Genomic DNA, 47082 nt, shown 5'->3' on the forward strand with positions numbered 1-47082 from the left:
GTGATTTACAATCATGTCGACTAAAAAAAGCCTGCACTAAGGTTTGCCACTGCGCATCAGTGTATAAGCTTTTGAGTACGGGGAAGGCATTAGAAACAAAACCCATCACATTATTAAAAAATAGCTCTCGGTAAACCTGCATCCGCTCAATGGGTACACCGATCGGCACGGAATTGTTAGGATCACGAATATAATCGATAAAGGATTGCTGTACTTGCTTAAAATCCATTAGGCAATCCTCTTCGCTAGATTTTTTTTAGCCTGGGCTTGGTAAGTATGAATTTGATTAATTTCATCCAATAAATGCACTGTTGCCGGCAGATTAAAGTCACGCTCGAGCAAGGTGGGTAATACGCCATGCATGGCATAGCAACTATCTAGGAGCGCCCATACAGGGGCATTGATATCGCTGCCGTGGGTATCAATCAATAATTCTTCTGATTCTTTAAAATGTCCTGCGATATGCAAGTAGGCAATCCGCTCAGTTGGCATCGCCTTTAAAAATGCCGCCGCATCATATTGATGATTTATCGAGTTAACATAAATATTATTCACATCTAGCAGGAGTTTGCAGTCGGCTTCTTCTAGCACTGCCGTCAAAAACGCCAGCTCAGTCATCTGCGCACTGGGCGCCGCATAAAAGGAGACATTTTCCAAAATAAGCGGTCGTTCTATAATATCTTCGACTTGCTTGACTCGCCGAGCGACATGCTTAACGGCGGCCTCGGTAAAAGGAATTGGCATCAGATCGTATAAATGGCCAGCTCCTGAGCAATAACTTAAATGCTCTGAATAGACATCAATTTGATGTAAGTCCATAAAAGCTTTGATACGGCGAACAAACTCAAGATCCAACGGCTCAGGGCTACCGATTGAGAGCGACAGACCATGGCAGAAAAAGGTATGTTGTTCAGTTAATTGTCTAAATTGTTTACCGTATTTTCCACCTAGTGTCATCCAGTTTTCAGGGGCAACCTCTAAAAAATCGATAGCACTCGGCAGCGATTGGCAAAACTCGCTGAGCATTTCTCGCCGTAACCCTAATCCAACTAATCCACGATCTTGCATTGCTTTACCCCCTTTAATTTGGATGCTGCTAAACAAAGGCCAGCATAGGCTGGCCATGTGCTAGGGCAGTACCTCACTAAGTACAACTGAACTTATTTGACTTCCTTTTTTACGGCTTCAGTTTTAGCGTCAACTTTTTCAGCGGCTTTCTTCATATCAGCACCGCATTTGCCTTCACCACATTTGCCTTCATGAGCTTTGTCTGCTGCTTTTTTCATATCAGCGCCACATTTTGCTTCACCACACTTACCTTCGTGAGCTTTGTCTGCCGCCGCTTTTTTCATATCTGCGCCACATTTTGCTTCACCGCATTTACCTTCTTTAGCTTTTTCTGCAGCCGCTTTTTTCATATCTGCACCGCATTTACCCTCGCCACACTTACCTTCAGAACCAACGAGTTGATATCCTGATTCCATGGTTTCAAAACCAAATAAATTTGTTTGCGCGTTAACAGTAAACGCTGAACCAACCACCACTGTACCTAATGCCACTGCAACCGCGGTTTGCTTAACTGATTTCATATTCTTGCTTCCTTTTATTGATTAATGGTGACCAACAATAGGGTTATCGTTGGCTTACTGCAAAAGACCTGCACCGCTTTCATTTCATTTCAAAAAATATCACCAAATCACAGAAATTATCAAAATATGCTGATAGGAAGCTGAATTTGGCCAATTAAATAGCCATAAATAGTTGTCATTGTTGCCAAGCCTCTCTGCGCACTTTGTAACAGCAAGCCAATAGGATAGAATGCACGCCCTTTGTTTCTCTATATGGGTTTGTAGCAGTGCGGGTAATCTTGGCTCCGATGGAAGGCGTGGTTGATGACTTAATGCGAGATATTTTGTCGTCGATTAACCCTTACGATTTGCTTGTCACCGAATTTGTGCGCGTCGTTGACCAACTCTTACCTGAAAAGGTCTTTCTTAAACTCTGTCCAGAGCTACTGAGCGGTGGCTATACGCCATCGGGTACCCCAGTCCGCGTACAACTTTTAGGCCAAGAACCTCATTGCATGGCCGAAAACGCCATGCGCGCAATTGAGCTTGGCTCCCACGGCGTAGATGCAAACTTTGGCTGTCCTGCCAAGATGGTCAATCGCAGTAATGGCGGCGCTGTGTTGCTGCAATACCCAAATACGATTCACGATATTGTGCGCGCCATGCGCCAAGCAGTGCCCGCTGAGCATCCGGTGACAGCCAAAATCCGTTTAGGCTACGAAGACAAATCCCTGTTTATGGAAAATGCGCTGGCCGTTTATGAAGCGGGCGCAACTGAGCTTGCTATCCATGCCCGCAGTAAGGTTGATGGTTACAAACCACCCGCTTATTGGGAATACATCACCGAAGTGCGCAAACGTTTGCCAATACCGGTAATTGCCAACGGTGAGATTTGGAATAGTGACGACGCTAAACGTTGTATGGAAGTGACGGGGTGCGACAGTATCATGATTGGCCGCGGCGCGATCTCGCTCCCCAATCTTGCAGACACCATAAAAACCGGTGCTACGCCCTACAGTTGGGCTGACACGTTACAATTAATGCTCAGTTATACCCAAAGGGAGCTTAGTGGCCGTAAGAGTGATTATTATCCAGCGCGCATTAAGCAGTGGTTTAGTTATCTCAATCGCCAATATCCCGAGGCAGATACCCTATTTCGGGAACTTAGGATCTATAAAACTACTGAAGACATTGTGCGTGTGCTAGAACAAGCGCAACAACATCTTAGCCAGTAACCCCATACAAAAGTGGTGGTTTTTTATGTTAACCACCACGTTACCCCTAAAAATCGTACAGATACTTGATCTTTATCATAGTCGTTGGTAGTGGAACTATTAGACTGAATGCCCAGAGTCAGATAAAACAGGCGATTTTACGTGAGCACCACCCATATCAGACAAGAATTGTCAGAGCTTGAAGCTAATCTAAGGAAGGAAATCGGCGCGCTCCCTCAGTTTATTGAAATACTTGGGACGCATTGTGCCAACCTCAGCCTAGGGGAACTCATCGACCGACTGGCACAGAGCCACCTTGCCGATCACCCGCTATTTTGTCGTTTAAACCGCCTCGATGCCGCATTCTGCCAACTTGACTTAGGTCTTTATGGCCTTTGTTCCGATTGCGAAACTGAAATCGAAGCTGAACGTTTAATGCAAGATCCTACCGAACAACGTTGCAGTTGCTGCGCTGAGCATTACCAGCATGAGCATCGTCATGAACTGCGCCTGAGTCATTAAGCAGCGTCTCTATATTCCACAAGCAAAAAAACCTCCGCAAGCGGAGGTTTGAGTTATCCAGGGAGAAGGATAACTTAAAACTTCTGGTTAATTCTCAAATAGTAAGTACGGCCCAACACATCATACAGTCCAACGTTTACATCACGGTAATCAGCATAGGTATAAAAGTTTGGTGCATCGGCATCAAACACATTATTCACCCCAACCGTGATTGAACCATTGTAAGCATGGTTATAGGCAAACTGGATGTTGTGTTTAAAGTAGTTTGAATAATCGACGTAAACATCGGTTTCTTCTAACTGATTGTAGTAATCAGCCGATTGACGACCAATATACACTACGGTCCAGGCCGCAGAAAAATCGTCATATTTCCAGCTGGTTGCAAAATTACCACGCCAATCAGGCGAATCAGTAAGCCCGGCATAATCAATCATTTCTGATTCGGCATTATCTTGCTTTTTAAAATCCAAAACATGGGTTAAATCGAGTCTGAAGTTGAAATCACCGATCCCCGTTTCTAGGTTATAAGCTGTGACAAAATCAATACCTGACGTTTCAACCGTCGCTAAGTTGCGCACACCCGCTTCAATATATTCAATCTTGCCATCGGAACCACGGTGAACATAGGGTGATGAACCATTTTTAATTTCATCACGCAGTATGTCGTTCACACTTATCGACTCAATTTTATTCTCGTAGGCAATCGAAAAGTAGGATAATTCGATATTCCAATTATCAGTAGCATTCCACACGCCACCTAACGTCAATGAGTTACCCTCCTCAGCCTCAAGGTCGGGATTACCACCATACCAAGTTTTGTGTTGATTACTGGTCGCACAATAAACCGCATCCACATTACCTGGCTCATTACACCAAAGCGAATCGACGGCTTTTTCAAAACTTAAAGATTGTGAAGAGAACATTTCACCCATATTGGGTGCTCGGAAGGAGTCACCGTAACTGGCACGCAGTAACAAGCTATCCACGGGGCGCCAACTAATACCAAATTTAGGCACTACGGCATCAAAGGTTGATGAATTAACTACTTGCCCTTGGGCACCAGTGAGCGATCCTTCCTGTTCATAGCGCTCGTACCGAACGGCGGCCGATAACTCAACATTCGCGGGTAAGCCAACTTGGAATTCTAAATAAGCTGCACTTCGATCACGGGTTGCATCCACATCATCGCCACCCGAGCCACCTGAGATAATGCCCGAAGCAGACTCTGGATCACTGGTTTGCTTAAACTTAATCATTTCATATTCAAGCCCACCGACCATAGCAACAGAGACATCGCCATTATCAACAAGCAGCGTTGAAGCCAGTCCATCAATTTGAGTGCTTTCAAACTTACCTTGATACACGCCCGTATGAGCTGCCTTACGATACAGCTCAGTCATCTGCTGGTTCCACTGCTCATAACTCATGCCCGTGGTATTAAAAATATCGTACTGTTCAGAATCTATTCCTTGCTGAACTATCTCATCATTAATTAAATTGTAATTAAATGAATTCGTGGTTGAGCGGGAATGCTGTGCATTTAATTCCCAATCAATGCCATTGCCTAAATCCAGCGTACCAATAAAACCACCGAGAATATCGACATTATTGGTCTCAGTTAAGGTATCACGCTCGCCAATTTGGGCAGAGCGCATATAAAGCGTCATATCTTCCCCAACGGGATTGAATTTATTATCAGCACTCATTACTGGATAATTTGTTGATACAGGTGTCCCTGCGTAACGCGTTTCAGTTTCAGCTAACGAGGCAGATGCACGACCGCGAAATTGAATACCGTCGGTAATTTCATAGGTAAAATTGGATAAAAAGGAATTACGGGTCTGATCACCAAATAATTTAGTCACTCTACCTGAATCATATAAACAGCGGCCATTATTATTTCCATCAGTTTTATCGACGGTATTTTCAGTTTGGTCACAAATATCTGAATTGCTATACCAACTGCCGTTACCTGTGCCATATTTACCATTGGGCACAGAGCTTAAGCCACTGTAGGTTGCGTAACTCGGATCGTCCATATTCCAAATATCACGATCCATGACGGCTTTGGTATCATAATATTCATAGGTTAAGGTAATATTGCCTTTATCCGTATTATAACCTGTCGCAATGGATAAACGGTTAGCATCACCGCCTTCGACACTAGGCTGCTCTGTACTGTAATCTAATTGCAGACCATCAAATTCTTTTTTGGTAATAATGTTGATCACACCCGCAACGGCATCTGAACCATAAACGGCAGAGGCGCCATCACGTAGGATCTCAATACGCTCCACTATCGCCATTGGAATTGAGGATGTGTCAGCAACAGAGCCGGAGCTTGAGCTCGTACCAGGCATACGGCGGCCATCGAGCAACACCAGCGTAGCAGACGAGCCTAGCCCGCGAAGATTAACGCTGCTTGTTGAGCTTGCGCCTGAACCATAACCAGAAACGCCCCGCCATGAACCAAAACTATTGATTGCCGAGTTATTCAAAACATCGGCAACGGTTTTTTCGCCCGTCATGGCAATATCAGCTGCATTAATCACAGTGACAGGAGAAACGGTTTCCATATCCACCTGTTTAATACGTGATCCAGTGACTTCAATACGTTCAACTTTGGTATTTTCTTCTGCCGCAATCGTTATTCCAGATAATAAAACACTAGCAGAACCCATAGTGATTAGAGTAGCGCGCACAGCTCTAGCTGCTAACGTTAGATGATGCATATATCTCTCCTTGAGGCTTAAATGAATAAACCCGTCTTGTTGTTATTTTAGTTAATTTTCAAGTTCCCTTGACGTATCAATACTGTTAAGCAAAACGAATATCGACAACAACAAATAACAACAAAAAAACAAATTGATACATACGCAGCAAATAAATCTTGAGTTTAAAACATACAAAATCCAACCCAAACATAACGTTAAAGGTCTTTAAGCAAATTTAAGCGATTATTGATAAACCGATACAAATAGAATCAATTGAACACCTCGCGTTACGAAATACCAATCTACTCAATTTCATATACATAGTTAGCAAAATGTATCGCTTTATTTTATGGTGATTTTAGGCTGTATCTAACGGATGGAAAAATAAACGAGCAAAATAAAAATGCCACTCAAATTGAGTGGCATTTTATTAACCGCTGTAGATTACTTAGCAGTAATCTTACAACCTTCTACACTTTCAGAGTTTTCATACACAATGTCACCTACTGGATTATAATCAGCTGCAACAATGGATTGTTTCTCTTTCAGGAAGGAATAAAGTAAATCGGCGTCTACATAACCTGTCTGGATTGGGCTCGCCAGTTTAGGATAACCGTCACCACCTGCAGCGTTAAAGCTAGGTACAGTGAATTTGTAGTTTGCTGTAGCGCTGAACTCTTTACCATTGATTTCATGAACTGTCGCTTTTTTAGCCACGCAGTCAATGGTCATCTTCACGCCAGTAATTTGCGCATAACCACCAGAACCAATTTGTAAACTACCCACAGCCCCTAAATAATCAGCAGCAGCCGCACCAGTCATTTCGTTTAAGGTTACCATGTTGCCGAAAGGTTGAACGGTGAGTACATCACGGTAAGTAATGTTACCCGCTTTAATAGAAGCGCGCACACCACCAGAGTTCATCACGCCAAAATCAGCAGACACTTTAGCACTTTGTGCCATGGCTAACATACGGCCTAAGTTGGTTTGTTTGTTACGTACGTTTGCACGTTCACCATCAAGCAGCGCATCGGTAGTCGCAATCACTTCGTCTAACTTAGCTTGACCTTTCTCTTGATAGTAAGAAAGCAGCTCTTTTAACTCTGTATCAGGCTCAATCTTTTCCCCAACGAGTACTTTTTTCTTGTTACCCGCTTCATCAGTGACTTCTTTAACTAAGTTCACTGGCACTAATTTATAGCTGGCTAAGTGAAGTTCACCGTTAAAGTATTCAAAGTCCGCACGACCGACATACTTACCCCATTCGTGGGCTTGCATGATCCAAGTGCCATTTTGTTGATCTGGCGCGCAGGCATCACCCGGTTGGAATGCTGCATAGGCCTTATTACCTGGCTCCATACAGACGGGGTTTTGTGAATGACCACCAATCACCACTTGAAGTTCGCCTTCCTTAAGTGAACGGGCTAACGCCACATCACCAGGGGCATTGCTACCATTTTGGCCATCGGCGTAGTGCCCCATATGCGTCACAGCAAAAATGATGTCTGCCGACTTAGCATCTTTGATTTCTTTGATGACTTTGGCAACTTCAGTCTTTGGATCTCTGAACTCTAATTCACTAATATATTCAGGGTTACCGATCTTAGCAGTATCTTCAGTGGTTAGACCGATAACAGCTATTTTGACACCATTAACATCAAATATTTTATAGGCATCGAAATAGCGAGTACCATCAGTCTTATAAATGTTAGCCGCTAACATAGGGAATTCAGCAAGACTACGTTGCATGTCCACAATGGATAATGGATTATCAAACTCATGGTTACCGACCGCCATTGCGTCGTAACCAATTTTGTTCATACCGGTAAAGTCAGGAATCGCATCTTGTAAATCGGATTCAGGCACACCAGTGTTAATATCACCACCAGAAAGCAACAATGTTTGACCACCTTTCTTGCTGACTTCAGCACGAATTTGATCAACCAAAGTTTTCTGAGCAGCTAAACCATATTCACCATCTTTGTTTTCCCAAAAACGGCCATGGTTATCGTTCGTATGTAATACCGTAAATGTTTTACAGGCAGCACCCGCTTCGGCGCAAGTTGTTGGAACTTTGTCATCATCACTATTACAACCTGCTAACGCAGCAAGCACGGCAGTGGCAATTAATCCTTTAATAAGCTTATTTGTCATTACATCAACCCCTTGATTTTAATTATTTTATCATAGATAGATTGTGCGAGTACCATCAACTCTCGCGTCACGCATAATATCAAAGAATAAAGATGAATTGTGTCATTTTTATTAATAAACGTGACTTTAATGTGGGATTTTTGGCGAGTTTTAATACAGTTTTGTTTCAAATAAAAAATAAGCTAATCGACTTATTTTCACTTTTCGAATTTAATGACAATTAAAAATATAATTGTAAATTTAAACGCTTTAATTTAAGTAGCTTACAGAAGTTTCGCAGACAGCCGCATTGTTCTTTATAAAAAACATCAAGCGGCAAAAAATTGTTTACCGCATGATGATTTTATAAGCATTTAGATTTAACTACATTTCAAAACGCTGTTGTAACCAAGCACTAATCGCTTTTAATTGCACAGGAATAACTGAATGTGGCATCGGATAGGTTTGCCATTGCACCGGATATCCACCGGCAATTAATGCCTCTTTTGCCAACAATCCAGCCGATAACGGAACGACATCATCCTGCTCGCCATGCTGCTGCAAAATCGGCGTGTCAGCATTGGCTACAGTTCGTTGGCTTGGCAATACATCACCCGTTGGCAAATAGCAGGATAACGCCATAATACCGGCAAGTTTTTGAGGATAGCGTAATCCGGTAAACAGACTCATCACCCCGCCTTGGCTAAATCCCGCCAGCACAATGCGCTCACTTGGAATACCTGCGGCGATCTGCTCATCAATCAGCGCCTGAACACTTAATTCTGATGCCATCACGCCCTGCATATCCGCTCTATCATGCAAGTCCATACTTTTAATGTCATACCAAGCACGCATAATATAACCACCATTGATGGTGACCGCCTGCTCAGGTGCATGGGGAAAAATAAAGCGAATACTGTGATCCGCTGGCAACCCTAGCGCAGGTACAACGGGGGCAAAACCAGCACCAGAATCGCCTAACCCATGAAGCCAGACCACAACCGCGGTCGCCTCAACTTGGGGTTCAATCACAATACGTTCGAGCGTCATACTGATAAATCCTTTCTAAATCAAATTGAAAATTAAGGTTAAACGTCAAGCACATTTGGCAATAATCAAATGTGCTTACAAATAATCGATCCCGAGGAGTGCTTGTAACGCATCGAGCTGTTCCGCGTTATCTAATTTCATGCTCCAACGCACGCCGCCACCATTGGCGATGATCATTGGAGGGTCAAGCCTAAGGCTAATATCTTCGGCACTCGCTTGAAGCACAACATTGGCCACGCTTAATCTGATCTGTACTTCAAACTCTGTTGCTATCAGCTTACCCTGTGAAAAATCCAGTACCATAGTTGTCCTGTTGTAGCTATAAGACATTGTGAACACGCGTCATGATAACAAAGTTATATCGCTGGGATGTACTTTTACATACCCGATAACCTCTATGAGCCAAGTCGCTTTGCATCCCCCTGCAAGAGTTAAATAGCACACTCTGGCGTGCGTTTTCGTAAAAGAGTAACCTTTCCTCAACGTCAACCTCATCCCAAATTAAGTTTGATTACATTTTAGTGTCAGCTAAATAGCCCCAAACCTACTGAGTTCGAGTAAACTCACGCCCCAACGAATACAGTCGCCCGCGGCGATCGCGTTTTACACCATACAAGAATCACAACACTGGGTGGTTATATGTTTTTATCCCGTCGTACCCTCATTAGCAGTGCCCTGTTGCTACTGCTGCCATTAGTACAATATGCCAATGCAACCAATAGCTTACCTAATAGTAATGTTGCTAGCGTCGCCTCCAGCCAATTGCATACTGCCACCGATGAACTGACCTTTGCCAATTACCAACAAGTAAGTATTCGCCACATTGAACTCGCATTAAATGTGGATTTTGCGCAGCAACAACTTTCGGGCAACGCCATTCTCGAGCTAGATTGGCATAAAGCAGGCAAGATGCTGGTGTTAGATACCCGTGACCTGACGATTAACAGTGTCAGCATGTTAAATGCAAACGGCCAATGGCAATCCGTGCCCTTTAGTTTAGGTGCGACCGATAAGGTCAAAGGCGCAGCGCTCACCATCAATCTGCCTCAAGAGCGAGTCGCTAAGATCAAAGTTAATTACCATACATCCAAGAATCCATCAGGCATTCAGTGGTTAACTCCAGAGCAAACCCAAGGTAAGCAATGGCCATTTATGTTTAGCCAGAGCCAAGCCATCCATGCCAGGAGCTGGATCCCGCTGCAAGATACACCCGCAGTGCGCCAAACCTACAGCGCCACAGTCACAGCGAAGCAAGGTATTAGTGTCGTGATGAGTGCCGACCGAGAGAGTATGTCTGCAACGCAAACCCAATTCACTATGCCGCAGGCGATTCCTGCCTACTTGATTGCCATTGCTGCGGGACACCTGCAATTTGCCGCCTTAGACGACACCTCAGGCATTTGGGCTGAGCCAGAAATGCTTGCCAAGGCCAGCAAAGAATTTGCCGATACGCCGGAGATGATCGCCATCGCCGCCAAACGTTACGGCGATTACCGCTGGGGTCGATACGATCTGTTGATCCTCCCGCCCAGCTTCCCCTTCGGCGGGATGGAAAATCCGCGATTATCCTTTATTACTCCCACAGTCATCGCGGGAGATAAAAGCTTAGTGAGTTTAATTGCCCACGAGCTGGCCCATTCTTGGTCGGGCAATTTAGTCACTAACGCCACCTGGCGCGATCTCTGGCTCAACGAAGGTTTTACCACCTATGTGGAAAACCGGATTATGGAAGATCTCTATGGCCGCGACCGTGCATTGATGGAGCAAACCATTAGTTACTCAGAGCTGCTGGCAGAATTAGCCGAGTTACCCGCAGGCGACACCGTACTGCATATTGACTTAGGTGAGCGCGATCCCGACGATGCCTTTAGCGGCGTGCCCTATGTCAAAGGACAATTATTCCTGCGTTTCCTTGAGCAAAAGTTCGGCCGTGAACGCTTCGATAACTTTGTCAAAAGTTACTTTGATCATTTTGCGTTTCAAAGCATTACCACGGAGCAGTTCCGCAATTACCTCACGCAGCAGTTATTGCAAAAATATCCCAATATCGTCAGCGAGTCCGAAGTGGATACTTGGGTTGAGGGACAAGGTTTACCTAGCTTTTTAGTGCCCCCCAACTCACACGCCTTCGATGATATCGATGCCCAGCGCCAAGCATGGTTAGAAGGCAAGCGTGCCGCCAGCGCCCTAAACACTCAGGACTGGACTGTGCATCAATGGCTACGCTTTATTAATGAAATGCCAAGGCTAAATCTCACTGAGCAACAATTAGCCGAGTTAGATAAGGCCTTTCATTTTACTGGCACCCACAATAATGAAATCGCCTTTGCTTGGTATGCCCTCGCCCTCGATAACGGATACTACAGTGTCTTACCAGCACTGAAACAACATTTAACCGAGATTGGCCGGCGCAGGCTGATTGTGCCCTTGTACCAAAAACTGGCGAGCAGCGAGCACTATGACTGGGCTAAAGCCATCTACCTTGCGGCGCGCAGCGGCTACCATCCACAGACTCAAGCCAGTTTAGATATGATGTTTAGCGATACCCCGATTGAACACGAGCATTAACCGCAAGTGAAGATTGATCTGGAGTGTGAAAACTAAGAATTAAGTCAATTCATCGCAGTAAGCGCGGTAAAGAGCGGTTTGAGGTGAATTTACCGTCACGAAATGAGGTTAAAGCAGAATTCAAATAATAACCCAACAAAAAAGCCCAAACTTAGGTTTGGGCTTTGCTTTATCATCGGCAGGTGATTGTATCGCAGCACTTAAAATGCGCTAGCAGCGCTATCAAACATCACATTCTGACCGATTAGTGGTGATGACCACCGACACCATGAGCATGACCGTGGGCGATTTCTTCATCGGTCGCATCTCGGGCGCCAACCACTTCGATATCGAAGGTTAAGTCACGGCCCGCTAATGGATGGTTAACATCCACGGTCGCCATAAATTTACCGACTTTTACGATTGTCACTTGACGTTGACCGTGGTCAGTATGAACTACCGCCGTCATACCTGGCTTCCAAACACTTGCGCCTAACAGGTGCTTTACCGATACACGTTGCTGCGCCGCTTCACCTTCAATACGTTGACCATAGGTTTCAGTGCATGGCAGCGTCACTGTGAACTTTTCACCAACCGCTTTACCATTAATCGCATTCTCAACACCAGGCATCATGTTGTCATGACCGTGTAAATAAGCGATAGGCTCGCGACCTTCGTTCGTCTCGATCACTTCGCCTTTTTCGTCGCGCAGGGTGTAATTAAACTGCACAACCATATCGTCTTTAATGTTCATCGAATATCCTTTGACTTGCTTCGATTTCAAATGTCGGCCGAGCTTAACAAAACTGGCCTTTGCACTCCACTGTTTTATCCCTACAAAACCACTGCGCCAATGGAGCGCAGTGGTTGCTTCAAGCATTGTCTGCGGGCGATGACCTATAACGAGGCGTCTATCAGAGTGAAATACCTAGGGCAGTAAAGACTTCAGGACTTGGGAAACCATCGGCAATCATATTATTACTGCGTTGGAATGCTTGGATCCCCGCAGTCGAATTGCGGCCTAACACACCATCAGGTTTACCAACATCAAAGCCGGATTCATTCAGTTTGGTTTGTAACTGTTTGATTTGCTCGCGGCTCAAACGTGGCTGCTCGGGCGGCGCGACTTTTAATGGTTCGCCGCCATTAATTCTATCAGCCAAATGGCCCACGGTAATGGCGTAAAACTCCGAGCGATTCCAACGCATAATCACATTGAAGTTTTCATAGCCTAAAAACGCAGGTCCAGTGTGACCTGAAGGCAAATATAGCGCGGCCTTCATATCAATAGCGGGCAAAGACAATCCATTCGTTTGCCGCACAGATTGCGCAGCCCATTGTGACAGAGGCTGCGCCTCTTTAGCCCCAAGATGTTGGTAGCTAAAATTGTTTGGCAATAATACTTCGCGGCCCCAACGCTCGTTACGCTGCCAGCCTAAGTGTTGTAGAAAGTTAGCCGCTGATGTGAGGGCATCCTCTGTGCTATTCCACAGATCCGCTTTACCGTCTCCATCGCCATCGATGGCATATTTAGCATAAGCCGAGGGCATAAATTGAGTATGCCCCATGGCGCCCGCCCAAGAGCCCACCATAGTGCTCTTATCAAAGCCATATTTTTCTTTAAGCTTAAGCGCTTGCATCAGCTCAGTCGTAAAATAATCACTTCGACGAGGCTCACAGGCTAAGGTTGCAAGGGAATCTAAGACGGACATTTTGCCTTTATAAGAACCATAGTTGGTCTCTAGTCCCCAAAAAGACAGAATGTATTGTGGCTGTACGCCGTATTGCTGCGCGAGTTTATCAAGCAATACTCGGTGTTTTTTCAGTAGACGTCGACCTTCATTAACTCGCCAATCCGTTGCCCGTTTGGTGAAATAATTCGTGAAGGTTTGACTAAATTCAGGCTGAGCTTGATCAAGCTCAATCACCTTAGGTACAAACTGTAGGCTTGCCACTGTATTGTTAATCGTCTCTTCAGATAGACCTTCACGTTGCGCGCGCGCCTGAAGGTTTGCAACACACGTAGGAAAGGCGGCCGCATGGCTGGCGATAATCTCGTTCAATTGCACGGCTTGCGCCTGTTCGATAGCAATTTGACTATTATTGTCAGACGTAGCATTAGCGGTAGGCGCGCTAGAACAAGCACTTAAGCTAACACAGGCCGTGATGCTCGCTGCAAGATAGTACATGCCTTTTGCTTTCATCAAATCAATTACTCCTCAATTCAGTGCTAAGGTATGCCTTAGCTGAGCAAGACACGAGTTGGGATCGACTCATGCCAAGAGAGATACGATTTTTAGCCACAAAGCAGTTGCTGGCTTAATTCAAGGATAAACGAGAATGAACAACGGCTAAAAATCCACAAAGGTATTTTCTCCCCCACTGGAAATCCTCCAGATGCGCGTAATTCCGGTTAACCCGATTTACGCCTCTAGAGCGCACATCCTGACCGATAGCGCCCGTCAACACAATGCTCATCACCATAAATACACGGATAAATTCGCTTATTGCTCAGTTAAACAACAGCGAAAAAATCTTAACAAAGAATCCCTTGGTCTATCTAGCCGTTGCCGTATAATGGGTGAGTTAATAGCAACTTCAAAGAGACCTATCATGACTGAAATCAACGCGGCTTTAGCTGGCTTTATCGAAAACGTAAAAGAGCATCAAACACTGTGGGGTTTGATGGATGAAACAGGCGAAGGCTGGGTGGTTTGTGACTCAGGCGAGTTCGAAGACACTGATGTAATGCCTTTGTGGTCAAGCGAAGCGCAGGCAAAATCCCACTGTACCGAAGAATGGAAAGACTACCAAGCCGTTGCGATTAGCCTTGAAGAATTTCTTGAATACTGGGTATTCGATTTAAATGATGATGGCGTGCTCATTGGCGTTGATTGGCAAAGCGATGAAGAATGTTTAGAACTCGATCCTATCGTACTTGCCAAAAATTTAGTTGATGTTGAAGAAGCTTAATTTTCTCAGCGTCATGCTTAACACATCAAGGCCAGAGGAACTCTGGCCTTGATGTTGCCTATTACTTGTATCGATATTCCCTTCGATAAGCGACACCTTTGCTGGTTTTGTGGTGAACCTTGTAAAGATTTTTTTGAATATCATGCAACGCCGCATGCGCCCCATCCTTCCCTTGCCGTGCCTTGCTGCAGCGAATGCTTAAAACTGGCGAAACAACATCCCTTAACCTCAATTTGGGACTGCCGAATGGCGGTTAAAGATGCCTTAATGGCCCTTTACGCTAAACATTTAGCCATTGGCATTAATTGGACAGAAGTGGAACTCGCCGAGTCTGAGTTTTCCTGCAAAGTGTTTGAAGGCTTTAAAAAAAGTGCTTGGATGATGTATCAAATTGCCCGCGACAGGATCAACTTTCCCGGATGGCCCATTCTGCTTGAAGGGGTTGACCTCGAATGTCAACAAGACAGTATTCAGTTTGAGTTCGATGGCGTAAGCTATTCATCATTGCCTGCCGCCATTCACTACTACAGCAAACAATTTTGCTTAGATTCAGCCTTTTTTGCAGAATTACTTAGGCTCGTTGGTAAACATCGATTTAGCTACGCACTCAGGCTTGCACGTATCCACATTGCCGCGGCGAAAGAAATGAAGCGCCAAGTGTTAGCCGATGTCAAAGCAGAATTAAGCGAGTAGCCACCAAACTAAAACCTTATGTTTGTAAAGGCAGCCGACTCGTTTAGATGAAGTTATTTACCGAGAACTTGTTTTAATCTGTCCTGTACGACTTCAACCAGTAAATCAGGTTGGAATTTAGAAATAAAACGATCACAGCCCACCTTCTCCACCATCGCATTGTTAAAGCTACCACTCAGCGAAGTATTTAGCGTGATAAATAAGTCCGCCATAGCCTTATCATTACGGACTTCATAGGTCAGTTTGTAACCATCCATTTCAGGCATTTCGGCATCGGTGATCATCATGAGCAGTTCTTTGGCGACATTCTTACCTTCATCGCGCCATTTTTGCAGTAAATGTAACGCCTGCAACCCATCGGAGGCTTCGATAATTTCAATACCCAATTGGCCAAGCGTTTCACGCACTTGTCGCCTTGCGGTCGATGAATCGTCTACAATCAATATTTTTCGGCCGGGCATTTTGTCTAACAAGCTCTCATCTAACACACCTTCAGATAGGCTAATATCGTAATGGACAATTTCAGCCAGCACCTTCTCCACATCGATAATTGAAACCAATTGCGACTGGCCTTGATACTCGATTCGGGTGATTGCGGTAAGATAATTATTCCGACCCGCTGTTTTCGGCGGCGGCATAATATCACTCCACGTCATATTGATAATATGCTCGACTTTACCGACTAAAAATCCCTGCACACTGCGGTTATATTCAGTGATGATCATATTGGCATTATCATCTGGCGGCACAGGTTTGAAACCAATGGCCGAACGCAAGTCAATCACCGGAATAGACATTCCCCGAATATTAGCTACACCAGAAATATGCGGATGGCTCCCAGGCATAGCGTTAAGGTGTGGTAGTTTAACGACTTCTTTAACTTTAAAGACGTTAATCGCAAATAGCTGCATCGAATTAATGCGAAACAGCAGCAGTTCAAGCCGATTTTCACCGACGAGATTGGTGCGTTGATCTACCGTTGCCAAGACATTTGCCATAATGCGACTTCTCTACTCTGGGGAGGAAGAACTTCCCTCAGCTGCTAAGGATTAAGCTAAATTATAGCGGCAAACTCGCAATGAGAACCATGTGATATGTCGATTTTATCTAAAAATTACAATCACTCTGATGCGAAAACGGCTCATTTCTCGGGCAAGCAGTTTACAGAACAAACAATCAACCCATGCTCAATTCAATATTCAGCGATATAAAGACCTTAAGGTTTAAGAAAAAACCTTTTGAGCCAGCACCATACCGCTCAAATTAAACAGATTCCTGTCACATACAATCTTAAACCCCGCTTGGCGAAGCATATGCAATAATTGCTGATGGTCAAATCGATTCTGCTGCGGATGCTCAAACAACCGGCGACTCAGTGGATTACAAATCGCGGCACGGTAAAGATCTTCTATCACAAAATACCCGTTCGGCTTTAATACCCTGGCAACCTCAACAATCGCGGATTGCCAGTCAGGAATATGGTGGAACACCGCAAAATTAAACACGATGTCAAACTGTGCATCCTTAAAAGGTAATGCGGTTGCATCGGCAACACTAAAGTCGAGCTGTTCGAGCCCATGGGCTGAAGACTGCCAGCGGGCCTTAGCAGCACTCACCATCTCAGGGTCCAGATCCACCGCGGTAACATGCTCGGCACCAAAATGCTCACGGATCAAATGAATACCATTGCCAAAACCACAACCAATTTCGAGCGCCTGTTGAATATACACAAGCGGTTTAGGCATCATTGAGGTCAATAATGGTGCTTCAATATGGTTTTGCAACCAAAAACGCAGCGGATGCTGAACCAGCTTTTTCTCGAATGGATTTAACTTCATCATATCCCCTTAAATGAGTAGGCTGTTGCTTGAAACACTGATCAAATTCTGATGATGGTACGTAATGATAGAAACTTAAGTTCACCCGAGGCCACTATGAAATTACCTCTTTTTCCATTACCCATCTGTTTATTACCTGAGGGATATACTCAATTACGAATTTTTGAACCTCGATATAAACGTTTGGTGGCTGAATCACTTAAATCAGGCGATGGTTTTGGCCTGTGTATGACCTCAGAGGAAAATAGCACGCTTTATCCAATTGGTACTCTAGTGCATATCATTGACTTTGAGACCTTACCTGATGGCATGTTAGGTGTCAGCATTGAAGGGAAACAACGATTTACTCTCGGCGACATCAATGTGGAGTCCGATGGTTTAAAGCGCGCGCAAATCAGTCTAATCGATAACTGGCCAGCGGCAAAGATTCAAAAAAATGAGCGTTATCTCAGTGATATGCTGCAAAATATTCTGAAAGAGTACCCAAAGCACTTACAACAATATCAAGCGGCACAATTTGATGATATTGCATGGGTTTGCCAACGCTGGCTTGAAATTTTACCCATACGTTCAGCCGAAAAGTACACCTGCATTAATGCGCTCGACCACCAGCTCACACTGGATTTATTAAGAACCGTTATAAAATAATTTTCAGTGATCCAATTTCTAGGGCACTGCGTATTGGTGTGCATGCTTATCGAACATTGACAGCGAAGCAGGATTTGAAGCCATGTTCGAACGGGATTGAACCTTAAATGAAGAGCTCAATAATGGAAAATTTTCAATCACATTCAGCGCAAAATCGCTATGATAGGCAGTTATCGCCCCCTATCGAAATAGCTATGGAAACCGATAACCATAATTTGATTGCCGATGAGCATAAAACGGATGCAGATCCCTTAGTGAGCGCCATCATCAAAGTTGCTAATCAACGGGACAAAGCGGCATTTGGCTATTTGTTCAGTCACTTTATGCCCAAAATTCGGGCATTTGGTCTGCAACGATTAAATCAACAAGGCCTCGCCATGGATTTAGTTCAAGAAACGATGACCATCGTTTGGACTAAATCTCATTTATACAATGCAGATAAAGGTTCTGTCGCAACATGGGTATTTACCATTATGCGTAACCAATGCTTCGATATGCTTAGACGAGTACAGCACAATCGTGAAGATGCATTTGGCGATGATATCTGGCCACTGTATGACGTTGCGGTTAGCCAAGATAACAACCCTGACCATAAATTGACCGCCAAGTTACTCGCTCATTTAGATGCCCTGCCCCTTGCTCAACGTCAAGTAGTACAAGGCATTTATATGCAAGAACTCACCCAGCAAGAATTGGCTGATGCCTTAAAAGTCCCCATTGGCACCATTAAATCGCGACTCAGATTGGGGTTAGAAAAGCTTAAAAGCTTTTTGGAGACACAACATGATTAAACATCACCCCCATGCAGAATTACTTCAGGCCCATGCTCAAGGTCAGCTACCTTTGTCGATGTCTATCGCTGTTGCTGCGCATTGTGCCTTATGTCAAGAATGCCAAACTCAAGTAGCTAAATTGACTGAAGAAGCGGCCAAACTCGCTTTTGTTTCCCCCAGTGATAATACGGTTCAACACAACGCGTCAAATGAGATTGATGTCGTCGATAATGATCCCTGGCAACAAATGTTATCGAACATTATGGCGCTTCCCGAAAGCACTATGCATGAACCTTACATAGAATCCTCAGTGAGTGTTAACCATAAAAATATCCGCTACGAACTGCCTAGGGTGTTTCGGCAGCATATTGCACAGCCATGGCAACAAATTGGTAAAGTCAGTCGGATGCGATTCGACCTAGATGAAAAAAATACTCGCGCCAGTTTATTGCATATTGAAGCGCTAGGTGAAATCCCACAGCATACCCATAAAGGGATTGAGTTGACGTTATTATTGGCGGGCGAATTTTCGGACTCATCAGGTAATTATGTTCCTGGCGACTTTATTATCTTAGATGGTAATACACAGCATTCTCCCACAACTCAAACGGGATGTTTATGTTACACAGTGTTGGACGCACCGCTCTATTTCACTAAGGGATTAAGCAAATTATTAAACCCTATTGGTGAGCTGATTTACTAAAGTCAGTTATGCATCGAATAGTGAAAAATAGCTAAAAACCAACCCACAAAATAGCAACAAAAGAAACAATATAAAAACATTACTCGCTGAGCAAAAATTACACTTGCCAGCGGGTAATTTACTGTTATACTGCACCACGTTTTGAGAAGTATCTTGTTGTTACCCTTTTTATATCAGTTTGACTTGTATCAAACTTGATCCTCACAAAGAAAGCCTACTACAAGTAAGTCCTGCAAAAATAATGAGTTAGTGATTTTCAACATTAACTCAAAAAAGTGAACTCTTTAATTCGGCCAATGTCATAGTACTGTCACTTGACTATGTTTAACTGGTCTAATTGGGATATTCCATTGACACAATCGCTGATTTGCATTAGTTATCAATACAGCATCTCTTGATTAATTATGGTGGAATGGGTAACCTCAAGACTCATTAGTATCATCTTTCGCAATTATGCTAAGGATATTTTATCGTTATTACTTGCTCACCTAAGGGTGAATTTAATTAAAAGGAGTGTGGCCTATGTCATACAAAATTAACGGACATGAAATCACAGTGAACTTCCCTGTAGATTCAATTTCAGTCAACAAAACTTCAATTGCTTTTACCGATAGACAAGGTAAAAACAGGCAGACGTTTTCAAAACGTACCGAAGCCTTAAACTTTATGAAATGGCTTTTGTCGTCAAATAAATAAGTCTGAATTAAGTACTCATCGAGTACATATAATGGCATGTTGGTTTATTCGGTCCCATTTTCCTCGCCATACCGAAATCAACTCGCCTTTATCGATAGCCAAATATCACGATTTGCTATCCCTTCACGTCGATATGACGAACTCGTTTGGTTCAGCCAGTATCTAGCTCACATGGATACACGCTGAACCAAATGTGTATTAATCTAGATCAATTCTATCAATTTTGCTTCTGCTAATATGTTCACACTTTCTGACTGTGAAGTATTTTTATGTCAAAACCGAATACCAAAACCGCTATGCAACAGCTTATCGCGCAAATCCAGCAAACAATTCCGCTGAATTTAGATGAAGCACAAATGTGCCAAGGCGAATGTTTAGGTTGTTCGAAAAAAATGCTTGAAATGCTCGATGCAGAAATCCGCTATTGGCAATATTCCGATGCGGTACCCAGCCTAAAAGATTTAAAAAACCTCGAAAACATTGGCCGTCGCACCTATAAAATTCTTAAACGAAACCAGCTAGTCTCTTAGCCTTTTGTTCTCACCGTTTTATTATGTGACTCGCGCATTTAGCAATAACAGCCGTCATGACAGCCAGTATGATTTAAGTTGACTGGCAAGCGTATTCACATAAAAACCGCATTGCCAGCCTAATTTCTATCTCATTGTAGAAAGGGATTTACATCGTTAACAACGAGACGCTGCCAATCTTGCGCGAATATCTGCCAAAGAATATTCAGTTAATAATTCACCATCGGCAAATACGGGGACAAATTCGCAATGGTTAACATCTTGCCAGCTTGCTTGATCTTTAAGATAAAATTGACCTTGCGCATCTTTAAATACCGCCACTAATCCCTTAGCGGATTTTTTAGTGCCATCATCGGTTTTAGGATCTTTAAATATTTCTCTGTCTTTACCATCCACTTTCGCAAAGGTTGCTTTCACCGCGTACCCGTCAGTATCTCGGGTCACGTGTTGATAGGTAAAACTGCCAATTCCAAACACAATATTGGTTGATGCAAAACCTTTAGCCTTCAAACCGGCGCAAATGGCTTCAGCCCGTTCAATGGTGATTGAATCGCCATAAATCAGTCCGACATGGCTATCGAGTAATTTGTAACCTTTGGCAGTTGTGCTGCCCCCAAAGACATCCCACAAACACTCGATAGCGCCTTTATACTCAGGACTCCCCACAGCTGCTTGTGGATCGCCACAAATGATCTTCACCGGACAACCCGTATCAGGCCTAAACACCACTTTGCCCTCACGGGTAAGAATACGGTCTTTTAAGGCAACGGTGAACTCTGTCATCACCTGCCAAAAATCCCAAGAATCAGAAACGATACTGACAATGCCGCTAGGATAAATATCTTCAATCAAACGGCGGAACGTCTCTAACTCATTCTCCATGCCACCCGCACACATCACACTGTGCTCCGTTGCGGCCACACTGCCGCCAACGAGTTCCTTATCACTGTCTGCAAGATAATATTGTTCAAGAAAATCAATCGCGGGAATGGTATCTGTGCCCGTAAAACTGAGTAGATGGGCGGCGCCGCTCATTACCGCAGCCTCTACGCCATACATGCCGCGGAAACTAAAATCGTGGCCCTGCCAATCAACAAAACCTATGTTGCCATCGGTTTCTAGCGCGTAAGTCTCAAATATTTTGCGGTATTGCAGCGCGGTAGTGGCGCTAGTACACATTCCCCACACATTGGCTGAAAGAATGGTTTCGAGATAATTAGTCAACCAAAAGAACCGCTCATCGGTATTGTACAAAACCAAGCAAGGCACTTTTAAGGGATATACTGAACCTTCCGGCAATGCCATGATTTTAATGGGTAAATAGCCTAAATCATGTAACGCCTCAATATGCTGAGTACCCACATTATTTGGTCCAAGATAGTTATTAATGCGGCGGGAGAATTGGCGAATCACTTGCTCTTTGGGCTGTTGAAAGAAATCACGGTTCCAACTGTCAATTAAGTAATGCTTGATAAAATATTGCAGACCAAAAAATACCATCTGCTCAGTATAACCACGACGGGATTTACGGGCGGTCAAGTTACTAAAAATCACTTGAGTATTATCAGGATATTGACGACGGTGGTCGACTTTGTAGCCATCAATGGCGGTAACGGGATTCAAGTACATCATATTTTCCTTAATGATTCATAAAACGCAAAACAGCGTGGCAATGACAGAACTCGCTCGAAATATGTGTGGGGACACCTAAACTATCGGTACAAAATAATCTGTCTATGCCCGCCTCACGCAGAGCCGATTCGCAGGCCTTATCTTCATAATGTGACACGATCAAAATGACGCTTTGGGCCCCTTTTTGCTTTAACTTGATGGCAAGTTCGATAAAGGTTCTGCCACCAGCACAAATATCATCGACGATTAAGCAGGTTTTACCCGATAAATCATCACAAAACACTTCAGTAGCGATAATATGACCATTGACCACATCACGATGTTTATCGGCCCTGATCACCGGCATTCCCTGTAACGCCTTAGCTAAGCCGAATACTTTCTTATTCGCCCCCGCATCAGGCGAAACTAACACTAGATCACCGGTCAATTGAGCTGCAATCGCGGCGACAAAGCTGTGGTTGTCAATAACTTGCACTCGGTCTAATAATGCCGCGGTGACATCGCTGTGCGGGTCAAAAATACTGACTGAAGCATATTGCTGCTGATTAATCAGGCTGGCATAGACTTTTACCGATAAGGCCTCGCCCACATTACAGACTCTATCTTGGCGGGCGCCCGGCATATAAGGCAGTAACAGATCGATCTGCTCTGCACCGCTGCGGCGTAATGCATCAGTTAACAATAAGAGTTGCATGATGGATTGATCGCCACGATAACCGAAAAAAACTGTGACGCGTTTCGCTGGAGGAACCCGCAGTTGAACATGATTCTCCCCCGCACCAAATTGAAATAAACGGTAATTAGCCTCATCGCTAGCGGCGGGAAGTCGATAAAAATCAGCTTGCTGATGTGGTGAGTTAACTGTGCCTTGATGCATTTGAATACCTAGAGACATATTCACCTCCTGTCTGTGCAAGATCGCTGTGATATACAGCAATCTTGTTGTCTGCAAGCAATAGTGTCTTATAGACACTAATATGTAAAGTTGATTTTTAGACTATTTTTTATCGGATAATACTAAGGAATATACCTAAATTGCATATATTGTCCTTAAGACACTAAGTGCAATTTAGCTATGATAATGGGGAAATGGATATCGAAAAGTAAAGAATGGACGTATTACGACAACATCGACGGCTACATAAACCCTGATAACTCAAGCTAACTGTATGTACCGTATAATCTGTCACTATTATTGCTATGGGCAACCACTTTAAGCGGCAAACACTTTGACTAACATTCTAGATTTCTTAAGAATCGATACGATGCCGTATCCGACTTCAAACGGTATAAATTGGCTGGACGGCCACGTTCAGTACGTTTTAAGCCCGTATCAATCAATAAATCGGCCTGCTCAACCCGTCGACGGAACGATTTACCTTGGATAGGCTTACCCAGTAATACTTCATGCACATGTTGCAGCTCTGGCAAGGTAAAAGGTTCAGCCAGCGCAAAGCCTGGCACTAAAGAATATAAGGCTTTCTGAGTTAAACGTTCCCGCGCTTGCTCAATTAATTGCAGATGATCAAACGCCAAGGGCATCTGTAACACATCCTCTAATGGCCACCACTTAACATCACTCACTGAATCAATCTGGGTTTCGCAGGCTTGATAACTCATCAACGCGGTATAACACACGGTCACCGACCAGCCTCTCACGTCGCGGTGACTATTACCGACAGTGCAAAGCTGCTCAATATAAGGTGGCACTACCGCCGTTTTTTCCTGCAATTTGCGTAACACCGCTTCCTCTAGGGATTGATCGGAATGTTCATCGATAAATCCTCCGGGTAATCCCCAAAAACCTAAAAAGGGATGATTTGAGCGTTGTACTAAGAGTACTTTAAGTTGCTGATCATGATAGGTAAATAATACGGCATCAACCGTCAGTAGCTGAGCCTTAAAAGCCTTAGGATCGTAATTGGCGAGATATTCCGCTTCAGTCATGAGTATTTTCCATCGTTTGACGTCGTAAGCTTAACTTAGAGATTACGTCGCTTCAAACATATTATGTCTTAGCGTCACTAAGTAAATCATCTGCTCTATAGGGTCGTACGACTTTTACCAAATTTACGCAAATAACGTGGCAACATGGTTTCATTTCCAAGCAAACCACCTTGATGGATATACATCACAGGGCTTGTGCCCCACTGCGGTAAATATTTTTCTAACACCATAAAACCTAAGGGATCGTAGAGTAATTCAAATTGAATACCTGAGGCGCAAATCCGCTGCCACATGGCATAAAACTCAGGATAGAGTTTACCAAAGTGGTATTTCTTCCCCACATTCAAAATCTGTGGATGCTCAGCAGCGTTAGGATTTAACTCATAAAACTGCTGCGCTAAATACTCATCGCCACCGACAACCGCGCAGGTAAGCACTCGAATGTGACTTTGCTTACGCACAAAATATTGGTTTAAAAATAATGCCGTGGTTCCCGTTCCCGCAGGTAAAAACACTTTCAGTTCAGTCAGTCCCTGTTGCATTGCCCAAGTCTCAATTTCAACGGCTAACAGACTGACACCATACTCCGCATACTGACAGCGCCCGCCTTCCGGAATAAATAAAGCGTCAGGCTCAGCAGCCAAAACTTGATGCTCAATGTAGTCATGACAAGTCCACTTAGACTCAGGTTGAAGAAAAGGATTAACTGCTATCAGGCTTGATAAATCAATAACCTGTGTGCCATTGGCGATAGCTGCGGCATAGTTCCCTGTCGGTAAAGTCAGTACGTGGCTAGCAATATGGTCCACATAAAAATCACACTGCCAGCCTTTGAGTTTGGCGAGCGCCGACAGCGAATACAGTGAATTAGCCTGCGCGGAGCCATGACCAATCACCTTAGTCACACCAGCAAAATCATGGTCTAGAAAATAGGCAAACTTACGCGCCTTATTACCACTAAAAGCAGGATGTAATAGATCATCTCTTTTAAGAAAGATCTCTCTACCTGCAAAAGAAAATGATTCGACGGGACTATTAGCTAGCATTTATTTACTCAAGGGAAGATAAGGTGTTTAGTGTAACGCGGGCTTGGCTAAATTCTTCCTAAGAATTAAGGAAATTCACGAAATATTAGCTTAACTCACAATCCGTAGAGGTATAAACTATAATATGCCATTGATTATTAATGAAAAATATTTTGGCATAATTCTCGCTTATGACATTTAAGCATCAATTAATAATTTCGAGTGTGGATGTTGTTTCTGTCGCACAGATTTTGGATTCGATAAGGAGTTTTCAATGTCATTACTACGGTTAATTTTCAATATTGCTTGGTTTGTCCTTGGTGGATTTGTGATGGGCCTAGCCTGGTGGCTTGCGGGGATTTTGTGTTTTATCAGTATTATCGGTATTCCCTTTGGTCGCGCCTGCTTTGTGATTGGTGAATTGACCTTCTGGCCCTTTGGACAAGAACAAATGAATCGCCGTCATTTAACTGGCCGTGAAGATTTAGGAACAGGTGCCTTTGGCATGGTGGGCAATATCATTTGGTTCTTACTGTTTGGGATTTGGTTGGCTATTGGTCATTTGGCCCATGCTCTTGCCTGCTTTGTGACGATTATCGGTATCCCTTTCGGGATCCAACATCTTAAGCTGGCGCTGTTAAGCCTAACGCCGATTGGGCAAACCATAGTAGCGAAAGCGTAATAACCATGATCGTCAAGGTGTAAGGCATATTACTCAGCACTACTCAGCATAGGTGGGTAGTGCTGATGCATAGTTCGGCAGCGATTGCACTAATTCTGCTATTCATTGAGTAAATCAGTGCTATCAGCAAACTGATCACCCGCATCCTGCTCCGGTGAGCAGATGATTTCAAAGAGATAATGCGCCAGTTTAGCTGACGCATCTATGGTGATGTCATAACCACAATAGGCCAACACAACTAAGTCGACCTTAAAATATTGTACCAATACCCTGCTGGTTTGGATCTTGACTAACCCATCGCGATCACCCGACAAAATACTTACTGGCACACACAAACATGCTGAGCAGTGATAATGAAATGCCGCCCACAACTGATTACTCGCGGTGTTAGACAAAATGATGAAAAACTTGCCTTCTCACAGCTTTGGTTATGTGCAAAATAGCATTACTGACTTAAGGCTTCTTGTTGAAATAACAAATCGCCCATAATGCTATCAATATCGAGCTTCGCTAAACCTTGATCAAAAATATCCCGCCAACGCCGCCCCTCTTCTGTATTACGAAACGCGACATAAAGTTGTTTATTGGCAATCAGTTGTCGATTGACCTGTAACTTATCTGCGAGCGGCTGAAGGTGGGGTTGTTTAAGTAGATAATGCAGCACATTAATATCAATCACAGCGCCGTCAATACGACCAGCCGCCACCTTTTTGATATTTTGCTCATCGGATGTTGCCGCTTCAACAGGTTGACTCCCTGAAGCAATCATTACATCCAGCGAGTCGGTATTCACATAATCCTGCACAATACCTAAAGTATAACGATTCAAATCGGCTAAATGATGCCAACTAATGGGACGGGATTTTGGCTCAACAATACCTAATGGGCCAATACCAATCGGTTTAGAAAAAATAAACTTATCGGTTTCAAAATAATATTCTGGAAAATAGCCAATGTAGTCAGAGCCCGGCATAACGGCTAATTTAATCGCGCGGCTCCAAGGGTAAAAATCCACGATAAGTTGTTGTTCCATTTGCTCAAACGCCGCCTTAGCCACCGCAACACTCGCGCCTTGGTGCTGGAGTTGATAGCCGGAATACGGCGGCCAAAGTAATGACGTTAGCTTCAGCGTGTCTGCAAATGTCGTATTTGCCACGGTTAATAGGCAACTAAACATCAGTGGGCACCAGCGGATCATAATGCCTCCATCAAAGACTCATCTATTAATCGCTAAAAAAACAAATAGCTCATCGGTTTAACTCTATTCAGTATAATCAGCCATACCTATAGGTACAGCGAATATTTGTTATCTGTTTAGCCTTGTAGAACCACGCTAAGACAGCAATGCTCGGAGTAGGCAGAACTATCGCCGCCAAAAACGACATCTTTACGACAAGGGGAAGACTGAAGGAAAACCTGATGGTCATGCGACAATGTTTTCCTTAAGCACAGATGGCCATATAAAAATAAACCCAAGCGTTCGGGCTTGGGTCGGTTTGAAAGTTTATGCCTTTTAGGCATTAATATCTTCGTACAGCTCTTGATACATCAGCTCGCGCATTTTAAATTTTTGGATTTTACCCGTAACGGTCATCGGGTATTGGTCCACAAATTTGATATAACGTGGCACTTTAAAATAGGCGAACTTTTCGGTAAGGAAATGACGAATATCCTCCTCAGTAATCGACGCCCCTGAGCGGACTTTAATCCACGCACAGACTTCCTCACCATATTTATCACTGTGGACGCCAAACACCGCGGCATCCTGCACATCTTTGTGGGTATAGAGTTTTTCTTCAATTTCTCGGGGATAGATATTCTCGCCCCCGCGAATAATCATATCCTTAATCCGCCCCACAATTTGCACGTAACCTTGCTCATCCATTTGGCCAATATCGCCCGAATGTAACCAACCTTCACTGTCAATTGTGGCGGCGGTTTTTTCAGGATCATTCCAATAACATTGCATGATGCAATATCCTCGGCTACAGACTTCACCGGGCTGATTAATCGGCAGCACTTCGCCAAACTCATTGACAATTTTCACTTCAGTATGGGGTAACGCCCGACCAACGGTGAGAACACGCTTCTCCACTGGAGAATCGATTTCAGTAATGTGATTTAACGGACTGCACTCGGTTTGGCCATAGCCGATTAACACCTCCTGCATGTACATCAACTGCTGTACACGACGCATAACCTCTTCAGGACAAGTCGCCCCCGCCATCACGCCCGTACGCAACGAACTGAGATCAAAACGTTTAAATTCAGGATGTTCTAACTCGGCAATAAACATGGTGGGAACACCGTGCAGTGCGGTGCAGCGCTCACGCTCAATCACTTCTAAGGTCGTGAGAGGATCGAAAGAATCCCCCGGGAATATAGCTGCTGCGCCCTTAGCCAAGCAAACGAGATTACCTAGCACCATACCAAAACAATGGTACAAAGGTACGGGGATACAGAGCTTATCATCACAGGTAAACCTCATTGCCTCGGCCACTAAATAACCGTTATTCAAGATGTTATGGTGCGATAAGGTCGCCCCCTTTGGGCTACCCGTTGTGCCAGAGGTAAATTGGATATTAATCGCATCATAGGGGGTGAGTTCATTGGCAATACGCGCAAGCATTGCTTTATCATCTTCGCTCACCTCGACTAATAAGTCATCGAAGTTCAACATGCCGGGAGACTTTTCAGCTCCCATGCGGATCACAAATTGCAACTCTGGTAATGCCTTAGCCTGCAATTGACCCGCAGCGCACTGCTTAAGTTCAGGCGCAAGCTCGTAGAGCATCTGCAAGTAGTTGCTGGACTTGAATTTATCAGCGCAGATCACCGCGCGACAACCCACATTAGTCAAGGCATATTGTAATTCTTCAGGGCGATAAGCGGGGTTAATACACACCATGATGGCGCCAATTTTGGCAGTAGCAAATTGGGTTAAACACCACTCAATATTATTGGGTGACCAAATACCGACGCGGTCCCCTGGACCTATGCCTAATTTGAGTAAACCTGTTGCAAGCGCGTCGATTTGTGCAAGATATTGACGGTAATTCCAGCGAATATTTTGATGGTTAACGACAACGGCTAACTGTTCGGGATAGGTGTTAGCAATATCGTTAAGGTATTGTCCTATGGTTTTTTCAACAAGTTTTGGGGCGTTAGCTCCCCGAAACTCACTATATTTAAGTGGACTAGTGGGTTGATTTGTTGCTTGAGTCTTTGAAGCAGACATTAAGGCCTCCGTGCTTTTTATTATGGTTAGCGTGGTCAAAACTAACCAATCCACGGAACATGTCACAAGTAAAAAAATCCAGTATTAGACTAAAGAGTAAGGTCACTCCCTTTCCCTAAAACCCGATTAACGGCTCATAAATGCATCCTGGTTATTGGATGTTGGTCCCTCTAGACACTGCAGACGCTCCATAATCGCCAGTAGCACTCCTTGGCGGCGCATATTCTCTAACACCCCTGGGCTAAAAACCTCTAAACGTGTCATTGCGGTCAATAATAGGCGACATTGGGCCACACTGGCATCACGGATATAAGCGGGCTTATCCACCAAGTAACTGTTATTATAACAATAATCCCAAGTAAAATTAGCAAGTAACCAGCCCTGAGCGGTTAAATCGCTAATAAATTCCAACATGCGATCACGGTGTAAACTCGCATCACCTGCGGTGAAATCCTTAAGATATTTAGTGTATAAACCACAGTCTGTCGTCATTGTTGAAGCTTCCATAGCACACCTCACTGATTTCAACATTACTCTTGTTTATAAGTCAGGGATTGAAAAATTCGCTTGGGCTTAACCTAAACTCGTCAACTTTGCTTGTATTGAGTTGTGATATTGCATTGCTGCAATTGCAGCATCAGTCATACCAGACTCGATAGTGATGACAGGGTAAGCGGTGTTAACTGAACACTGACTTAACGGTTCAAAATACGCAGCCATCAATACAGTTAACTGGGAGGTCAGTAAAAACTAAGATAAACTCAAGGAATTAACGCGATAAGACTGTTATTTCAGTAAAAGGACACAAAATGAATTACTGGCTTATGAAATCGGAACCCGACGAATTTAGTATCGAAGATCTTAAAGCAAGGCCTAATCAAACCGAAGCTTGGTTTGGGATCCGTAACTACCAAGCACGTAACTTTATGCGCGATGCCATGCAAATAGGCGATCAGGTCTTCTTCTATCATTCAAGCTGCAAAGTACCTGGTATTGTCGGCATTGCTGAAGTGGTAACGAACGCCTACCCGGATAGTACGGCCTTTGATCCAGAATCAAAGTATTTTGATCCTAAGTCAGATCCTAGCAACCCAAGATGGCTAAGGGTCGATATTCGCTTTGTGGAACAATTCAAAGAAATCATTCCTCTCAGCTTAATTAAAAGCTTGCCGCAGTTAGCTGATATGTACCTAGTATCGAAAGGCTCACGGCTAAGTATTCAACCCGTTACCGCCGAGCAATGGCAAGCCGTACTGATGCTCAGATGTTAATGACATATATTCAGCTAAAGTTTATTTAAGCTAAGCTAGATTGGCCCTAACAATGCAATACCCAAGGAAGTGAGTATGAATAAATTAACTGCAACACTAATGGGTGGGGTCGTGCTCAGTCTGCTAGCCCCGTCGGTCACTTTGGCGAAACCTGAACATGACAAGAGAGATACTGGCTTACCTCCTGGCCTACAGAAGAAAGTAGATAAGGGTCAGCCTCTCCCTCCAGGTTGGCAGAAAAAACTGCACCGTGGTGATATCTTAGATTACGATATTTATGACCGCGGACGTATTGTTGTGCCCTTAGATAGAGAGGGAAGGATCAGTATCCAAGTCGAGGGTGCAATTATTAAATTGGATGAAAAGAGTCGCAAGATCCTCGATATCGTCAATATCATTACTGATTAGTGCAGATCATTCGTTGGCAAGCTCAACTATTTTTGAGAGTGCCAACATTTTAGCCAATGCTTTTATCTCACCTTAAGTTGATTCCGATAACTACATCGTTATCGGCACATTAATAACAAGTGTTACATCTAAGCAACATGCTGATATTTATCATATCTTTACGCTCTGCTGTTTGGTCGAAAATCGGTAGGATGTTAGACTCTGCAACTATGAAGCTGCGCATAAATATAAGATGAAACGGCTGCCGTGGCGTGCAATAACTGAAGCCGTATCGATGCTAAGCATCTTAAAACCTTCGCGTACAACACAGCTTCAACTCAATAAAACAAGCATCAAAAAAGCCATTGTGTCACCAATCTAATGGGATGATGCGCTTGAAGCATAAGCCGAATTGCATGCATTCCATCCACATAATGATCGCAAACTAACGCTGGATTTTGAATATGGAACAAACTTCACTTCAACGGGTTAAGCAAGCGATTGTTACAGGTTTTTGGGCATCGCTGGCCAGTATTGTCGTGGGTTTTCTATTTAAACTTTGGTTAGCACAATGGGTAGTCAAAGCCGATCTTGCACTCTATCACACTGTTATCGATATCATTTCGTTATCGCTGATCCTGATGACAGGGTTTCGCTCTTCTATGGTAGTAACCTACTCTCAAACCAAGCAAGATGTGGATATCACTAATATATTCCGCTACAGCTTAATCGCAATGGTGCTGCTCGCGTGGGGCGTTGTGTTGCCTTATATCAAACACAAACTCCAGCTTAATGTAGAATATTTTCAATTGGTTGGCATTATTTTGAGTATGGGGCTCAAGGTCTATTTTACCAATCAAATTGCCATGTATCGGCTATATGCCATCTCCAATCGAGTCACTTGGTTAGAGCCACTCGCGCAAGTGACCAGCTTTTTATTCTGTTTTTATGGGTTACAACAAACTGCCATTGCATCACTCTTTTACAGTATGACACTGTCATCACTCATCGTTGCCTTCTATATGTACTTCAAACGGCGCAAGGATATCGCCACTCCGCCCTTAACTGCGGTGCATTTTGATACGGATTTACGCAATTTTATGAAGAAAAGTCTGACCGCCTCGATGGAAGCGGGTGCCAGTATCTTGATGATTTACATTACAGTACTACTGACTATTGCTTATTTCAGCATAGACGAATTGGGTGATTTCCAAGTGGTAGTGCGGCCGATGATCACATACCTCACCCTGCTTTTTGTCTTCCCCATTTACCGTTTTGTACTACCCGAAGTCGCAGTGTGCGTGCGAGAAAAACGCTTTGAAGAGGTTCAGCAAATCAAATCATGGCTGACAAAGGTTTCGTTGTGGGTCAGCGGAATATTTTTCGTGATGATGTTATTCGCAAGTAAGCCATTGGTGGCTTGGTTATTTCCTGAGCAATACCTTAAAGCCGCTCCGGTATTAATGCATTTCTCCATGTTCTTTATCTTTATGATGCTTAATGGCTATCAGTTAGCCAATCTCAAAGCCCATGGCTATTTTACCCAAAGCCTACTCATACGCCTTAGTGGTATCGTCGTACTGATTGGTACTTTCTACGCTTATCGATTGTATACAGAAAATGTTGTGGCGGTGATTTTGGCCTTAGGCACAGGTTATTTAATGATGTATTTGATATCAAGACAGGTTGAAAGGCGCATTCAGCAAGCTCTTAAACACAAATAAAAACCGCTTAAGCAAACCAAAAACGACAATAAAAGGCATCCCATAAGCTAGTTTGGGATGCCTGACCAATAGAAAGCGCGATTACTCGAGTGTGCAGTTTATGTCGATTTGACCGATATCTTAACGGCCATCAATCATACGACCAAGACCGCCGAGGACTGAACCTTCACCGCGGTCGCTACCGCCAGCAGAAGGGGCGTGAGCAATAATGCGATCGGCCATACGCGAGAACGGCAGACTCTGCAACCATACCGTGCCATGGCCCTTTAAGGTCGCTAAAAATAACCCCTCGCCACCAAAAAACATCGATTTTAATGAGCCTGCGCGCTCAATATCATAGTCAATGCCTGGGGTAAAACCGACGAGACAACCGGTATCGACCCTTAAGGTTTCACCTTTCAGTTCCTTTTTAATCAGCGTGCCACCCGCATGGATAAACGCCATGCCATCGCCTTGTAAGCTCTGCAGAATAAAACCTTCACCACCAAAAAAGCCTGTACCTAAACGGCGGTTAAACTTCATGCTAACGCGAGTTCCGAGGGCCGCAGCGAGAAAACTGTCTTTCTGGCAAATCAGCTCGCCACCATATTGGGCGAGATCGATAGCTAAAATAGTACCGGGATAAGGCGCAGCAAAGGCGACTTTGCGTTTTTGATGCCCGAGGTTAGTAAAGTGCGTCATAAAGATGCTCTCACCAGTCAACGCCCGCTTACCCGCTCCCATTAATTTGCCAAAAAAGCCTGAATCCGGCTCTGAACCATCGCCCATTTTGGCCTCGAAGCTAATATCCTGCTCCAGATAATTCATTGCCCCCGCTTCGGCAATCACAGTTTCGTTGGGGTCAAGTTCTACCTCAACCAACTGCATACTGTGGCCGATGATTTCATAATCCACTTCATGACAACGTCTAGACATACGATTCCCCTTTATTCTGTCGGTCCTTATTGACTGGGCGTACTACATCCACATCGCCCACTTCTGTGAGTCACTTTATGACATAAAATGTCAAAAGGCGATTACTTTTATTGTTCTCGTTGTTTCAAATCATTTCGTAATATGAGGTTTATCCTAATCCAACGCCGTTAAACTGCTCTGCTTTTGCAAATTCCTCTAAAATCAACTCAGTAAATAGCTTACCCGCACGCCCTAGGGGCCGCTCAAGAGTCGACACTAATTGGGGGATAAAGGTATAACGACTGCCACCGACAAAGTCGACCTCCACCAACTCACCGCTCAAAAGTTCCTCTTGCACTAAAAAGTCTGGCAGCCAGCCAAAGCCGAGTCCTTTTAATAACGCATTCTTTTTCATAATAAAACCAGAAAGATAAAACACTTTATCGCCGCCGAATTGCAGCTCATCTCGATAGGTTTTATTGGGAGAGGAATCTTCGATAGTCAACTCAACGTGCTGCTGTAACTCGGATAAACTGATTTTGTTTAATTGTGCCAACGGATGTGACGCGCTAGTCACCAGTACGCTAGTAATCGCTGGCAGCGGCTGTGGGTGATAATAGGGGCCGGTGCGGTAGTCTTTAACCAACATCAGATCCGCATTATCACGTTCGAATCTATGCTGCACACCGCCCAAAAACTCCATATTAAGCTGAATTTTTGTCGGGATTTGATGCTCAGCCATTCGTTTCAGCGCCGTCATAATCGGCTCCATCGGCAAGGCGCCATCGATCACTAACTCAAGTTTTGGCTCCCAACCTTCACTAAAACGACTGGCTAGATGTTCAATATTGGCAAGGTGTTGCAGCAATCTTTGACCTTCAGCCAAGATCACCCGCCCTTCACTTGTCAACTCTGCTCGGTATTGGTCACGGCTAAAAAGCTGCACACCTAAATGTTCCTCTAGCTTTTTAACCTGATAGCTCACCGCCGATTGCGCCTTATGCAAACGCTCGGCAGCCTTAGCAAAACTACCCTCTTCCACCAGCACTTGCAGCACATTAAAAGCATCAATATCGATGCGCATGGGGACTCCTTAGCCGAATAAAAATGTCACGCAATCGCTACGAAGCGTAAAGTAGTTAATACCATCTATTTTTTAGATTGAGATGACAGATTTATTATTCTTTTTTTGTTCATCTAAGCAACTAAATTGATAAGAAGATCACAGTAATGCAACTTGCAACATAACAATAAGCGCTGTAGGCACAGCTCACAGCGCATAAAACTCAAGGATCCACCATGCCATTTTATGTGAAACAAGGCCAAGTACCCCATAAGCGCCATATCGCATTTGAGAAGGAAAACGGCGAGCTATACCGTGAGGAGCTGTTTTCAACCCATGGTTTTTCCAATATTTACTCGAATAAATATCACCACAATATGCCGACGAAGGCATTGGAAGTCGCGCCCTACCACCTCGGTCACGGTGCCCAATGGGAAGATTCATTAGTCCAAAACTATAAACTGGATTCGCGCACAGCCGATCGTGAAGGCAACTTCTTTAGCGCCCGCAACAAAATCTTTTATAACAATGATGTGGCACTTTACACCGCAAAAGTCACCCAAGACACGCCGGAGTTTTACCGTAATGCCTACGCCGATGAAGTAGTGTTTGTACACGAAGGTGAAGGCACGCTCTACAGTGAATATGGCACCCTAGAGATTAAAAAATGGGACTACTTAGTGATCCCACGCGGCACTACGCATCAGCTCAAATTTAACGATTACAACAATGTACGTTTATTCGTGATTGAAGCCTTTTCAATGGTGGAAGTGCCTAAGCATTTCCGTAATGAATACGGCCAGTTACTTGAATCAGCGCCCTACTGTGAGCGCGATCTACGCACGCCAGTATTGCAAGCTGCCGTAGTTGAACGCGGCGCCTTCCCGCTGGTGTGTAAATTTGGCGATAAGTACCAGCTTACAACGCTAGAATGGCATCCCTTTGACCTTGTAGGTTGGGACGGTTGTGTTTACCCCTGGGCATTTAACATCACCGAATACGCGCCTAAAGTTGGCAAAATTCACTTGCCGCCGTCAGATCACTTAGTGTTTACCGCCCACAACTTTGTGGTATGTAACTTTGTGCCGCGCCCCTATGACTTCCATGAGCGCGCCATCCCCGCGCCTTACTACCACAACAACATTGATAGTGACGAAGTGCTGTACTACGTCGATGGCGACTTTATGAGCCGTACCGGGATTGAAGCTGGCTACATTACCCTACACCAAAAAGGCGTAGCGCACGGCCCGCAGCCCGGCCGCACCGAAGCCTCGATTGGCAAAAAAGAAACCTATGAATATGCAGTGATGGTGGACACCTTCGCCCCACTGAAACTAACCGAACATGTGCAAAATTGCATGAGTAAAGACTACAACCGCTCCTGGCTAGAAAACTAAATCTGCACAGCAGAACTAGTGAAGGGTTTATTAACTAAGCAACTAGCCGTAAGTCACCACCGTAAACAAGGCAAAAAGAGTGACTGCGTGTTGAATTAATCAAGAGGAACAGATCATGGCAAGCGAACTTAATCCATTGGGCCTACTCGGTATCGAATTTACCGAATTCGCCAGCCCCGACAGCGATTTTATGCACAAAGTGTTTATCGATTTTGGTTTTTCACTGCTGAAAAAAGCCAAGAATAAAGATATTTTGTACTATAAACAAAATGATATTAACTTCCTGCTCAATAAGGAGCGCGAAGGGTTTTCGGCAGAATTTGCCAAATCCCACGGTCCTGCTATTTGCTCTATGGGCTGGCGTGTGGAAGATGCAAGCTTTGCTCACCGCGTAGCGGTGGAGCGCGGCGCCAAAGCGGCCGATGATTCGGCTAAAGATCTGCCCTATCCGGCGATTTATGGTATTGGCGATAGCTTAATTTATTTTATCGACACCTTTGGTGCCGACAACAATATCTATGCCACTGACTTTGAAGACTTAAGCGAGCAAGTCATCACCCAAGAGAAAGGCTTTATCGAAGTCGATCACTTAACCAATAACGTCTATAAAGGCACCATGGAGCATTGGGCGAACTTCTACAAAAACATCTTTGGGTTTACTGAAGTACGTTACTTCGACATCAGCGGCGTACAAACCGCACTGGTGTCCTACGCCCTGCGTTCACCCGATGGCAGTTTCTGTATTCCGATTAACGAAGGTAAAGGCAACGATAAGAACCAAATCGATGAATACCTGAAGGAATACAATGGTCCAGGTGTACAACACTTAGCCTTTAGAAGCCGCGATATCGTTAAATCTCTGGATGCAATGGAAGGTAGCTCGATTCAATGCTTGGATATTATTCCCGAATATTACGACACCATTTTCGATAAAGTCCCGCAAGTGACCGAAAACCGTGAACGTATCAAGCATCACCAAATTCTGGTGGATGGTGACGAATCAGGCTATTTATTGCAGATCTTCACTAAGAACCTGTTCGGCCCAATTTTTATCGAAATCATTCAACGTAAGAACAACTTAGGTTTTGGTGAAGGTAACTTTACAGCCCTGTTCCAATCGATTGAACGCGATCAAATGCGCCGCGGCGTACTGTAACAACAGTGAGCGAGATAGATTGAATGATGCCGCTCGCTTTACTGCGAGCGGCATTTTTATCGCTAAGCTTTTTAACCGCAAACATGGGTTAGGTTTATGCCGTCTGCTGTGCGAGTTGAGAATCCTCATGTAACTCGGCAAATAAATAGACCAAACATAAACTGTTTAACGGCATGACGGGGTTAGTCCAAATCATTCGACTGTGGCGCCCAGCTTCGCCGAAAATCTCGAGCAATAAATCCGAAGCGCCATCGAGTGCTTTAGGATGTTCAAAGCAAGATTGATGAACATTTAGCACCCCTTCTAAGCGGTAAATTTGTTTTATTCGCGACAGCTCACCACAAGCCTGTTTCAATTGCGCGATGGCATTTAGGGTAGCAAGACGACAGGCCGCGTAACCTTCACCAACAGTATGATCTGCGCCCAATTGTCCTTGATACTTAAGCTTTCCCTGTAAATAGGGAAACTGACCCGAAGTCATTAATTGGCTACCAACAATTGAATAAGGTTCGTAATTTCCAAGCGCCGCTGCAACTTCAGGTAATTCAAGCCCAGCAGCCACTAACCGCGATTCGGGAGTGTTCATCATAATGTCATCTCCGAAGAAGAGGTATTAGTAGGATTAAGCAGCGGAGCTAACCACGTCGTCAAATGCGAAGGATTGGCTTCCAGCCAGTTCGCAGCGGCCTCATCTTCCGTCATTCCTTGTCGATTAACCGCATAATCGAGTTCTGCAACAATTTGATTCGATAACACTATGCTATCAAGTACTTGAATTTGCGCCGGCGAGAAATTAATCACTAACTCGCGTTCACGGGCCAGCAAAACCGCTTTATCTTTTCCCCCGAGTAACCCTTTTGAGTCCTGAAGATCACGAATACCATATTGATGGTGTAAAAATTGCGGATGCCACAATGGCACAATGACCCAGTCCCGTACTGACACTGCCGATTCAAATGCCGCCACACAATCGGCCTGAGTACCCGTTCTAAACTGATAACCTGCCGCAGTTAATCCATATTGCGCCATGATATTTTTAGAAAAACGGGTGATACCTGCCCCCTCACCAATACCTTGAATAATCGGCCGCATCCGTTGTTTTACCTCAGGTTTAAGCAAGTCTTCAATACGTGAAACCGCATCTTCAGGCACATAATCTGGTACACCCCAAAGTGCGTAAGGCTCATAATGTAGCCCTAATTCACGCGTTGCGGCTTGAGTCTCAACCTCCTGCCGATACACGCCATGACTGTGAGGTAACCAAGCCGAGCAAAGCAAATCTATCTGCCCAAGCTTGAGCCGATTAAAATTGGCCTCATGCAGGGCATAACTTAGCTCAACTTGTTTGCCCATCCGTCGCATTACTTGGGCAACAACTGCCGCCGTTACCCGATGAAAGCTTAAATCCGTTACACCTAAACGAATTGGCATTGTGTGATGATGGGCATGTTGGTCATTACATAATTGTTTTTGTTGAAGATCATCGATTAAGTTCATTGCTATCGCTCCAAGGGAAAACAAGCTAGATGAGGCAACACGCCCACGGTTATCAATTGTGCTATCGTGCGAGATCGCCTTGCGACATTTAGGCTGATCCCTCAGGCAAAATTGCCAGTCTTTCCATCGCGACACCCACGATGGCGTTATCTCTTGCATAGGGAAAAATCATTTCCACCGTAATGCCATTGGGATCTTCAATAAATAATTGATGCTCTCCAATCTCTGGGACAATTCGCTCCCTAAATGGGCATTGTTGTCGGCATAGATGCTGCTGCATTTGGGCCAAATTCGTCCCCCGAAAAGAAAGGTGATCAACCCGACCCGAACCAAACAGTGCACTGCTCTCGCCCAAATAAGCATCTAACGCTCGACTGCCAACTTCCACTAAATGCAAAATAGGTTTCTCTTGCGCATAAAGCCAATGACCAGGAAAACCAAACCGTGGCCGCCAACCTTGCGTTAAGCCAAGGATGACTTGATAAAACTGAACCGTTTCAGCCAATATCGGGGTACGGATCGTAAAGTGGTCTAATCCAACAATATTCATGTGATTTACTCCTGGTTTTAACAGTTAGTTACCCGGAACGCCGGCAGCTAATGGCTTAAAGCGGAAGATATAATATGGTGGACGATTTTCTGCTTTGCCATTGTTTAATGCAGCGGACAGCGGCAGTTGGGCAGCGCCAGTATACAGGTAGCCCTCTTTGCCAAAGCTCACACCATCAGGCCACACCATGCGCTCGTCATGCACATAGGTTTGATATTGGCGACCCGTGGCAGGGATAATGCCGATAGCGCGCTCACCCACATCGGTTAGATAAAGATTATCTACTGAATCAATGCTTAACCCGCCGTTATTTGGCTTATCCGCGTATTCTTCAACCTTGGCGGACAGCGCCTTCGGGCTGAGATCCGGGTTAAGTAGATCTGCCATCGCGACACGATAGACTTTGTCCTTATTCATCGGCGCAAAATAAAGCCAATGTTGGGCATTGTCTAAGGCAATACCATCGGCGCCAACAAACACGTCAATACGCTTTGGATTGGCACTGGTACTATCAATAATCAGCGGTCGCTTCAGATCAGGCATCACGCTAGTATCCCCCTGTAATACACGCCGACTCTTACCCGTGGTTAAATCCACGACAACTAAGGCAGCCTTATCACCAACAGGACCCGTTGCAATACCTTCATCAGCAATCACAATCGCTTGATGACGGTTTGAAATAACAAAGTCATTGTGCTGCGATTCAGGAATAGACACAGGGAATGGCAACGGAATAATCCGGTCTAATTGATTTTTACGGGTATCCCATGCCACCAACTTAGGCTCAATTCTGGGTTCAGCTTGGCCAGAATCGAGCAACCATACTCGGTCCCGATCGTCGGTTCGCAAACCTAAAACCCAATTTAAACAAGTATTAGGATCTTTCGGTTTTCCTTGAGGATCATGACATTGTTGCCAATCTGAATTAGGAAATGGGTTTACTTTGCCATCTGCCAACAATTCACCCACCTTGACTTTAGGTTGATAAAAAGGGTGATAACTAAAGATAAGCCTATCGGTTGAGGTAAAACTAATGCCGCCAACAGCACCATCAAGCGTGGCATAAACCTCAGGTTGCGCCTGTGGTATTGCCGCTTGCTGAGCCATCAGGTTAGGTGAGATAAATGCTTGGCCTGTTAACATGACGAGCGAAGCGATGAGGGGGTGATAAGAATTAAATTTCATAAGCTTGCTCCTATTTTGAACCCGCTAATACAGTCAAGTTTGCTTCAGCTAGGCGATGTTGCCATAGATAAAAACCCACTAAGGCGGGACTAGCATTGGCGTCAATCGGTAACTTCGCAACATCCAAGGCATGCACTGTCCATACATATCGGTGTTCACGTCCCTTAGGTGGGCAAGGGCCAAAAAATCCTGGCTTACCTAAATCCGTATTGGCCTCAATCGCCTCAGCGGGTAATGTTCCTCCATTTACCCCACCTTCCAATTGATTGATTTGTGATGGAATGTTGTAAACTACTCGATGCCAGAAACCACTACCAGTGGGGGCATCTTTATCATAAAAAGTGACCGCAAAACTTTGAGTACCTTTTGGGGCGTGTTCCCAGGTTAACTTTGGAGCCAGATTGGCACCCGAACAACCAAATTGATTCCAATAATAATCGGCCGGAATAGAGGCATTAGGTGTTAAATTACTCTGCAAGCTAAACGTTGTAGCGCTATCTAATGAAGTCGTTTTAATGGGCTCATCTTGCGCACTCATGCTTGCCGGACTTAATAACATAGCACTGGTTATAAGAGACAATTGAAACAAATAAGCAGTAGAAAATCCTTGTATCATCGTATTCACTCACTATAGAAATAGAATTGTGAACAAGCATAACCTGAGTTCTTAGTTTGATAAGTCACGCTTTATTGATATTAGTTTCAAAAATTATTAGATAATCTCTTAAGGTATTTTTTAATTGAATAAGTTATGCTGCAAATTAATCACTAAATCACATCAACATAATTTACCGTATCTCGCGGCCATAAAACTGCAATGACACTTAATATGACCTTTAATGCTTAGGCTGCTTTCTATTCAGCTGCTTTCTATTCAAAAAATGAGGAAAAATCCATGTATCAGCCTTGGTTTCCACTTAATACTCCGCTAAAGCCCTATCCACTAGTTCATTGCCAACTAGATAATCTTTCATTAACACTTAGTTGGCAGCAAGACTCTGTGACCATGACAATCCATTTCGATACCATTGCGGGATTACAGGTAGTTGATGAATCAAGCTATCAGACTTATTTGAGTCATGTTGGTAATCGTAATATTACCTTTCCGTTAGATGAAGACCTAAACATCAGCGCAAAAAGCAGTGAATATTTTAGGTTGCCATGGCCGATATGGAAGTCGGTAAAAAATACCCGGCTTGATTGTTATGGTGAGCTAGGCAAACACATTTACACTCAGTTATACAGTTATTATATTGTTAGCCAAGAATGCGTATATTTAATTGATACCGAATGCGAACCTGAAGTTACACAATTGCTCATTTAAACATAATTGATTATTTTAAAAGCACTGTTTTAAAAGTCTTATTTCAATATCAGCCTAATTGGGTTCACGGTTAATCACATGTAAAAACGCGAGCATAGCCTGCTCATCTTTAAACGATACGATTACAAGAGACTTGTTTACAGGAAATCCTATTTAAACAAGCCATAACCGTTCTTTTCGTAAATTGGACTACTAAATAGCTGATCCGAATACTGCTACATTTTCGCCGTGCCATGCCCACTGCCAGGAAATGGGGAAACGGTTCCCATAAAATGCCATACCATGCCAAGCAGTTCCCGTATGTTCCTGCAAGCGTGATTGCGGGTTACCGTTTCATGCAGTGCGAGCCATAAGCGTTCTATCTTGTTGACCCACGGCGAGTATACCGGCTGAAATAGTAATCTGAATTTGGGATTATGCTTGAGCCAAGCTACGGTCTTACGGCTCTTATGAATAATGTAATTGTCCAGGATGAGCGTGATGGTTTTGGCTTTGCGGTAATGACGCTTAAGCTTCTCCAACATGGCAATAAACAGCTCTGACGCTTTGCTATCGCTGCTTACATAAAGCACTTTTCCGGTGCTGGCATGCAGGGCTCCAGCTATGTAATGCTTACGGTTGTTGCCTGGGGTGACAACGCGTTTTTGTTGTCCTTTTGGCATCCAATCTGCCCCGATTTTTGGGTTCAAGTCGATGTCTACTTCATCTTCATAGAAAACCGGATGCTCGACGCAACACTGCTCAAGTGCCTGATTTATCGCGGCCATTTTCTCCTCTTTGTGTGGGTCTTTGATACGCAATGTCGGAGCCGAGCGGCGCCAGACCATTCCTGCTTTAGGTAGTAATCGGCGGACGGTGGATGCAGCGATGTTGAGCTTAAGCTGTGCATTAATCACCATGGCAAGCAGTTCACTGCTCCAGCGGCTACGTTGGTAACCAGAGTCCTGTGGGCATAGCTGAATAAGCAAAGATAGACAGAGCAATATGGGGTCTATGGGCAAGCTTGCCGGCCGTCCCAGCGGCAGAGATTTAAGCCCATCAACGCCGCTTTCGGTATACCAGCCTAACCAACGACCAATACTGGAGCGTGCTGCACCAGTAGCATGATGAACGTCAGTAATCGACAGCCCTTGATGCAGCATCAGCATAGCGATAAGGCGTCGAGCGAAGTGTTTATCCTTGGTTTTATGGATCAATTTCTGTAGTTGTTTGCGCTCTGCGCGACAAAGTGGTGGTAAGATGGCCATTCTCAGTCCTCGGCGAGTGGTGGGTTTGTTTGGCGATAGATCAGATCGCTCAAACAGGACTGAGTTCCCTTCCTTTGATCTACTATTTGGAACAGCTATTTAGCTCTTGGTAATCATCCTGATGGCTTACTCCTCCCTCATTCGAAACAGAGAGTTAGCGGTAAGTAACCCCATTCAGCCATAGAAAAAGAAACATCATCCTGTCTACGTTGGCTAACTTAAGCATTTTCATTACACTAGCGTTCCAGTTAATTTCATATAGACCGCTTAGACCATGCCAGACTTTGCCTTACTCGCTGTTTTTATTCCGACGTTCTTTTTTGTTTCTATCACCCCGGGTATGTGTATGACACTCGCCATGACACTCGGGATGAGCATTGGTGTGCGCCGCACCCTGTGGATGATGCTCGGCGAGCTTATGGGAGTTGCCTTGGTCGCTACGGCGGCAGTCATGGGCGTGGCCAGCATTATGCTTAACTACCCTGAGGTTTTTCAGATATTTAAATGGGTGGGCGGCATTTACTTAGGCTATATCGGTGTGCAGATGTGGCGTGCTCGAGGCAAGATGGCGATGCTCAGCGATGATGACACTAATCCAAGAGCCAGTAACTTTACCTTAATTTCACAGGGCTTTATTACCGCCATTGCCAACCCTAAGGGTTGGGCGTTTATGGTGTCGCTCCTGCCGCCCTTTATTAATGCCGAGCGCGAAGTCGCGCCGCAACTCCTTGCTCTACTGAGTATTATTATGGTGACAGAGTTTACTTCTATGTTGGCCTACGCTAGTGGTGGCAAAAGTTTGCGGATCTTTTTAAGTCGCGGCGATAACATTCGTTGGCTAAATCGTATCGCCGGCAGCCTAATGATTGGTGTTGGGATCTGGTTAGCGATGAGCTAATCAAACATGCCGTCTTGAGTCATATGTGCTTAGCACATCACTTTTTGTATAGCATCATTCGCGTCGCGCCAACGGATTTGTTGACGCGATGTTTTACGTTTATGGTGGCTATTGGCCTTTTTTATAGGGCAATACCTCACGCATCTGCTGCATATACACTTCCATTTGCGCAGCTTCCTCATCGGTAAAATGCGCAATCGCCCGCTTAAATTCAGGATGGGCAATATTGTGGTAGGAATAGAGCGCCACAGGCTCGAACCCTCGCAGTACTTTATGTTCGCCCTGCGCGCCTGCATCAAATAGACCAATGTTATGGGCGATGCAATATTCGATGCCCTGATAATAACAGGCCTCAAAGTGCAATCCCTCAAGCTCGACAATACTGCCCCAGTAACGGCCAAACAGGCACGTCTGCCCTTGCTCGTTGCGGCCCGTAAAATACAGCGCGCCCGCAATCATCTGCCCTTTTGCATCACTTACCACCAACAGCACAATCTGTTCGGCCAAACGCTCGGCGATCATGTAAAAAAATGTCGGGGTTAAGTAGCCGCGATGGCCGGATCGTTTAAGGTAGGTTAGTTGATAACATTCAATAAAATGCTGCCATTGCTGACTGCTAATCTCCGCTCCCGCAACAAACTCATATTGCAAACCATAGGGCTGTAATTGGGCGCGCTCCTTAAGGATATTTTTGCGCTTACGGGAAGTGAGCGCCGCTAAAAAGGTTGCAAAATCTTTATAGCCACGGTTATGCCAATGAAACTGAGTGCTTAGACGCCGAAGGGCGGTGTAATTCGATGCCTCAGTAAATAGTGCTTGCTGCGAAGACGAGACAAATAAACTATGCCAAGAGGACATAGGCGTATCCGCATTCGCTAATTGCCCATTTAAACAAGACAATACGGCAAGACTTAGCTGCTGCGCCTCCTCTGCCAAAAGCGTAGGCGACAGCCCCATCCGCCGCCCTTGCACTGGGGTAAACGGTATGGCATTTAATAATTTAGGATAATATTCAAGGCCATGACGCTCATAGGCCTGCGCCCACGCCCAATCAAACACATATTCGCCATAGGAGTGGGATTTTTGATAAAGCGGCATCAATGCTAGCAGCGGTAAAGTCATAAAATCTGCGGCATCTTTTGGACTAATGATTACAGTATCAGGCGCTAATTCTTGTGCAAATTCACTGCCGGTGGCGTCGAAAACACACAGATGATGTGGACGCCACCCCGTGGCGGCGCAGGCAGACAAACTCTCCTCTAAGCTCAGTAAATAGGCATGTCGGACAAAGGGATTATCCCTCCCCATCAAGCTATCCCAATTATCGGCGTCAATACTCTGCACCGCGCTGGCAAAGGCCAAAATCAGTTGTCTCATGAGTTGAATTCTTATCCGTTAAACACACTAAGCCAAGATCCAAGGTTGCAATTAAGCCTAATACTCGGCACATTGCATAGTCATAATGAAAATAAATTCAGGATTGAATATGCACCGCGCAGTACCTTTTAGACCTCTAATTCTCGCCATCGCCATGGCACTGCCTTTATTGTCTTCGCCCACTCTCCATGCTGAAGAGCCTTCGATTTTCAGCCAAATGGCCACGGCACAACCCGTATGGGCAAAACATGGCATGGTCGCCAGCCAAGAAACCTTGGCCAGTCGCACAGGGGTTGAAATCTTGAAACAAGGCGGTAATGCCGTCGATGCTGCGGTGGCGGTGGCATTCAGTTTAGCGGTTACCTTACCCCGTGCTGGCAATATTGGCGGCGGTGGCTTTATGCTCGTTCATCTGGCCAAAGAAAATAAAACTATCGCTATCGATTATCGGGAAATGGCGCCATCAAAGGCGAAAAAAGACATTTTCCTCGATGAGAATGGCGATGCGGTGACTAAATTAAGCCGTGAACATGGCCTTGCTGTCGGTGTACCTGGCACCGTAATGGGCATGAGTTTAGCCCTTGAAAAATATGGCACTATGACCATGGCACAGGTCACTGCGCCCGCCATCAAAATGGCACAAGAAGGGATTAGCGTTAGCCCAGATTTGGCTGTATCCCTTGCAGGCTTAAAGCGCCGCATGAGTCAATGGCCAAGCACGGCAGCCATCTTCTATAAGGCCGACGGTAGCGACTTCCAAGTGGATGATATTTTAAAGCAGCCAGAACTCGCCCACTCCCTGCAACTCATCGCCGAGAAAGGCACCAAAGGGTTCTACGAAGGTGAAACCGCAGAAAAGCTGGTTAAGGCCGTGCAAGAAGCTGGCGGTATCATGACCTTAGAAGATCTAAAACACTACAAAGCTGTTGAGCGTGAACCCGTTCGTGGTCAATACCGAGGATATGAGGTGGTTTCGATGCCACCGCCATCTTCAGGTGGTGTGCATATTATTGAAATGCTTAATGTGTTGCAGCAATTCCCTATCGATAAATTCGGTCACAATACGGCGCAAACTATCCATGTGATGGCTGAAATCATGAAGCATGCCTACGCCGATCGCAGCGAATACTTAGGCGATCCCGATTTTTATAAAGTGCCCGTCAAGCAACTAACGGATAAGGACTACGCCCAAAAAATTGCCAGCCAAATTGCCCTGAACAAAACAACGCCAAGCGAAGAAATCAAACCCGGTAATCTAGCGCCCTATGAGAGTGACCAAACCACGCACTTCTCGGTGGTCGATAAATGGGGTAATGCGGTGTCCAACACTTATACCTTAAACTTCAGCTACGGCTCGGGCTTAGTCGCCAAAGGCACGGGGATTTTACTCAATAACGAAATGGATGATTTTTCCGCAAAACCAGGCACCCCTAACGGTTATGGCTTAGTCGGTGGCGATGCCAACGCGGTAGAAGGTAACAAGCGTCCATTAAGTTCAATGAGCCCCACCATAGTGATGAAAGACGGCAAACCCTTCTTAGTAACGGGCAGCCCAGGCGGTTCACGCATCATTACCACCACGCTGCAAATCATTATGAACGTAATTGACCACGGCTTAAACATTGCCGAAGCCAGCAATGCTGCGCGGGTACATCACCAATGGCTCCCCGATGAACTGCGGGTCGAGACCAGCCTGAACCGCGATACCATTTCATTACTCGAAGCCAAAGGCCATAAGGTGAGTGTGCAATCGGCCATGGGTAGCACTCAATCCATTATGGTGACAGACCAAGGGATATTTGGCGCCACCGATCCCCGTCATTCAGGTAGCGAAGCCGTCGGTTACTAATCGCTGATTGGCATACAAGTGATATATAAAAAGGCAAGGAAGCCATGGATTGGAGCGATAAGGCTAAGCGCAAAGCTGCTGGATATTGAGCATTCAAGCTAAGCCGCGATAATGACTCTCAGCAAGAGTCAAGCAAA

Annotated in this window: 47 protein-coding genes (1 of these 47 cut by a window edge); 19 read left to right on the forward strand and 28 right to left on the reverse strand. The window is 44.7% G+C overall.

Features of this window, described 5'->3' with window-relative positions:
- From SHEWPOL2_RS01395 to SHEWPOL2_RS01405, 3 genes are all read right to left on the reverse strand, one after another.
- Positions 1–229, reverse strand: partial view of a putative DNA-binding domain-containing protein gene (locus SHEWPOL2_RS01395; protein ID WP_037425278.1) — the start only. 512 nt of this gene lie to the left of the window's left edge; only the first 229 of its 741 coding nucleotides appear in the window; the start codon lies at positions 227–229; its stop codon lies beyond the left edge, outside the window.
- Positions 229–1068, reverse strand: coding sequence for a DUF692 domain-containing protein (locus SHEWPOL2_RS01400; RefSeq protein ID WP_037425384.1), 840 nt, complete (start codon positions 1066–1068; stop codon positions 229–231). The genes SHEWPOL2_RS01395 and SHEWPOL2_RS01400 overlap by 1 nt, the downstream gene beginning before the upstream one ends.
- Before the next feature lie 92 nt (positions 1069–1160).
- Positions 1161–1589: a hypothetical protein gene (locus SHEWPOL2_RS01405; RefSeq protein WP_037417772.1), complete on the reverse strand. Its 429-nt coding sequence runs from the start codon at positions 1587–1589 to the stop codon at positions 1161–1163.
- Positions 1590–1855: 266 nt separating this feature from the next.
- Here SHEWPOL2_RS01405 and SHEWPOL2_RS01410 point away from each other — a divergent pair, with 266 nt between their 5' ends.
- Entirely contained in the window at positions 1856–2803 is a 948-nt protein-coding gene (locus SHEWPOL2_RS01410) for a tRNA-dihydrouridine synthase (protein ID WP_037425279.1), read from the forward strand.
- A 141-nt stretch (positions 2804–2944) separates the two neighbouring features.
- On the forward strand, positions 2945–3304 hold the full coding sequence (locus SHEWPOL2_RS01415) for a TraR/DksA C4-type zinc finger protein (RefSeq protein WP_037417804.1): 360 nt from the start codon (positions 2945–2947) through the stop codon (positions 3302–3304).
- A 74-nt stretch (positions 3305–3378) separates the two neighbouring features.
- Here the strand turns inward: SHEWPOL2_RS01415 and SHEWPOL2_RS01420 are convergent, their stop codons facing one another.
- The 4 genes from SHEWPOL2_RS01420 to SHEWPOL2_RS01435 form a co-directional block, all read right to left on the reverse strand.
- Entirely contained in the window at positions 3379–6036 is a 2658-nt protein-coding gene (locus tag SHEWPOL2_RS01420; RefSeq protein ID WP_037425282.1) for a TonB-dependent receptor, read from the reverse strand.
- A 426-nt stretch (positions 6037–6462) separates the two neighbouring features.
- Complete coding sequence (gene ushA, locus SHEWPOL2_RS01425) at positions 6463–8172, reverse strand: bifunctional UDP-sugar hydrolase/5'-nucleotidase UshA (RefSeq protein WP_037425286.1); 1710 nt, start codon at positions 8170–8172, stop codon at positions 6463–6465.
- Positions 8173–8535: 363 nt separating this feature from the next.
- A complete protein-coding gene (locus SHEWPOL2_RS01430; RefSeq protein WP_086023963.1) occupies positions 8536–9201 on the reverse strand; it encodes an alpha/beta hydrolase-fold protein in 666 nt (221 codons plus the stop codon).
- Positions 9202–9276: 75 nt separating this feature from the next.
- Positions 9277–9504 carry a DUF3389 domain-containing protein gene (locus SHEWPOL2_RS01435; RefSeq protein WP_037425292.1) on the reverse strand — a complete coding sequence of 76 codons (228 nt, stop codon included), beginning with the start codon at positions 9502–9504 and terminating at the stop codon, positions 9277–9279.
- Between the two features lie 336 nt (positions 9505–9840).
- On the opposite strand from SHEWPOL2_RS01435, the gene SHEWPOL2_RS01440 reads away from it, so the two are divergent.
- Entirely contained in the window at positions 9841–11769 is a 1929-nt protein-coding gene (locus SHEWPOL2_RS01440) for a M1 family metallopeptidase (RefSeq protein ID WP_037425295.1), read from the forward strand.
- Between the two features lie 244 nt (positions 11770–12013).
- On the opposite strand, the gene SHEWPOL2_RS01445 is transcribed toward SHEWPOL2_RS01440, so the two are convergent.
- Both SHEWPOL2_RS01445 and SHEWPOL2_RS01450 read right to left on the reverse strand, forming a co-directional pair.
- Positions 12014–12502: a peptidylprolyl isomerase gene (locus SHEWPOL2_RS01445; RefSeq protein ID WP_037425387.1), complete on the reverse strand. Its 489-nt coding sequence runs from the start codon at positions 12500–12502 to the stop codon at positions 12014–12016.
- A 160-nt stretch (positions 12503–12662) separates the two neighbouring features.
- Positions 12663–13955, reverse strand: coding sequence for a lytic murein transglycosylase (locus tag SHEWPOL2_RS01450; RefSeq protein ID WP_037425298.1), 1293 nt, complete (start codon positions 13953–13955; stop codon positions 12663–12665).
- 406 nt (positions 13956–14361) lie between these two features.
- On the opposite strand from SHEWPOL2_RS01450, the gene SHEWPOL2_RS01455 reads away from it, so the two are divergent.
- Both SHEWPOL2_RS01455 and SHEWPOL2_RS01460 read left to right on the forward strand, forming a co-directional pair.
- The gene (locus tag SHEWPOL2_RS01455) at positions 14362–14721 is read left to right on the forward strand and encodes a DUF2750 domain-containing protein (RefSeq protein ID WP_037425300.1); all 360 of its coding nucleotides are present in this window, start codon (positions 14362–14364) and stop codon (positions 14719–14721) included.
- A 51-nt stretch (positions 14722–14772) separates the two neighbouring features.
- Positions 14773–15414: a hypothetical protein gene (locus tag SHEWPOL2_RS01460; RefSeq protein WP_037425305.1), complete on the forward strand. Its 642-nt coding sequence runs from the start codon at positions 14773–14775 to the stop codon at positions 15412–15414.
- A 53-nt stretch (positions 15415–15467) separates the two neighbouring features.
- Here the strand turns inward: SHEWPOL2_RS01460 and SHEWPOL2_RS01465 are convergent, their stop codons facing one another.
- Together SHEWPOL2_RS01465 and SHEWPOL2_RS01470 are read right to left on the reverse strand one after the other, a co-directional pair.
- Positions 15468–16412, reverse strand: a complete 945-nt coding sequence (locus SHEWPOL2_RS01465; RefSeq protein ID WP_037417686.1) for a chemotaxis protein CheV — start codon at positions 16410–16412, stop codon at positions 15468–15470.
- A gap of 225 nt (positions 16413–16637) precedes the next feature.
- A complete protein-coding gene (locus SHEWPOL2_RS01470) occupies positions 16638–17252 on the reverse strand; it encodes a class I SAM-dependent methyltransferase (protein ID WP_037425307.1) in 615 nt (204 codons plus the stop codon).
- 96 nt (positions 17253–17348) lie between these two features.
- On the opposite strand from SHEWPOL2_RS01470, the gene SHEWPOL2_RS01475 reads away from it, so the two are divergent.
- From SHEWPOL2_RS01475 to SHEWPOL2_RS01495, 5 genes are all read left to right on the forward strand, one after another.
- The gene (locus SHEWPOL2_RS01475) at positions 17349–17900 is read left to right on the forward strand and encodes an LON peptidase substrate-binding domain-containing protein (RefSeq protein ID WP_037425390.1); all 552 of its coding nucleotides are present in this window, start codon (positions 17349–17351) and stop codon (positions 17898–17900) included.
- Positions 17901–18022: 122 nt separating this feature from the next.
- A complete protein-coding gene (locus SHEWPOL2_RS01480; protein ID WP_037425309.1) occupies positions 18023–18691 on the forward strand; it encodes a sigma-70 family RNA polymerase sigma factor in 669 nt (222 codons plus the stop codon).
- Positions 18684–19376 carry a ChrR family anti-sigma-E factor gene (locus SHEWPOL2_RS01485; protein ID WP_037425311.1) on the forward strand — a complete coding sequence of 231 codons (693 nt, stop codon included), beginning with the start codon at positions 18684–18686 and terminating at the stop codon, positions 19374–19376. The genes SHEWPOL2_RS01480 and SHEWPOL2_RS01485 overlap by 8 nt, the downstream gene beginning before the upstream one ends.
- Positions 19377–19898: 522 nt before the next feature.
- The gene (locus tag SHEWPOL2_RS22635; RefSeq protein ID WP_011072074.1) at positions 19899–20072 is read left to right on the forward strand and encodes a hypothetical protein; all 174 of its coding nucleotides are present in this window, start codon (positions 19899–19901) and stop codon (positions 20070–20072) included.
- Positions 20073–20341: 269 nt separating this feature from the next.
- Positions 20342–20602, forward strand: coding sequence for a hypothetical protein (locus SHEWPOL2_RS01495; RefSeq protein ID WP_037425313.1), 261 nt, complete (start codon positions 20342–20344; stop codon positions 20600–20602).
- 156 nt (positions 20603–20758) lie between these two features.
- Here the strand turns inward: SHEWPOL2_RS01495 and SHEWPOL2_RS01500 are convergent, their stop codons facing one another.
- The 4 genes from SHEWPOL2_RS01500 to SHEWPOL2_RS01515 form a co-directional block, all read right to left on the reverse strand.
- On the reverse strand, positions 20759–22231 hold the full coding sequence (locus SHEWPOL2_RS01500; RefSeq protein WP_037425316.1) for a nicotinate phosphoribosyltransferase: 1473 nt from the start codon (positions 22229–22231) through the stop codon (positions 20759–20761).
- Between the two features lie 10 nt (positions 22232–22241).
- The gene (prs, locus tag SHEWPOL2_RS01505; RefSeq protein WP_037425319.1) at positions 22242–23129 is read right to left on the reverse strand and encodes a ribose-phosphate diphosphokinase; all 888 of its coding nucleotides are present in this window, start codon (positions 23127–23129) and stop codon (positions 22242–22244) included.
- 338 nt (positions 23130–23467) lie between these two features.
- The gene (locus SHEWPOL2_RS01510) at positions 23468–24181 is read right to left on the reverse strand and encodes an NUDIX domain-containing protein (protein WP_037425322.1); all 714 of its coding nucleotides are present in this window, start codon (positions 24179–24181) and stop codon (positions 23468–23470) included.
- A 95-nt stretch (positions 24182–24276) separates the two neighbouring features.
- Complete coding sequence (locus SHEWPOL2_RS01515; RefSeq protein ID WP_037425325.1) at positions 24277–25227, reverse strand: pyridoxal-phosphate dependent enzyme; 951 nt, start codon at positions 25225–25227, stop codon at positions 24277–24279.
- 253 nt (positions 25228–25480) lie between these two features.
- Here SHEWPOL2_RS01515 and SHEWPOL2_RS01520 point away from each other — a divergent pair, with 253 nt between their 5' ends.
- Positions 25481–25888 (forward strand): YccF domain-containing protein, encoded by a 408-nt coding sequence (locus tag SHEWPOL2_RS01520; protein ID WP_011072069.1) that lies wholly within the window; start codon positions 25481–25483, stop codon positions 25886–25888.
- A 98-nt stretch (positions 25889–25986) separates the two neighbouring features.
- Here the strand turns inward: SHEWPOL2_RS01520 and SHEWPOL2_RS01525 are convergent, their stop codons facing one another.
- From SHEWPOL2_RS01525 to SHEWPOL2_RS01540, 4 genes are all read right to left on the reverse strand, one after another.
- On the reverse strand, positions 25987–26217 hold the full coding sequence (locus tag SHEWPOL2_RS01525; RefSeq protein ID WP_037425328.1) for a hypothetical protein: 231 nt from the start codon (positions 26215–26217) through the stop codon (positions 25987–25989).
- Between the two features lie 116 nt (positions 26218–26333).
- Positions 26334–27086 carry a transporter substrate-binding domain-containing protein gene (locus SHEWPOL2_RS01530; protein ID WP_037425331.1) on the reverse strand — a complete coding sequence of 251 codons (753 nt, stop codon included), beginning with the start codon at positions 27084–27086 and terminating at the stop codon, positions 26334–26336.
- 315 nt (positions 27087–27401) lie between these two features.
- Entirely contained in the window at positions 27402–29126 is a 1725-nt protein-coding gene (locus SHEWPOL2_RS01535) for an AMP-binding protein (protein WP_037425333.1), read from the reverse strand.
- A gap of 126 nt (positions 29127–29252) precedes the next feature.
- A complete protein-coding gene (locus SHEWPOL2_RS01540; protein WP_037425335.1) occupies positions 29253–29633 on the reverse strand; it encodes a DUF6508 domain-containing protein in 381 nt (126 codons plus the stop codon).
- 302 nt (positions 29634–29935) lie between these two features.
- On the opposite strand from SHEWPOL2_RS01540, the gene SHEWPOL2_RS01545 reads away from it, so the two are divergent.
- The 3 genes from SHEWPOL2_RS01545 (at position 29936) to SHEWPOL2_RS01555 (ending at position 32508) form a co-directional block, all read left to right on the forward strand.
- Positions 29936–30397: an EVE domain-containing protein gene (locus SHEWPOL2_RS01545; RefSeq protein ID WP_037417654.1), complete on the forward strand. Its 462-nt coding sequence runs from the start codon at positions 29936–29938 to the stop codon at positions 30395–30397.
- Between the two features lie 75 nt (positions 30398–30472).
- Positions 30473–30805: a hypothetical protein gene (locus tag SHEWPOL2_RS01550; protein ID WP_037425338.1), complete on the forward strand. Its 333-nt coding sequence runs from the start codon at positions 30473–30475 to the stop codon at positions 30803–30805.
- 443 nt (positions 30806–31248) lie between these two features.
- Positions 31249–32508 carry a membrane protein gene (locus SHEWPOL2_RS01555; protein WP_037425341.1) on the forward strand — a complete coding sequence of 420 codons (1260 nt, stop codon included), beginning with the start codon at positions 31249–31251 and terminating at the stop codon, positions 32506–32508.
- A 120-nt stretch (positions 32509–32628) separates the two neighbouring features.
- On the opposite strand, the gene SHEWPOL2_RS01560 is transcribed toward SHEWPOL2_RS01555, so the two are convergent.
- Both SHEWPOL2_RS01560 and SHEWPOL2_RS01565 read right to left on the reverse strand, forming a co-directional pair.
- Positions 32629–33423, reverse strand: a complete 795-nt coding sequence (locus SHEWPOL2_RS01560; protein ID WP_037425344.1) for a TIGR00266 family protein — start codon at positions 33421–33423, stop codon at positions 32629–32631.
- A 148-nt stretch (positions 33424–33571) separates the two neighbouring features.
- Positions 33572–34486, reverse strand: a complete 915-nt coding sequence (locus SHEWPOL2_RS01565) for a LysR family transcriptional regulator (protein ID WP_037417642.1) — start codon at positions 34484–34486, stop codon at positions 33572–33574.
- Positions 34487–34701: 215 nt separating this feature from the next.
- Here SHEWPOL2_RS01565 and SHEWPOL2_RS01570 point away from each other — a divergent pair, with 215 nt between their 5' ends.
- Entirely contained in the window at positions 34702–35862 is a 1161-nt protein-coding gene (locus SHEWPOL2_RS01570) for a homogentisate 1,2-dioxygenase (RefSeq protein ID WP_037425347.1), read from the forward strand.
- A gap of 115 nt (positions 35863–35977) precedes the next feature.
- Positions 35978–37018: a 4-hydroxyphenylpyruvate dioxygenase gene (gene hppD, locus SHEWPOL2_RS01575; RefSeq protein ID WP_037425350.1), complete on the forward strand. Its 1041-nt coding sequence runs from the start codon at positions 35978–35980 to the stop codon at positions 37016–37018.
- Positions 37019–37112: 94 nt separating this feature from the next.
- On the opposite strand, the gene SHEWPOL2_RS01580 is transcribed toward hppD, so the two are convergent.
- The 5 genes from SHEWPOL2_RS01580 to SHEWPOL2_RS01600 form a co-directional block, all read right to left on the reverse strand.
- Positions 37113–37607 (reverse strand): Atu1372/SO_1960 family protein, encoded by a 495-nt coding sequence (locus SHEWPOL2_RS01580; protein WP_037425353.1) that lies wholly within the window; start codon positions 37605–37607, stop codon positions 37113–37115.
- Positions 37604–38515 carry a glycine betaine ABC transporter substrate-binding protein gene (locus SHEWPOL2_RS01585; RefSeq protein WP_037425357.1) on the reverse strand — a complete coding sequence of 304 codons (912 nt, stop codon included), beginning with the start codon at positions 38513–38515 and terminating at the stop codon, positions 37604–37606. The genes SHEWPOL2_RS01580 and SHEWPOL2_RS01585 overlap by 4 nt, the downstream gene beginning before the upstream one ends.
- Positions 38516–38603: 88 nt before the next feature.
- The gene (locus tag SHEWPOL2_RS01590) at positions 38604–39065 is read right to left on the reverse strand and encodes a VOC family protein (protein WP_037417625.1); all 462 of its coding nucleotides are present in this window, start codon (positions 39063–39065) and stop codon (positions 38604–38606) included.
- Positions 39066–39089: 24 nt separating this feature from the next.
- Positions 39090–40250, reverse strand: a complete 1161-nt coding sequence (locus SHEWPOL2_RS01595; RefSeq protein WP_050991290.1) for an L-dopachrome tautomerase-related protein — start codon at positions 40248–40250, stop codon at positions 39090–39092.
- A gap of 10 nt (positions 40251–40260) precedes the next feature.
- Entirely contained in the window at positions 40261–40788 is a 528-nt protein-coding gene (locus SHEWPOL2_RS01600) for a YbhB/YbcL family Raf kinase inhibitor-like protein (RefSeq protein WP_239642726.1), read from the reverse strand.
- A 357-nt stretch (positions 40789–41145) separates the two neighbouring features.
- On the opposite strand from SHEWPOL2_RS01600, the gene SHEWPOL2_RS01605 reads away from it, so the two are divergent.
- Complete coding sequence (locus SHEWPOL2_RS01605) at positions 41146–41574, forward strand: hypothetical protein (protein WP_037425360.1); 429 nt, start codon at positions 41146–41148, stop codon at positions 41572–41574.
- Between the two features lie 215 nt (positions 41575–41789).
- Here SHEWPOL2_RS01605 and SHEWPOL2_RS01610 read toward each other — a convergent pair whose 3' ends face one another.
- Positions 41790–42821, reverse strand: coding sequence for an IS630 family transposase (locus SHEWPOL2_RS01610; protein ID WP_037425363.1), 1032 nt, complete (start codon positions 42819–42821; stop codon positions 41790–41792).
- Between the two features lie 274 nt (positions 42822–43095).
- On the opposite strand from SHEWPOL2_RS01610, the gene SHEWPOL2_RS01615 reads away from it, so the two are divergent.
- Positions 43096–43719, forward strand: a complete 624-nt coding sequence (locus SHEWPOL2_RS01615) for a LysE family translocator (protein ID WP_037425366.1) — start codon at positions 43096–43098, stop codon at positions 43717–43719.
- Positions 43720–43827: 108 nt separating this feature from the next.
- Here SHEWPOL2_RS01615 and SHEWPOL2_RS01620 read toward each other — a convergent pair whose 3' ends face one another.
- On the reverse strand, positions 43828–45096 hold the full coding sequence (locus SHEWPOL2_RS01620) for a GNAT family N-acetyltransferase (RefSeq protein ID WP_037425369.1): 1269 nt from the start codon (positions 45094–45096) through the stop codon (positions 43828–43830).
- 109 nt (positions 45097–45205) lie between these two features.
- Between SHEWPOL2_RS01620 and ggt the strand changes: the two genes are divergently transcribed.
- A complete protein-coding gene (gene ggt, locus SHEWPOL2_RS01625) occupies positions 45206–46945 on the forward strand; it encodes a gamma-glutamyltransferase (protein ID WP_037425373.1) in 1740 nt (579 codons plus the stop codon).
- Positions 46946–47082: the final 137 nt, after the last annotated feature.

This window comes from Shewanella sp. POL2, from assembly GCF_000282755.1.
Taxonomy (GTDB): Bacteria; Pseudomonadota; Gammaproteobacteria; order Enterobacterales; family Shewanellaceae; genus Shewanella; species Shewanella xiamenensis.

Coding starts and splice junctions, on each gene's coding strand:
- SHEWPOL2_RS01400 (WP_037425384.1), bottom strand. CDS start 1,068: ATGCAAGATCGTGGATTAGTTGGATTAGGGTTACGGCGAGAAATGCTC.
- SHEWPOL2_RS01405 (WP_037417772.1), bottom strand. CDS start 1,589: ATGAAATCAGTTAAGCAAACCGCGGTTGCAGTGGCATTAGGTACAGTG.
- SHEWPOL2_RS01420 (WP_037425282.1), bottom strand. CDS start 6,036: ATGCATCATCTAACGTTAGCAGCTAGAGCTGTGCGCGCTACTCTAATC.
- ushA (WP_037425286.1), bottom strand. CDS start 8,172: ATGACAAATAAGCTTATTAAAGGATTAATTGCCACTGCCGTGCTTGCT.
- SHEWPOL2_RS01430 (WP_086023963.1), bottom strand. CDS start 9,201: ATGACGCTCGAACGTATTGTGATTGAACCCCAAGTTGAGGCGACCGCG.
- SHEWPOL2_RS01435 (WP_037425292.1), bottom strand. CDS start 9,504: ATGGTACTGGATTTTTCACAGGGTAAGCTGATAGCAACAGAGTTTGAA.
- SHEWPOL2_RS01440 (WP_037425295.1), top strand. CDS start 9,841: ATGTTTTTATCCCGTCGTACCCTCATTAGCAGTGCCCTGTTGCTACTG.
- SHEWPOL2_RS01445 (WP_037425387.1), bottom strand. CDS start 12,502: ATGAACATTAAAGACGATATGGTTGTGCAGTTTAATTACACCCTGCGC.
- SHEWPOL2_RS01455 (WP_037425300.1), top strand. CDS start 14,362: ATGACTGAAATCAACGCGGCTTTAGCTGGCTTTATCGAAAACGTAAAA.
- SHEWPOL2_RS01460 (WP_037425305.1), top strand. CDS start 14,773: ATGTTGCCTATTACTTGTATCGATATTCCCTTCGATAAGCGACACCTT.
- SHEWPOL2_RS01465 (WP_037417686.1), bottom strand. CDS start 16,412: ATGGCAAATGTCTTGGCAACGGTAGATCAACGCACCAATCTCGTCGGT.
- SHEWPOL2_RS01470 (WP_037425307.1), bottom strand. CDS start 17,252: ATGAAGTTAAATCCATTCGAGAAAAAGCTGGTTCAGCATCCGCTGCGT.
- SHEWPOL2_RS01475 (WP_037425390.1), top strand. CDS start 17,349: ATGAAATTACCTCTTTTTCCATTACCCATCTGTTTATTACCTGAGGGA.
- SHEWPOL2_RS01480 (WP_037425309.1), top strand. CDS start 18,023: ATGGAAAATTTTCAATCACATTCAGCGCAAAATCGCTATGATAGGCAG.
- SHEWPOL2_RS01485 (WP_037425311.1), top strand. CDS start 18,684: ATGATTAAACATCACCCCCATGCAGAATTACTTCAGGCCCATGCTCAA.
- SHEWPOL2_RS22635 (WP_011072074.1), top strand. CDS start 19,899: ATGTCATACAAAATTAACGGACATGAAATCACAGTGAACTTCCCTGTA.
- SHEWPOL2_RS01495 (WP_037425313.1), top strand. CDS start 20,342: ATGTCAAAACCGAATACCAAAACCGCTATGCAACAGCTTATCGCGCAA.
- SHEWPOL2_RS01500 (WP_037425316.1), bottom strand. CDS start 22,231: ATGTACTTGAATCCCGTTACCGCCATTGATGGCTACAAAGTCGACCAC.
- prs (WP_037425319.1), bottom strand. CDS start 23,129: ATGTCTCTAGGTATTCAAATGCATCAAGGCACAGTTAACTCACCACAT.
- SHEWPOL2_RS01510 (WP_037425322.1), bottom strand. CDS start 24,181: ATGACTGAAGCGGAATATCTCGCCAATTACGATCCTAAGGCTTTTAAG.
- SHEWPOL2_RS01515 (WP_037425325.1), bottom strand. CDS start 25,227: ATGCTAGCTAATAGTCCCGTCGAATCATTTTCTTTTGCAGGTAGAGAG.
- SHEWPOL2_RS01520 (WP_011072069.1), top strand. CDS start 25,481: ATGTCATTACTACGGTTAATTTTCAATATTGCTTGGTTTGTCCTTGGT.
- SHEWPOL2_RS01530 (WP_037425331.1), bottom strand. CDS start 27,086: ATGATCCGCTGGTGCCCACTGATGTTTAGTTGCCTATTAACCGTGGCA.
- SHEWPOL2_RS01535 (WP_037425333.1), bottom strand. CDS start 29,126: ATGTCTGCTTCAAAGACTCAAGCAACAAATCAACCCACTAGTCCACTT.
- SHEWPOL2_RS01540 (WP_037425335.1), bottom strand. CDS start 29,633: ATGGAAGCTTCAACAATGACGACAGACTGTGGTTTATACACTAAATAT.
- SHEWPOL2_RS01545 (WP_037417654.1), top strand. CDS start 29,936: ATGAATTACTGGCTTATGAAATCGGAACCCGACGAATTTAGTATCGAA.
- SHEWPOL2_RS01550 (WP_037425338.1), top strand. CDS start 30,473: ATGAATAAATTAACTGCAACACTAATGGGTGGGGTCGTGCTCAGTCTG.
- SHEWPOL2_RS01555 (WP_037425341.1), top strand. CDS start 31,249: ATGGAACAAACTTCACTTCAACGGGTTAAGCAAGCGATTGTTACAGGT.
- SHEWPOL2_RS01560 (WP_037425344.1), bottom strand. CDS start 33,423: ATGTCTAGACGTTGTCATGAAGTGGATTATGAAATCATCGGCCACAGT.
- SHEWPOL2_RS01565 (WP_037417642.1), bottom strand. CDS start 34,486: ATGCGCATCGATATTGATGCTTTTAATGTGCTGCAAGTGCTGGTGGAA.
- SHEWPOL2_RS01570 (WP_037425347.1), top strand. CDS start 34,702: ATGCCATTTTATGTGAAACAAGGCCAAGTACCCCATAAGCGCCATATC.
- hppD (WP_037425350.1), top strand. CDS start 35,978: ATGGCAAGCGAACTTAATCCATTGGGCCTACTCGGTATCGAATTTACC.
- SHEWPOL2_RS01580 (WP_037425353.1), bottom strand. CDS start 37,607: ATGATGAACACTCCCGAATCGCGGTTAGTGGCTGCTGGGCTTGAATTA.
- SHEWPOL2_RS01585 (WP_037425357.1), bottom strand. CDS start 38,515: ATGAACTTAATCGATGATCTTCAACAAAAACAATTATGTAATGACCAA.
- SHEWPOL2_RS01590 (WP_037417625.1), bottom strand. CDS start 39,065: ATGAATATTGTTGGATTAGACCACTTTACGATCCGTACCCCGATATTG.
- SHEWPOL2_RS01595 (WP_050991290.1), bottom strand. CDS start 40,250: ATGAAATTTAATTCTTATCACCCCCTCATCGCTTCGCTCGTCATGTTA.
- SHEWPOL2_RS01600 (WP_239642726.1), bottom strand. CDS start 40,788: ATGAGTGCGCAAGATGAGCCCATTAAAACGACTTCATTAGATAGCGCT.
- SHEWPOL2_RS01605 (WP_037425360.1), top strand. CDS start 41,146: ATGTATCAGCCTTGGTTTCCACTTAATACTCCGCTAAAGCCCTATCCA.
- SHEWPOL2_RS01610 (WP_037425363.1), bottom strand. CDS start 42,821: ATGGCCATCTTACCACCACTTTGTCGCGCAGAGCGCAAACAACTACAG.
- SHEWPOL2_RS01615 (WP_037425366.1), top strand. CDS start 43,096: ATGCCAGACTTTGCCTTACTCGCTGTTTTTATTCCGACGTTCTTTTTT.
- SHEWPOL2_RS01620 (WP_037425369.1), bottom strand. CDS start 45,096: ATGAGACAACTGATTTTGGCCTTTGCCAGCGCGGTGCAGAGTATTGAC.
- ggt (WP_037425373.1), top strand. CDS start 45,206: ATGCACCGCGCAGTACCTTTTAGACCTCTAATTCTCGCCATCGCCATG.